Source organism: Streptomyces sp. NPDC093801, assembly GCF_040701585.1.
Lineage (GTDB): Bacteria > Actinomycetota > Actinomycetes > Streptomycetales > Streptomycetaceae > Streptomyces.
Genome location: NZ_JBFBDP010000012.1, coordinates 114251 through 171921, shown reverse-complemented (window position 1 = coordinate 171921; position 57671 = coordinate 114251). Strand labels below are relative to the sequence as shown.

The 57671-nt window shown below is 72.5% G+C and carries 43 protein-coding genes and 1 pseudogene (1 of these 44 cut by a window edge); 21 read left to right on the top strand and 23 right to left on the bottom strand.

Annotation, left to right across the window (positions count from 1 at the left end):
• From AB0469_RS16225 to mce, 6 genes and pseudogenes are all read right to left on the bottom strand, one after another.
• Positions 1-192 carry the start of an ABC transporter permease gene (locus AB0469_RS16225; RefSeq protein ID WP_366452026.1) on the bottom strand. It extends 687 nt beyond the left edge of the window, so 192 of the gene's 879 nt are visible here — the first part of the coding sequence; it begins with the start codon at positions 190-192; its stop codon lies beyond the left edge, outside the window.
• Positions 189-1310: an ABC transporter ATP-binding protein gene (locus AB0469_RS16220; protein WP_366452025.1), complete on the bottom strand. Its 1122-nt coding sequence runs from the start codon at positions 1308-1310 to the stop codon at positions 189-191. The genes AB0469_RS16225 and AB0469_RS16220 overlap by 4 nt, the downstream gene beginning before the upstream one ends.
• A 228-nt stretch (positions 1311-1538) precedes the next feature.
• A pseudogene (locus AB0469_RS16215) lies at positions 1539-1867 on the bottom strand (ABC transporter ATP-binding protein); the annotation flags it as partial.
• A gap of 146 nt (positions 1868-2013) precedes the next feature.
• On the bottom strand, positions 2014-2952 hold the full coding sequence (locus tag AB0469_RS16210; RefSeq protein ID WP_042811317.1) for a cellulose-binding protein: 939 nt from the start codon (positions 2950-2952) through the stop codon (positions 2014-2016).
• Between the two features lie 194 nt (positions 2953-3146).
• Positions 3147-7835 carry a polarized growth protein Scy gene (gene scy / locus AB0469_RS16205; protein WP_366452024.1) on the bottom strand — a complete coding sequence of 1563 codons (4689 nt, stop codon included), beginning with the start codon at positions 7833-7835 and terminating at the stop codon, positions 3147-3149.
• A gap of 180 nt (positions 7836-8015) precedes the next feature.
• Entirely contained in the window at positions 8016-8444 is a 429-nt protein-coding gene (mce, locus tag AB0469_RS16200) for a methylmalonyl-CoA epimerase (protein ID WP_042820734.1), read from the bottom strand.
• A 146-nt stretch (positions 8445-8590) separates the two neighbouring features.
• Here mce and AB0469_RS16195 point away from each other — a divergent pair, with 146 nt between their 5' ends.
• Together AB0469_RS16195 and meaB are read left to right on the top strand one after the other, a co-directional pair.
• Positions 8591-9793 (top strand): acetyl-CoA C-acetyltransferase, encoded by a 1203-nt coding sequence (locus AB0469_RS16195; RefSeq protein WP_042820733.1) that lies wholly within the window; start codon positions 8591-8593, stop codon positions 9791-9793.
• 11 nt (positions 9794-9804) lie between these two features.
• Positions 9805-10767 carry a methylmalonyl Co-A mutase-associated GTPase MeaB gene (meaB, locus tag AB0469_RS16190; protein ID WP_366452023.1) on the top strand — a complete coding sequence of 321 codons (963 nt, stop codon included), beginning with the start codon at positions 9805-9807 and terminating at the stop codon, positions 10765-10767.
• A gap of 91 nt (positions 10768-10858) precedes the next feature.
• Here the strand turns inward: meaB and AB0469_RS16185 are convergent, their stop codons facing one another.
• The 4 genes from AB0469_RS16185 to AB0469_RS16170 all read right to left on the bottom strand — a co-directional run bounded on the left by AB0469_RS16185 (position 10859) and on the right by AB0469_RS16170 (position 13524).
• Complete coding sequence (locus AB0469_RS16185) at positions 10859-11335, bottom strand: MarR family transcriptional regulator (RefSeq protein ID WP_366452100.1); 477 nt, start codon at positions 11333-11335, stop codon at positions 10859-10861.
• Positions 11336-11420: 85 nt separating this feature from the next.
• Positions 11421-12239: an AIM24 family protein gene (locus AB0469_RS16180; protein ID WP_366452022.1), complete on the bottom strand. Its 819-nt coding sequence runs from the start codon at positions 12237-12239 to the stop codon at positions 11421-11423.
• Positions 12236-12886: an AIM24 family protein gene (locus tag AB0469_RS16175; RefSeq protein WP_366452021.1), complete on the bottom strand. Its 651-nt coding sequence runs from the start codon at positions 12884-12886 to the stop codon at positions 12236-12238. The genes AB0469_RS16180 and AB0469_RS16175 overlap by 4 nt, the downstream gene beginning before the upstream one ends.
• The gene (locus AB0469_RS16170; protein WP_366452020.1) at positions 12886-13524 is read right to left on the bottom strand and encodes an AIM24 family protein; all 639 of its coding nucleotides are present in this window, start codon (positions 13522-13524) and stop codon (positions 12886-12888) included. Before AB0469_RS16170 ends, AB0469_RS16175 begins: the two co-directional genes overlap by 1 nt.
• A 159-nt stretch (positions 13525-13683) precedes the next feature.
• Here AB0469_RS16170 and AB0469_RS16165 point away from each other — a divergent pair, with 159 nt between their 5' ends.
• Together AB0469_RS16165 and AB0469_RS16160 are read left to right on the top strand one after the other, a co-directional pair.
• Positions 13684-14028 (top strand): DUF3817 domain-containing protein, encoded by a 345-nt coding sequence (locus AB0469_RS16165; protein WP_042809078.1) that lies wholly within the window; start codon positions 13684-13686, stop codon positions 14026-14028.
• A complete protein-coding gene (locus tag AB0469_RS16160) occupies positions 14025-14321 on the top strand; it encodes an MTH1187 family thiamine-binding protein (RefSeq protein ID WP_366452019.1) in 297 nt (98 codons plus the stop codon). Before AB0469_RS16165 ends, AB0469_RS16160 begins: the two co-directional genes overlap by 4 nt.
• Before the next feature lie 81 nt (positions 14322-14402).
• Here the strand turns inward: AB0469_RS16160 and AB0469_RS16155 are convergent, their stop codons facing one another.
• Positions 14403-15413, bottom strand: coding sequence for a DUF5937 family protein (locus tag AB0469_RS16155; protein ID WP_366452018.1), 1011 nt, complete (start codon positions 15411-15413; stop codon positions 14403-14405).
• Between the two features lie 113 nt (positions 15414-15526).
• On the opposite strand from AB0469_RS16155, the gene AB0469_RS16150 reads away from it, so the two are divergent.
• The 4 genes from AB0469_RS16150 (at position 15527) to AB0469_RS16135 (ending at position 19683) form a co-directional block, all read left to right on the top strand.
• On the top strand, positions 15527-16930 hold the full coding sequence (locus AB0469_RS16150) for an MFS transporter (RefSeq protein ID WP_366452017.1): 1404 nt from the start codon (positions 15527-15529) through the stop codon (positions 16928-16930).
• A 43-nt stretch (positions 16931-16973) separates the two neighbouring features.
• Positions 16974-17483 (top strand): MarR family transcriptional regulator, encoded by a 510-nt coding sequence (locus tag AB0469_RS16145; protein ID WP_366452016.1) that lies wholly within the window; start codon positions 16974-16976, stop codon positions 17481-17483.
• Positions 17484-17533: 50 nt separating this feature from the next.
• Positions 17534-17863 (top strand): DUF3817 domain-containing protein, encoded by a 330-nt coding sequence (locus AB0469_RS16140; RefSeq protein WP_042809084.1) that lies wholly within the window; start codon positions 17534-17536, stop codon positions 17861-17863.
• Between the two features lie 119 nt (positions 17864-17982).
• Positions 17983-19683: a methylmalonyl-CoA mutase family protein gene (locus tag AB0469_RS16135; RefSeq protein WP_366452015.1), complete on the top strand. Its 1701-nt coding sequence runs from the start codon at positions 17983-17985 to the stop codon at positions 19681-19683.
• Positions 19684-19808: 125 nt separating this feature from the next.
• Here the strand turns inward: AB0469_RS16135 and AB0469_RS16130 are convergent, their stop codons facing one another.
• Positions 19809-20441 (bottom strand): TetR/AcrR family transcriptional regulator, encoded by a 633-nt coding sequence (locus AB0469_RS16130; protein ID WP_366452014.1) that lies wholly within the window; start codon positions 20439-20441, stop codon positions 19809-19811.
• Positions 20442-20692: 251 nt separating this feature from the next.
• Between AB0469_RS16130 and AB0469_RS16125 the strand changes: the two genes are divergently transcribed.
• From AB0469_RS16125 to AB0469_RS16110, 4 genes are all read left to right on the top strand, one after another.
• A complete protein-coding gene (locus tag AB0469_RS16125; protein WP_366452013.1) occupies positions 20693-21676 on the top strand; it encodes a tetratricopeptide repeat protein in 984 nt (327 codons plus the stop codon).
• A gap of 600 nt (positions 21677-22276) precedes the next feature.
• Positions 22277-22924: a DUF6230 family protein gene (locus AB0469_RS16120; protein WP_366452011.1), complete on the top strand. Its 648-nt coding sequence runs from the start codon at positions 22277-22279 to the stop codon at positions 22922-22924.
• 114 nt (positions 22925-23038) lie between these two features.
• Positions 23039-23590, top strand: coding sequence for a DUF6114 domain-containing protein (locus AB0469_RS16115; RefSeq protein WP_366452010.1), 552 nt, complete (start codon positions 23039-23041; stop codon positions 23588-23590).
• Positions 23580-24899, top strand: coding sequence for a hypothetical protein (locus AB0469_RS16110; protein WP_366452009.1), 1320 nt, complete (start codon positions 23580-23582; stop codon positions 24897-24899). The genes AB0469_RS16115 and AB0469_RS16110 overlap by 11 nt, the downstream gene beginning before the upstream one ends.
• A gap of 107 nt (positions 24900-25006) precedes the next feature.
• On the opposite strand, the gene pyk is transcribed toward AB0469_RS16110, so the two are convergent.
• From pyk to pta, 3 genes are all read right to left on the bottom strand, one after another.
• Positions 25007-26437, bottom strand: a complete 1431-nt coding sequence (gene pyk, locus AB0469_RS16105) for a pyruvate kinase (protein ID WP_366452008.1) — start codon at positions 26435-26437, stop codon at positions 25007-25009.
• 62 nt (positions 26438-26499) lie between these two features.
• Positions 26500-27714: an acetate kinase gene (locus AB0469_RS16100; protein WP_366452007.1), complete on the bottom strand. Its 1215-nt coding sequence runs from the start codon at positions 27712-27714 to the stop codon at positions 26500-26502.
• 57 nt (positions 27715-27771) lie between these two features.
• On the bottom strand, positions 27772-29862 hold the full coding sequence (gene pta, locus AB0469_RS16095; protein WP_366452006.1) for a phosphate acetyltransferase: 2091 nt from the start codon (positions 29860-29862) through the stop codon (positions 27772-27774).
• Between the two features lie 230 nt (positions 29863-30092).
• On the opposite strand from pta, the gene AB0469_RS16090 reads away from it, so the two are divergent.
• A complete protein-coding gene (locus tag AB0469_RS16090) occupies positions 30093-31118 on the top strand; it encodes an ATP-dependent 6-phosphofructokinase (RefSeq protein ID WP_366452005.1) in 1026 nt (341 codons plus the stop codon).
• Between the two features lie 113 nt (positions 31119-31231).
• Here the strand turns inward: AB0469_RS16090 and AB0469_RS16085 are convergent, their stop codons facing one another.
• The 5 genes from AB0469_RS16085 to AB0469_RS16065 all read right to left on the bottom strand — a co-directional run bounded on the left by AB0469_RS16085 (position 31232) and on the right by AB0469_RS16065 (position 39820).
• Positions 31232-31921, bottom strand: coding sequence for a helix-turn-helix transcriptional regulator (locus tag AB0469_RS16085; RefSeq protein WP_366452004.1), 690 nt, complete (start codon positions 31919-31921; stop codon positions 31232-31234).
• Positions 31922-32206: 285 nt separating this feature from the next.
• Entirely contained in the window at positions 32207-34519 is a 2313-nt protein-coding gene (gene glgB / locus AB0469_RS16080) for a 1,4-alpha-glucan branching enzyme (protein WP_366452003.1), read from the bottom strand.
• Positions 34516-35949, bottom strand: a complete 1434-nt coding sequence (locus AB0469_RS16075; protein ID WP_366452002.1) for a maltokinase — start codon at positions 35947-35949, stop codon at positions 34516-34518. The genes glgB and AB0469_RS16075 overlap by 4 nt, the downstream gene beginning before the upstream one ends.
• A 173-nt stretch (positions 35950-36122) precedes the next feature.
• Positions 36123-37829, bottom strand: a complete 1707-nt coding sequence (treS, locus tag AB0469_RS16070; protein ID WP_366452001.1) for a maltose alpha-D-glucosyltransferase — start codon at positions 37827-37829, stop codon at positions 36123-36125.
• Positions 37826-39820: an alpha-1,4-glucan--maltose-1-phosphate maltosyltransferase gene (locus AB0469_RS16065; RefSeq protein WP_366452000.1), complete on the bottom strand. Its 1995-nt coding sequence runs from the start codon at positions 39818-39820 to the stop codon at positions 37826-37828. The genes treS and AB0469_RS16065 overlap by 4 nt, the downstream gene beginning before the upstream one ends.
• Before the next feature lie 497 nt (positions 39821-40317).
• On the opposite strand from AB0469_RS16065, the gene AB0469_RS16060 reads away from it, so the two are divergent.
• Positions 40318-41172 (top strand): hypothetical protein, encoded by an 855-nt coding sequence (locus tag AB0469_RS16060; RefSeq protein ID WP_366451999.1) that lies wholly within the window; start codon positions 40318-40320, stop codon positions 41170-41172.
• 76 nt (positions 41173-41248) lie between these two features.
• The gene (glgP, locus tag AB0469_RS16055) at positions 41249-43888 is read left to right on the top strand and encodes an alpha-glucan family phosphorylase (protein ID WP_366451998.1); all 2640 of its coding nucleotides are present in this window, start codon (positions 41249-41251) and stop codon (positions 43886-43888) included.
• A gap of 6 nt (positions 43889-43894) precedes the next feature.
• Here glgP and AB0469_RS16050 read toward each other — a convergent pair whose 3' ends face one another.
• Positions 43895-44923, bottom strand: a complete 1029-nt coding sequence (locus AB0469_RS16050) for an Lrp/AsnC family transcriptional regulator (RefSeq protein WP_366451997.1) — start codon at positions 44921-44923, stop codon at positions 43895-43897.
• Between the two features lie 159 nt (positions 44924-45082).
• Here AB0469_RS16050 and AB0469_RS16045 point away from each other — a divergent pair, with 159 nt between their 5' ends.
• The gene (locus tag AB0469_RS16045; protein WP_366451996.1) at positions 45083-46804 is read left to right on the top strand and encodes an MFS transporter; all 1722 of its coding nucleotides are present in this window, start codon (positions 45083-45085) and stop codon (positions 46802-46804) included.
• Positions 46805-46996: 192 nt separating this feature from the next.
• Positions 46997-47500 carry a hypothetical protein gene (locus AB0469_RS16040; protein WP_366451995.1) on the top strand — a complete coding sequence of 168 codons (504 nt, stop codon included), beginning with the start codon at positions 46997-46999 and terminating at the stop codon, positions 47498-47500.
• A gap of 122 nt (positions 47501-47622) precedes the next feature.
• Here the strand turns inward: AB0469_RS16040 and AB0469_RS16035 are convergent, their stop codons facing one another.
• The gene (locus AB0469_RS16035) at positions 47623-49896 is read right to left on the bottom strand and encodes a M4 family metallopeptidase (protein WP_366451994.1); all 2274 of its coding nucleotides are present in this window, start codon (positions 49894-49896) and stop codon (positions 47623-47625) included.
• Positions 49897-50279: 383 nt separating this feature from the next.
• On the opposite strand from AB0469_RS16035, the gene AB0469_RS16030 reads away from it, so the two are divergent.
• A complete protein-coding gene (locus AB0469_RS16030) occupies positions 50280-51767 on the top strand; it encodes a sugar transferase (RefSeq protein WP_366451993.1) in 1488 nt (495 codons plus the stop codon).
• 16 nt (positions 51768-51783) lie between these two features.
• Here AB0469_RS16030 and AB0469_RS16025 read toward each other — a convergent pair whose 3' ends face one another.
• Positions 51784-52728, bottom strand: a complete 945-nt coding sequence (locus tag AB0469_RS16025; protein WP_366451992.1) for a GDP-L-fucose synthase — start codon at positions 52726-52728, stop codon at positions 51784-51786.
• Positions 52729-52862: 134 nt separating this feature from the next.
• Here AB0469_RS16025 and gmd point away from each other — a divergent pair, with 134 nt between their 5' ends.
• The 3 genes from gmd (at position 52863) to AB0469_RS16010 (ending at position 57656) form a co-directional block, all read left to right on the top strand.
• Entirely contained in the window at positions 52863-53876 is a 1014-nt protein-coding gene (gene gmd, locus AB0469_RS16020) for a GDP-mannose 4,6-dehydratase (protein ID WP_366451991.1), read from the top strand.
• A gap of 246 nt (positions 53877-54122) precedes the next feature.
• Positions 54123-56897 carry a LamG-like jellyroll fold domain-containing protein gene (locus tag AB0469_RS16015; protein ID WP_366451990.1) on the top strand — a complete coding sequence of 925 codons (2775 nt, stop codon included), beginning with the start codon at positions 54123-54125 and terminating at the stop codon, positions 56895-56897.
• 75 nt (positions 56898-56972) lie between these two features.
• The gene (locus AB0469_RS16010; RefSeq protein WP_366451989.1) at positions 56973-57656 is read left to right on the top strand and encodes a hypothetical protein; all 684 of its coding nucleotides are present in this window, start codon (positions 56973-56975) and stop codon (positions 57654-57656) included.
• Positions 57657-57671: the final 15 nt, after the last annotated feature.

The following is a 57671-nucleotide window of genomic DNA, read 5'->3' as shown; positions in this document are numbered from 1 at the left end:
CGCCACGAGCGAGCCGAGCGTCCACAGGGTGGAGCGCACGGAGGTCAGCTTGGTCCACTCCGAGGCCAGCGCGTGCCCCAGGTGCGGCCGGGGGGTCGGCAGCGGGGAGCTGTAGGCGCCGGACCCGCTCGGCGCGGACCCGCTCGGCGCGGGCGCGCTCGCCGTCGGCTTCCCGGCGGGGGTGGTGGTCATCGGGGGTCCTCGGGGGTGTGCTGGGGGGAGGGGGCCAGGTCGGCGGCGCTGTCCGGCATCAGGAAGGGCCGCCGCTGCGCTCCCGGGGGCGGGGGAGCGAAGAAGCTCGCCGCGGTCTCGGGTGCGACGGCCGTCTCGTCCTCGTCCTCCCACGCGGGGACGGACAGCGGCTCGGGCTCCCAGAGCTCGGCGCGGGGGTCGTCGGAGGAGGTGTACTCCACGGAGGCCTGGGTCATCCGCATGTAGGCCTCCTCCAGCGAGGCCCGGTGGGGGGACAGCTCCCACAGCCGTACGCCGGCCGCGTGCGCGAGGTCGCCGATCCGCGGGAGCTCCAGCCCCGTGACCCGCAGCGCCCCGTCGGGCTCCTGGAGGACGCGGCCGCCCGCCTTGGCCAGCGCGGTCGCCAGGGTCCCGCGGCCCGCGGTCTCCCCGTCGGCGGCGCGGACCCGCGCGAATCCGGCCGAGTTGTGCGTGATGAAGTCCTGCGTGCTCATGTCGGCCAGCAGCCGTCCCCGGCCGATCACGATCAGGTGGTCGGCGGTCAGGGCCATCTCGCTCATCAGGTGCGAGGAGACGAAGACGGTGCGGCCCTCGGCGGCGAGCTGCCGCATCAGGTTCCGGACCCAGAGGATGCCCTCGGGGTCGAGGCCGTTGACCGGCTCGTCGAAGAGCAGCACCTGCGGGTCGCCGAGGAGGGCGGCCGCGATGCCGAGCCGCTGGCCCATGCCGAGCGAGAAGCCCTTCGTCCGCTGGCGGGCCGCGGCCTGGAGGCCGACCACGCCGAGGACCTCGTCCACCCGCTTCTCGGGGATCCCGGAGAGCTGGGCGATGGCCAGCAGGTGCGTCCGGGCCCGCCGGCCGCCGTGCACGGCTTTGGCGTCGAGCAGGGCGCCGACGTGCCGCTGGGCGTTCGGGAGGTCCCGGAAGGGCAGGCCGTTGATCGTGACGTGACCGGCGGTGGGCCGGTCCAGCCCGAGGATCATGCGCATGGTGGTCGACTTGCCGGACCCGTTGGGCCCGAGGAAGCCGGTCACGTGGCCCGGCTTGACCTGGAAGGACAGTCCGTCGACCGCGGTCTTGCTGCCGAAACGCTTCGTCAGGCCGACTGCCTCGATCATCGTGCTGCCCCTTGTCGGCCGCGGACGGCTCTCGCCCGCCTATGCCCTAAGAGGATATCGAGCCGCGGCCGGTTCCCGCCGGGACCGGATCCCTGAGCTCTCCCTGAGATCCGGCCCGGGGTTTTCCCGTAGTACGCGGGACGTCCGTCCTGAGGCGGACCCGGCCGTCAGGCGTCCCGCTTCCCGGGGGCGGGGCAGTCGCCTCCCAGGGCGGCCAGGACCCACGGGCCGCCGCGGTGCGTGCAGGCGGACGCAACCGCGCGAGTTCTGCCGGATGAAATCCGCCCTCGACAAGTCGGAGGAGCATTCCCTGTCCGAATGGCCGGTAAACGGTCCGCGGCGCGTGTCATTTCACTCAGGGGAAGAGAGGGGATGAAGATCGTCCTTCCCTCCCGCACCAGGCCCTTCATCGGATTGCGGATCCGGTGAATTCCCTCGGGGTTCAGACCATTGACAGGTTGGTCGGACATCAGGATCTCCGGACCGCCCGGCAGGGCGGCGGTGATTCCCAGCCGCTGGCCCATTTCGAGCGAAAATCCTTTCGACTTCCTCCGTGCTGCCGGCGCGCGGCCGTACGGGAACGCGGCAGGGCCGTACGCCACCTCGGAAGGGTGATGTACGGCCCTGGATGCCCGATGTCGACTACCGGGAAGCAGCTCGCGTGCGCACGGGGGTGTATCCGCACGCGGGCGTACGGCAGTTGCTAGCGGCTCTGCTGCGCCGGGACGCCGCGGGTGACCGGCTCGTCGTCGATCGGGGAGCCGGCGGCGGCCACGGCCGCACCGGTCAGCGTCGCCAGCATCTCGCGGACGTTGGTCAGCTGGGCGTTGATGGAGTCGCGGCGGTTGGTCAGCGCCGCCAGCTCGCGCTCGGACTCGCTGCGGATGCGGTCGGCCTTGGCGTTGGCGTCGGCGACGATGTCCTCGGCCTGGCGCTGCGCGGTCTCCACGGTCTGGCGGGCGCGGCGCTCGGCGTCCGTACGCAGCTTCTCGGCCTCCAGGCGGAGCTGTTCGGCACGGTGCTCGATCTCCGCAAGGCGCTTTTCGGCCTTCTGCTGACGGGAGGCGAGGTCGCGCTCGGACTGCTCGCGGCGCTTGGCCAGGTTGGTCTCGAAGTCCGCGGCGGCCTGGGCGGCCTTGGCGCGGGTCTCCTCGAAGAGGGCGTCGGCCTCCTCCCGCTTGGAGGCGGCGTCCTTCTGGGCCTCGGCACGCAGGGTGGCGGCGTCGCCCTTCGCCTTCTCGACGATGCGGACGCCCTCGTCCTCCGCCTTCGACTTCCGGTCCGCGGCGAACGACTCGGCGTCGTTGCGCACCTGCTGCGCGGCGGACTCGGCCAGCTCACGGTGCTGCTCGGCCGCGCGACGGGCCTCCTCGCGCAGGTCCTTCGCCTCCTCCTCGGCCAGCCGCAGGATCTTCTCGACCCGGGCGCCGAGACCGGCGTACGACGGCTCCGCGTCGCTCACCTGGGCCTGGGCGTTCTGCGTTTCGAGGTGCAGCTCCTCGATCCGCTTTTCCAGAGAGTTGATACGTCCTAGGGCGCTGTCGCGGTCGGAGACCAGCTTGGTAATGCGGTCGTCCACCTGACCGCGGTCGTAACCACGCCGCACGAGCTCGAAGCCGAAGGGGGAGGAAGTGTCGCTCATGGGGTTCCTGTCGAATGAGACCGATGAGGTGCTACGTGAGGTGTTGAGGGGAATCCTAGGCGCCCGGACGGCGTGTCATCGAGTCAATCCGCGTTTGCCCTGGACAATGACACCCCTTTTGAGTGGCAAGGCGACGGAATGATTGTCACTCCTTCGACTGAACCTCCCTCGGAAGCACACATCCTGCGTTCCGACTACCCGTCCGATCCCTTGCCACCCGAACGAGTGGACCCCGCCGAAGCGCCGGCCTTCACGCCCCCCGAACCCTGGCCGCCCATGGACGACTTCCCGCCACCCGAAGGCGCCTCGAATGATTCCAACGCCTCAAGAACGTCCTGGACACGGGAGATCTCGGCCTGAATGTCCTCGCGCCTGCGCACCAGGACCTCCAGCTCGCGCCGGCCCTCCTCGACCAGCCGCTCCGCCTCCGCCTGCGCCTCCGCGAGGGCCCGCTCGGCCTGCCGCGACAGCTCCGCCTTCTTCTGCTCGGCCTCCTTGAGCAGCGTCTCGGCCTTGCGCACGGCGGCGATGCGGACCTTGCTCGCCTCGCTGCTCGCGTCCGACAGCAGCTCCTTCGCCTTCGCCTCCGCCTCGGCGCTCTGCTCGGTCGCCGCCCGGACCAGCTTGTCCACGCGCTCGCCGGCCGACTTCATCTGCTCCGCCGATTCCCGGCGGGCACGCTCGTGCAGCTCCTCGACCTCGGACTCGACGCGGGAGCGCAGCTCCTCCGCCCGCTCCCTTATGGCGGCCGCGTCCGTACGCGCCCCGACCAGCAGCTCGTCGGCGTCCGTACGGGCCTTCTCCACCAGGGAGTTGCCCTCGACCGTGGCCTCCGAGCCGATCCGCGCGGCCTCCTTGCGCGCCGCGTCCACCATCGCGTCGGCCTGCTCCTCGGCCGCCGTGGTGGCGGCCAGGGCCTGCCGGCCCGCGTCGGTGGTCAGCTTGTCGGCCTCCGCCACGGCCTCGGTGATGAGCCGGTCGACCTGCTCCGCGGCCTCGCGGCGGCGCTTGTTGGCCTCCTCGCGGGCCTCGTCCAGCGCCCGCTCGGCCTCCTCGCGGGCCTCGGTACGGGTGCGGTCCGCCTCGGTGGCGGCCTCCGCCTTCACCCGCTCCGCCTCGGAACGCGTGCGCGTCGCGTGCTCCTGGGCCGAGGACAGCGTCTCGGCGGCCTCGGCGCGCAGCCGCTCCGCCTCGTCGGCCGCCTCGCCGACCGTGCGCTCGTTGTCCTTGCGGGTCTGCTCGGTGAGCTTCTCCGACTCGGACACCGCTTCGGTGATGAGCCGGTCCGCCTGCTCGGCGGCCTCCGTGCGCAGCCGGTTGCCCTCGGCGCGCGCCTCGTCGAGGGTCTGCTCCGCCTCGCGCTCGGCGCTCGCCAGGGTCTCGTTCGCCGCGGCCGTGACGCGCTCCGCCTCCGCGGTGGCCTCGCCGACGATCCGGCCGCCCTCCGCGCGGGCCTCGTCGAGGGTCTGCTCCGCCTCGGTGGCCAGCCGGTCGGCCTCGGCCGCGGCCTCGCCGACCGTCAGCTCGTTGGCCGCGCGGGTCTCCTCGATGAGGCGGTCGCCCTCGGCGCGGGAGTCCACCAGGATCCTGGCCGAATCCCGCTCCGCCGCGGCCAGCGTCGCCGCGGCCTGCGCCGTCAGCTTCTCCGCCTCGGCGGCGGCCTCGGTGATCAGCCGGTCGGCCTGCTCGGCCGCCTCGCTGCGCAGCCGGTTGCCCTCGGCACGGGCCTCGTCCAGCACGGCCTGGGCCTCGGTGCGGGCGGCCTCCGCCGCCGCCTCGGCCTCCGTCGTGAGGCGCTCGGCCTGCTCGGCGGCCTCGCCGACCGTCAGCTCGTTGGCCGCGCGGGTCTCCTCCGTCAGCCGCTCCGCCTCGGCGGCGGCCTCGGTGATCAGCCGGTCGGCCTGCTCGGCGGCCTCGGTACGCAGCCGGTTGCCCTCGGCGCGGGCCTCGTCCAGGACGGAGGCCGCCTCGGCGCGGGTGGCCTCGGCCGCCTGCTCGGCCTCCGCCGTGAGGCGCTCGGCCTCGGCGGTGGCCTCGGCGACCGTCAGCTCGTTGGCCGCGAGGGTCTCCTCGGTGACCCGCTCCGCCTCCGCCGTCGCCTCGGCCGTGATCCGGGCACCCTCGGCGCGGGAGGCCTCCAGGGACTCCGCCGCCTCGTTCCGGATCCGGTTGGCGTCGTCACGGGCGTCCGCCCGGGTCCGCGCCGCGTCGCGCTCGGACGCCGCCAGGGCGTCGGTCGCCTCGGTCCGCACGCGCTGCGCGTACTCGGCCGTGTCGGCGCGCAGCTGCTCGGCCTCGGCGATGGCGTCGCCGACCGTGCGCTCGGCCAGCGACTTCGCCGCGTCCGTCTCGACCTTGGCCTCGCGGCGCACGCGCGCCGCGTCCTCGGCGGCCCGGTCCCGCTCGGCGTGGGCGTCGGCGCGGACCCGGTCCGCCTCCTCCTCGGCCTCGCCGCGGGTGCGCTCCGCCGCGTGCTCTGCCGCGCTGCGCAGCCCGGCGATCTCCTCCTCGGCCTGCTCGTGCAGCCCGGCGACGGAGTCCCGCACCTGCTGGGCGGTGGCCTCGGCCGCCGCGACCAGCTCCGCCGCGCGGACCTCCGCCTCCTCGGTCAGGCGGGCCGCCTCGGCCTGCGCCTCCTCCGAGCGCTTGCGGGCCTGCGCCAGCAGCTCCTCGCTCTGTTCGCGGGCCTGGGCCCGCTCGTTGCCCGCGTCCGTACGGGCCGCCGACAGGGTCTCCTCGGCCTCGCGGCGGCGCCGGGCGGCCTCCTCCTGGGCGGCGGCCAGCGCCTCGGCGGCCTCCTCGGCGACCCGCTCGGCCGCCGCCTTCGCCTCGGCGCGCAGCCGGTCCGCGGTCTCCTGCGCCTCCGTGCGCACCCGCTCCGACTCGGCCTCCGCCTCGGCGCGCATCCGTACGGAGACCAGCTCGGCCTCCGCCCGGACGCGTCCGGCGTCCTGCGCGGCCTCGGAGCGCAGCTGCTCGGCCTCCGCCTCCGCCTGGCCCTGGAGGGTGCGGATCCGCTCCGCCGACTCGGCGCGCAGCCGGTCGCTCTCCTCGGTGGTCTCCTTGCGGATGTTCTCCGCCGCCAGACGGGACTCGCGCAGGGTCTGCTCGGCCGACGTCAGGCGGGCCTCGGCGTCCGACTGGAGCCGCACCAGCTCCGCGTCGGCCTCCGCCCGCTTGGCCGCCAGCGCCTGCTCGGTCTCCTCGCGCCGCGCCCGGGCCGCCGCGTCCGCCTCGGCGGCGACCGCGCCGGCCGCCTCCTCGGCCTCGGCGCGCAGCCGCTCGGCCTCGGCGCGGGTGCGCTCCAGGGTCTCCTCGGCCTGCCGGCGCAGGGTGGTGGCCCGCTCCACGGCCTCGGCGCGGACCCGCTCGCTCTCGGCGCTCGCGCCGGAGCGCAGCTCGTCGGCGTCCGCCTTGGCCTTGCCCAGGAGTTCCTCGGCGGTCTTGGCCGCCTCCTCGATCTGCTGGACCGCCTCGCGGCGGGCCTCGCCGCGGATCCGCTCGCCCTCGGCGACGGCCTCGGCGCGCAGCTGCTCGGCCTCGCCGCGCAGCCGCCGCGCCTCCTCCTGGAGTTCGACCGTACGGGCCCGGTACTCCTCGGTGTCGTCCTTCGCGGCGCCCTTGAGCTCGGCGGCCGCGTCGGCCGCCTGGGCGCGCAGCCGCTCCGCCTCGGCCTCCGCCTCGCGGCGGATCCGCTCGGCCTCCCCGGAGGCGGCGCGGGTGGTGGCCCGGGCGTCCTCCGAGGCCTTGTTCAGCACGTCCTCGGCGGTCCGGGCCGCCTTCGCCAGCTGCGCCGCCATGTCCTCGGCGGCGGCCGTACGGGCCTGCTCGCCCGCTTCGGTGCGCAGCCGCTCCGCCTCCGCGCGGGCGTCGGCCAGCGCGTGCTCGGCCTCGGCCTTGAGGACCTCGGCCTCCTTGGTGGCCTCGCCGACCAGCCGGGCGACCTGCTCCTTCGCGGTGCGGGTGCGCTGCTCGTTGACGGACTCGGCCGAGGCGAGCTGCCGGGCGGCGCTCTCCTTGGCCTCGGCGAGCAGGGTCTCCGCCTCCGCCCGGGCCGCGCGCAGCGCCCCGTCGGCCTCCTGGACGCGCGCCTCGGCCACCCGGCCGAGGTCCAGGGTCTGCTGCCGGGTCTGCTCGGCCTCGGCGGTGGTGGTGGAGCGCAGCCGCTCGGCGTGCTCGGTGGCCTCCTGGGCCTGCGCGGAGGCGGCGGCCAGCAGCCGCTCGGCCTCCTTGCGGGCGCGCAGCAGCGAGGACTCGGCCTCGGCACGGGCGGCCTCGGCGTCGGCGGCGAGCCGGCGGCGGGCCTCCTCGGCGGTCCGCGCGGCCTCGGCGCGGGCGGCGTTGAGAGCCTGCTCGGCCTCGGCGCGGGACTCCTCCATGAGCCGGCGGGCCTGGGACTCGGTCCGGGCGCGCAGCTGCTCGGCCCAGGCGACGTTCTCGTTGACGTGCGCCTCGACGGTCTGGCGGCGCTCGTTGAGCTCCTGGTCCAGCCGCTGGCGGCGGTTGACGGCCTCGGTGTGCAGCTCGGCCTGGAGGCGCGCCTGGTGCTCGGCGTGCTCCTGGAGGATGCGCTGGGTCTGTGCCCGGGCGTCGCGCAGTTCGCGCTCGGCGTCGGAGCGCATCTGGTCGGCCTGGATCTGGGCGTTGCGCAGCAGCTGCTCCGCCTGGTATCCCATGTCCGCGCCGTCGTAGGCGGGCCGGGACGCGAGGGCGCGCCGCACCTCGTGCAGTTTGGCCCGCAGCACCTCGACCTGGTAGCCCAGGTCCTCGGCGTGCTGGACTGCCTTCCCGCGCTCCTTCCTCAGCCGCTCCATCTCGGCTTCGAGGCGCGTGAGATGGTCGGCTTCAGCCTGATGGCTCTCCTGGCTTTCGTAGCCGAGCACAGCGCGGTCCCGTCCGTCCCCTGGTCGCAAGCTCATCTCAATTGAGCATCGCTCGCCCGCTGAACGACGCCCCCGGGGAAATGGTGTCAGAAACCGGGGCAGGGGTTACAGGTCCCGCCCCGTCTCCGCGCCGAACCCCGGCCGAGCCATGGCCACTCTACCGGCCGGGGAATGGGGGCATCAGTGATCAGGGTTGCTCGTGACGAGTTCGGTGAGGACTCCGTGGCAGTCCTTGGGGTGGAGGAAGGTGATCCGGGAGCCCATCGAGCCGATGCGGGGCTGGTCGTAGAGGACCCGGACGCCCTTGCCGCGGATGGCCTCGGCGTCGCCGTCGACGTCCGCCGTGCCGAAGGCGATGTGGTGCACGCCCTCGCCGTTCTTGGCGAGCCACTTGCCCACCGCGGAGTCCTCGCGGGTGGGCTCCAGGAGCTGGAGGTAGGAGGCGCCGCCGTCGGAGGTCCCGTTGATCTTCAGCATGGCCTCGCGGACGCCCTGCTCCTCGTTGACCTCGGTGTGGAACACCTCGAAGCCGTACGTGGCACGGTAGAACTCGACGGTCTTGTCCAGGTCGAAGCAGGCGATCCCGATGTGGTCGATTCTTGTCAGCATGGGTCCAGTGCACCGCCGAGGAGGGTCGTCACGCAACGTGCCAGCGATCACACCGACTGCCCGGTGACGGCGCGGGTACTGCTCAGTACATTCAGGTAAACCCTCGTTCACTCCTCAGCTTCCCCGCTGAAAGGGGATTCGCCCTCATGTCCGGAACGAACAACACCACCTCCGTGATCGTCGCCGGGGCCCGCACGCCCATGGGGCGGCTGCTCGGCTCCCTGAAGTCCTTCTCGGGCGCCGACCTCGGCGGCTTCGCCATCAAGTCCGCGCTGGAGCGGGCCGGGATCTCCGGCGACCAGGTCCAGTACGTGATCATGGGCCAGGTGCTCCAGGCCGGCGCGGGCCAGATCCCCGCCCGCCAGGCCGCCGTCAAGGCCGGCATCCCCATGAACGTGCCGGCGCTCACGATCAACAAGGTGTGCCTGTCGGGCCTCGACGCCATCGCCCTCGCCGACCAGCTCATCCGCGCGGGCGAGTTCGACGTCGTGGTCGCGGGCGGCCAGGAGTCGATGACCAACGCCCCGCACCTGCTGCCGAAGTCCCGCGAGGGCTACAAGTACGGCGCGATCGAGATGCTGGACGCGATGGCCTACGACGGCCTCACCGACGCCTTCGAGAACATCGCGATGGGCGAGTCCACGGAGAAGCACAACACGCGCCTGGGCATCGAGCGCGCGCCGCAGGACGAGTTCGCCGCCGCCTCGCACCAGCGGGCCGCCGCCGCGCAGAAGAACGGCGTCTTCGAGGCCGAGATCACCCCGGTCGAGATCCCGCAGCGCAAGGGCGACCCGGTGGTCTTCGCCGCCGACGAGGGCATCCGCCCGGAGACCACGGTGGAGTCCCTGGGCAAGCTGCGCCCGGCGTTCGCGAAGGACGGGACCATCACCGCCGGCACCTCCTCGCAGATCTCCGACGGCGCCGCCGCCGTGGTCGTGATGAGCAAGGCCAAGGCCGAGGAGCTGGGCCTGGAGTGGATCGCCGAGATCGGCGCCCACGGCAACGTGGCCGGCCCCGACAACTCCCTCCAGTCGCAGCCCTCGAACGCGATCCTGCACGCCCTGGGGAAGGAGGGCCTGGAGGTCGCCGACCTGGACCTGATCGAGATCAACGAGGCCTTCGCGGCGGTCGCCGTGCAGTCAATGAAGGACCTCGGCGTGACCCCGGAAAAGGTGAACGTCAACGGTGGCGCGATCGCCCTGGGCCACCCGATCGGCATGTCCGGCGCCCGCGTGGTGCTCCACCTGGCGCTGGAGCTCAAGCGGCGCGGCGGCGGGGTCGGCGCGGCCGCGCTGTGCGGCGGCGGCGGCCAGGGCGACGCCCTCGTGATCCGCGTCCCGAAGGCGTAGGTGCTGCGCTGATGGCGACGGTGGACGTCCCCGCGCTGGTGGCGCAGGCCCGCGAGGGCCGGCCGCGGGCCGTGGCCCGGCTGATCTCACTGGTCGAGGGGGCGTCCCCGCACCTGCGCGAGGTCATGGCCGCCCTGGCCCCGCTCACGGGCGGCGCGTACGTGGTCGGCCTGACGGGCTCTCCCGGGGTCGGCAAGTCGACCTCGACCTCGGCCCTGGTCACGGCCTACCGCAAGGCCGGCAAGCGGGTCGGCGTGCTCGCGGTGGACCCGTCCTCGCCCTTCTCGGGCGGGGCCCTGCTCGGCGACCGGGTCCGCATGTCGGACCACGCCTCCGACCCGGGGGTCTACATCCGCTCCATGGCCACCCGCGGGCACCTGGGCGGGCTCGCCTGGGCGGCGCCGCAGGCGATCCGGGTGCTGGACGCGGCCGGCTGCGACGTGATCCTGGTCGAGACGGTCGGCGTCGGGCAGTCGGAGGTGGAGATCGCCTCGCAGGCCGACACCTCGGTGGTGCTGCTCGCGCCCGGGATGGGCGACGGGATCCAGGCCGCGAAGGCCGGGATCCTGGAGATCGGCGACGTGTACGTGGTGAACAAGGCCGACCGGGACGGCGCGGACGCGACCGCCCGGGAGCTGAACCACATGCTGGGCCTGGGCGAGTCCCGGGGCCCGGGCGACTGGCGCCCGCCGATCGTCAAGACGGTCGCGGCCCGGGCCCAGGGCATCGACGAGCTGGTCGAGCAGCTGGAGAAGCACCGGGCGTGGATGGACGAGCGCGGGGTGCTCGCCGAGCGGCGGACCGCGCGGGCCGCGCGCGAGGTGGAGACCATCGCGATCACCGCGCTGCGCGGGCGCCTCGCCGACGTGCACGGCGACGCGCACCTGGGCGGCCTGGCCGCGCGGGTCGCGGCCGGGGAGCTGGACCCGTACGCGGCGGCCGACGCGCTGCTGGAGAGCCTGACCGAGCGCTGAGGCGCCCGGGGACGCCGGAGGGGCGGGGGAAGCACTTCCCCCGCCCCTCCGGCGCGCGTACGGGCCGTCCGGGGGCTCCGGACGGCCGCTGCTAGATCTTTCCGCGGGTGCCGCGCAGGTGCTCCGCGACCGGCGCCAGCGAGCTGCGCAGCGCCTGGAGGGCCTCCGGGGGGAGCAGGTCGATGAAGTGCTCCCGGACGGACGCCACGTGGTGCGGGGCGACCTTGCGCATGGTCTCCATGCCCTCGTCGGTGAGCACGGCGTACAGGCCGCGCCGGTCGGACTCGCAGTTGACCCGGCGCACCAGGCCCGCGGCCTCCATGCGGGTGATCTGGTGGGACAGCCGGCTCTTCGACTGGAGGGTCGCGGTGGCCAGGTCGCTCATGCGCATCCGGTGGCCCTCCGACTCCGAGAGGTTGACCAGGATCTCGTAGTCGTTGTTGGTGAGTCCGAAGGGCTGGAGATCCTTTTCCAGCTGGTGCATCAGCAGTCTGCTGACGTCCAGGTGGGTGCGCCAGGCGCACTGTTCCGCGTCGGTAAGCCAGCGGGTGGCCGTCTCGGTCTCCATCGTCTCCATGAATGAACTCTACCTAAGAAGTTGAATTACGTACAAAAATAGGAAGATCTTCCCGGCCCGTGGGGCGGGAGGCGCCTCACAGGCCGAGTCGCCGCTGCAGGTCGCCCAGCTGCCCCGGCATCCGCGGCACCCCCAGCTGCCCCAGCGGACCCTGGCCGGCCCCCGGAACGCCCTGGGCGTTGCCCGTGGCCGCCCCGGCGCCCACCTCGCCGACCGACTGCTCCGCCATCAGCAGCTCGGTCGACTGGAGCAGCACCGTGCCCGCGCCGACGAACTCGAACTGGTGCTCCTCGCCCGAGGTGCCGCCGATGCCGGTCAGCGCGCGCAGCCCGCCGATCACGCCGGACATGTAGCCGTGGTCGTAGTGGTGGCACGGGGAGGGGCAGTCCGCCCAGCCCACCAGCGCCTGCGGGTCCACCCGCAGCGGCGGCTCCATGAAGACCACCGGTCCGTTGGACGCCGCCACGAACTTCCCGGTTCCGATCAGCGTCAGGAATCCCGGGACGATCGACTGCTTCAGGGCCAGCGTGGGCTGGTAGGCCAGCAGGTTCCCCGACCGGATGGTCAGGTTCCCGTCGTCCAGGTCGTACGAGTTCACGTCGAAGGCCCGGTCGGCCAGGAGCATCTTGCCCTGGCCCTCGGCGACCACCCAGTCGCTCGCGTGCAGCGGCGAGTGGAAGCTGGTGCGCAGCAGCCGGTCGAAGCGGCCGTGGCCGATGCCGTTGAACTCGATGCGCCCGTAGTACGAGATCATCTTGCCCTTCTGCAGGAACCACTGGTTCCCCTTGAGCTCCACGCAGAAGGTGTACGCGTTCACGTTGTCGTCGGAGGGCAGCGTGTACGGGTCGAAGACCGTCGGGCCGCCCGGCCCGCCGGTCACGGGGCCAAAGTTCACAGCTTCTCCTCCGAGGCCTGTACGTAGACCGCGCCCTGGCCGGAGAGCTCCAGCTGGAACGCCTCGCCCGAGCCGCGCCCCACCATGTCCCGCCAGCCGAGCGCGGTGGAGAGCTTGTTCCTGACGTCCCCGTGGTGGGCCACGTACGCCTGCGGGTCGACGTGGACCGGCCGGTTCGGGGTGATGGGGAGCTCGATGACCCCGCCGTGGGCCATCACGGCGACCGCGCCGTGGCCCTTGAGGGTGGTGGTGAACAGGCCCTGGCCCGTCACCTGGCCGCGCACCATGCCCATGACGCCGCCCTGCGAGCCCATGAACATGGTGCCCTGCTGGAGGGTGCCGTCGAAGGCGAGCAGCCGGTCGGCCTCGACGTGGAGGGTGTCGCCCTGGAGGTTGATCACCTGGATGTGGTGGCCGCCGTGGCCGAACATCACCGTGCCGCTGCCCTCGACCTCCATCAGCGGGGTCTGCTCGTTGGCCACCCGGCGGCCGATCATGCTCATGACGCCGCCCTGGCCGCCGGTGATGCTCGGCGTGAAGGAGACGTCGCCGCGGTAGGCGAGCATCGCCCCGCGCTGGCTGTACATCTTCTGCCCGGGGACGACCTGGGCCTCGACCATCTTCGAGTTGATCTCGCGGAACGGCATCAGATGTCGCCCCCGACCGTGTTGCGCTCGCTGGGCTGCACGTACACCAGGCCCTCGCCCTCGAAACGGATCTGGAACGCCTCGCCGGAGCCCTCGCCGATCAGGGTGCGGAAGTTGATCCCCGACTGGAAGGACTGCTGGAGGTTGCCGGTGTGGGCGATGTACGCGCCCGGGTCCACCGAGAGCGGGTACTGGGCGCTGACGCGCAGCACCACCGCCGGGCCGTCGGACATGATCGCCGCCTGGCCGGTGCCCTCCACGGTCGTGGTGAAGAGCCCGTTGCCGGTGCTCGCCCCGCGCAGGCCGGTGAACGTCGTGCCGGTGCGCAGGGAGGCGTCGGTGCACAGCAGGTTGCTGGACTCGACGTACAGCTTCTCGCCGCGCAGGTCGACCAGGTTGATCTCGCTCGCGCGGTCCGCGAAGTAGCAGGTGCCGTGCCCCTGCACCTCCATCACGGTCATCTGCTCGCCGGTCAGCCGGCGCGTCACCATCCCGCGGAGGCCTTCGCCGCCGCCCGTCATCTTCTTGAAGGCCATCTGCCCGTCGTACGCGACCATGGAGCCGTTCTTCGCTTTCACGGCGTCCCCGGTCAGTGCGACGGCCAGCACCTTGCTGCCTTGGAGTCGGAACTGAGCCACGGGGTGACGGTATCGGTACCGGGCGGCACCGAACAGGGCCGGGAAGCCGATATGCGCCACATTCACCGGGGTTGGGGCTTCCGGCCCCCCGCCCGAAGATCCCCGGGGACTGCTGAGACACTGGAACGGCCCCCCGGTCCCCGGCCCCGAAGGTTCCACGTGGACATCAAGACCGCCTCCGCCCTGCACCGGCTGCGCCTCATCTCCGTACCCGAGGCGCTGTCGTTCCCGGCCCTGCTGATCTTCGGCTCCCTGCTGAGCCGGATCTCGGACATCGACTACCTGATGATGCCGCTGGGCATCCTGCACGGGATCCTGTTCGTCATCTACGCGGTCTTCCTGCTGGACGTGTGGAACAAGGCCAAGTGGCCGCTGAAGAAGGCCGCCCTGTTCTTCGTGCTCGCGCTGCTGCCCTTCGGCGGGCTCTACGGCGACCGGCTGCTCAAGCGGGACGAGGCCGACAGCGTCGTCGCCGCCCGTGCGCGCGAGGCGGCCCGGGCGTGATCGTCGCGTTCTCGGTGACCCCGCTGGGGGTGGGCGAGGAGGTCGGCGAGTACGTCGCCGACGCGGTCCGCGTGGTGCGCGAGTCGGGTCTGCCCAACCGCACCGACGCGATGTTCACCACCCTGGAGGGTGAGTGGGACGAGGTGATGGACGTGGTCCGGCGCGCGGTCGCCGCGGTCGAGGAGCGCGCCCCCCGGGTCTCCTTCATCCTCAAGGCCGACATCCGCCCCGGTGTCACCGACGGGATCACCTCGAAGGTCGACACGGTCGAACGCCACCTCGCGCGGGACTGACCCCGCCCGCCGGAGCCCTTCCCGCATGCGCCCCCCGCCCGAGGCGGGGGGCGCATGCGCGACCATGTGGTGTGACGGGGCTCACGGTTGGGCGATCGGGGTCGCGGCGGTGCCCGAGACGAGGGCTATGGCCAGGGGGGTGCGTTCGTAGCGGACCTGGTGGCCGTGGCGGGCGGAGATGAGCAGGCCCGCCTCCTGAAGCACCTTCAGATGCGCCGAGACCGTCGACGGGGCCGTGCCGAGCCGGTGGGCCAGCGCCGTGGTGGAGGCGGGCTCCTCCAGGGCGCACAGCACGTCGGCCCGGCCCCGGCCCAGCAGGCGGGCCAGCGCGGCCGGGGCGTCCTCCCGTACCGGGGTCCACAGGGCGCCGATGCCCCGGGCCGGGTAGACCACCGTCGGCTGCCACGGCGGGTCGAAGCCGCCCGCGATGTGCGGCCAGATGAAGGCGCTCGGCATCAGCAGCAGCCCCTGTCCGCCCAGGACGCGCTCGTGGTGGGCCGGCCGCTCGATGGTCAGGGTGAGGGAGGCGGAGTCCCAGGAGAGGTCCGGGTGCAGCCCGTCGAAGAGCGCCTCCAGGCCTCCGGCGGCGAGCCGGCGCGAGTGGAAGAGGACGTCCGCCTCCAGCAGGGCCCGCAGCCGCGGCCAGTGCGGCTCGACCAGCACGCTCCAGGCCCGCTCCAGCAGATCGGCCAGCTCCTGCACGGACCGTGCGGGATCCGCGACGAGGGACCGGCCCAGCTCGCTGTCGGGCGCGCCCGGAGTGCACGCCAGCGCCTTGAGCATGTCCTCGCGCGCCGCGGCCGGGTCCGCCGCGCGGACCTGCGCCAGCTCCTCCCCGAAGGAGACCGCGGGCCCGCTCGGCGGCGGGCCGACGAAGTCCGCGGTGTGCCCGCGGTGGGGCATCAGCAGCCACAGCGGCCGCAGGTCCAGCCCGGCCGCCGCCGCCCGGATCCCGCGCAGCCAGGGCAGGTGGTAGCCCTGCCGGTCCGGCCGCTTGAGGGTGCGGACCGCCTGCTGGGTCTCCCACAGCGGCGACAGCGCGAACCGGCACCGCAGCAGGTCCTCGTGCCCGAAGCGGTGGAGCAGCCCCATCCCGGCCCGCCTCCCCTCGTGTGCGCGACGGCGCCGACCCGAGGACTCTGCCCCAACATTCGCCCCCGAGCGAATCCCTACCCGGCCGGGGCCGGCCCCGGGAGGCTGCGGCCATGTCCACCGATCACGAAGCCCCCGCCGGGGCCGCACCACGCGCCACCCCGGCCCCGGCTGCCCCGGGCCCGGCCGTCCCGGGCTCGGCTGCCCCGGCGCGCGCGGACCGGGATCCGGCCGTCCTGAAGCCTTCCGTCCCGAAGTCCCACGCCGGCCCCGGCGCGCACGACCCGGCCGACGGCGCAGCGGCCCCCGCCGCCCCCGCGCCGGGCTACGGCGCGGTGTTCCGCGTCCCCGAGTTCCCCGCCGTCTTCGCCGCGCACCTGATGTCCGTCCTGGGCGTCGTCGTCGCCGAGATCTCCCTCACCGTCCTCGTCTACCGCGCCACCGGCTCCCCCCTGATGAGCGCGCTCACCTTCGCCCTCGGCTTCCTGCCCTACGCCTTCGGCGGCACCCTGCTCGCCGGGATCGCCGACCGCTACCCCGCCCGGCGGGTGCTCACCGCCTGCGACCTGCTGTGCGCCGCCTGCGCGGCGGCCATGGTCTGGCCGGGGACGCCGATCGCGGGGATCCTCGTCCTGCGCTGCGCCATGGCCTTCGTCGCCCCCCTCTTCCAGGGTGCGCGCAGCGCCTCCCTCGCCGACATCCTCGGCTCCGGCGGGGCCTTCGTCCTCGGCCGGTCGCTGCTGCGCATGGTCGCGCAGAGCGCCCAGCTCATCGGCTTCGGCCTCGGCGGGCTGCTGCTGACCGTCCTCGCGCCGCGCGGGGCCGTCGCCCTGACCGCCGCCGGGTTCCTGGCCTCCGCCCTGCTGCTGCGCCTGGGCACCCGGGCCCGGCCCGCCCGGGCGGCAGCCGTCCGGCATTCCGCCCTCGGCGGGCTGCGCGCCGTGTTCGGGAACCGCCGGCTGCGCGCCCTGACCCTGCTGTGCTGGGTCCCGTCCGCCTTCACCGTCGTCCCGGAGGCCCTGCTCACCCCCTACGCCGACGGCATCGGCGCCGGGACCGTCACCCTCGGGATCCTGATGTGCGCCCTTCCCGTGGGCACCATCGCGGGTGAACTCTGGGCCGGCTCCGCCCTCACCGAGCCGGCCCGGGCGCGGATCACCGCACCGCTGGCCGCCGTCTGCCTGCTGCCGTTCCTCGTGTACGCGCTGCGCCCCGGCCCGGCCGCCGTCGCGGCGGCGCTGCTCCTCGCCGGGCTGGCGCACGCCCACGCCCTCGGCATCGACCGGATGTACGTGGACACCGTCCCCGACGAGCTGCGCGGCCGGGCGATGACCCTGCTGAGCACCGGGGTGATGACCCTCCAGGGGGTGGGCATGGCGCTGGCCGGGGCCGCCGCCGAGGTCTTCCCGGCGCACGCCGTCGTCGCCGGCTCCGCCCTGCTCGGCACCCTCGTCGTCCTCGCCCTGCTCGCCGAACTGCGCGCCACCGCGCCGGCCGGCGGAGCGGCCGAGGAATGAGACGGGGGGCCGCCGGAAATGACCGCCCGGTAGGGTCTGGTGGATGCCGAAGCCGCTCAGCCTCCCCTTCGACCCCATCGCCCGTGCCGACGAGCTCTGGCGGCAGCGCTGGGGTCCCGTGCCGTCCATGGCCGCGATCACCTCGATCATGCGCGCGCACCAGATCCTGCTCGGCGAGGTCGACGCGGTGGTCAAGCCGTACGGCCTGACCTTCGCCCGTTACGAGGCGCTCGTGCTGCTCACCTTCTCCCAGGCGGGGGAGCTCCCGATGTCGAAGATCGGCGAGCGGCTGATGGTCCACCCCACCTCGGTGACGAACACGGTGGACCGGCTCGTGAAGTCCGGTCTGGTGGCCAAGCGGCCCAACCCGCACGACGGCCGCGGCACGCTCGCGTCCATCACGGAGAAGGGCCGCGAGGTCGTCGAGGCGGCGACGAAGGACCTGATGGCGGTCGAGTTCGGGCTCGGTGCCTACGACGCGGAGGAGTGCGCGGAGATCTTCGCGCTGCTCAGGCCGCTGCGGGTGGCCGCCGCCGACTTCGAGGAGAGCTGAGGGCCGGGGCGCGTCAAGATCGCGCAAATCGGGCGGTTACGCTCGACGGCATGAAACGAAGCGTGCTGACCCGCTACCGCGTCATGGCCTACGTGACCGCGGTCATGCTCCTGATCCTCTGTGCCTGCATGGTGGCGAAGTACGGCTTCGACACCGGCGCCGACCTGACCCTCGCGGTCTCGCAGGTCCACGGCGTGCTCTTCATGATCTACCTGGTCTTCGCCTTCGACCTCGGCTCCAAGGCCAAGTGGCCCTTCGGCAAGCTGCTGTGGGTCCTGGTGTCGGGGACCATCCCGCTGGCCGCCTTCTTCGTCGAGCGCGGCGTCCGCGCCGAGGTCGAGCCGCTGGTCGCGGACGCCCCGGTCACCGTCGGCGCCTGAGTCCGCGTCCGGGCCCGCTCGCGCGGGCCTGTAGGAACGCTCGAAACCACACCCCCGGGGACGACTCCCCGGGGGTTTGCCATCGACATTTACTAGGACGTCCTAGTAAATTCGAAGGCATGGACGCAGACGCCATCGAGGAGGGCCGCCGCCGCTGGCAGGCCCGATATGACAAGGCCCGCAAGCGGGACGCGGATTTCACCACGCTCTCCGGCGATGAGGTCGACCCCGTCTACGGGCCCCGGCCCGGAGACGCGTACGAGGGCTTCGAGCGCATCGGCTGGCCGGGGGAGTACCCCTACACCCGCGGCCTGCACGCCACCGGGTACCGCGGCCGGACCTGGACCATCCGGCAGTTCGCCGGCTTCGGCAACGCCGAGCAGACCAACGAGCGCTACAAGATGATCCTCGCCGCCGGCGGCGGCGGGCTCTCGGTGGCCTTCGACATGCCCACCCTGATGGGGCGCGACTCCGACGACCCGCGCTCGCTCGGCGAGGTCGGGCACTGCGGCGTCGCCATCGACTCCGCCGCCGACATGGAGGTCCTCTTCAAGGACATCCCGCTCGGCGACGTCACCACGTCGATGACGATCTCCGGCCCGGCCGTCCCCGCCTTCTGCATGTACCTCGTCGCCGCCGAGCGCCAGGGCGTCGACCCGGGCGTGCTCAACGGCACCCTCCAGACGGACATCTTCAAGGAGTACATCGCCCAGAAGGAGTGGCTCTTCGAACCCGAGCCCCACCTGCGCCTCATCGGCGACCTGATCGAGTACTGCGCGAACGGCATCCCGGCCTACAAGCCGCTGTCCGTCTCCGGCTACCACATCCGCGAGGCCGGGGCCACGGCCGCGCAGGAGCTCGCGTACACCCTCGCCGACGGCTTCGGGTACGTGGAGCTCGGCCTCTCCCGCGGCCTGGACGTCGACCACTTCGCGCCCGGCCTGTCCTTCTTCTTCGACGCGCACCTCGACTTCTTCGAGGAGATCGCCAAGTTCCGCGCCGCCCGCCGGATCTGGGCCCGCTGGATGAAGGAGGTGTACGGCGCGAAGAACGAGAAGTCGATGTGGCTGCGCTTCCACACGCAGACCGCCGGCGTCTCCCTGACGGCCCAGCAGCCGTACAACAACGTCGTGCGCACCGCCGTCGAAGCCCTCGCGGCCGTCCTCGGCGGCACCAACTCGCTGCACACCAACGCCCTCGACGAGACCCTCGCCCTCCCCAGCGAGCAGGCCGCCGAGATCGCGCTGCGCACCCAGCAGGTGCTGATGGAGGAGACCGGCGTCGCCAACGTCGCCGACCCGCTGGGCGGCTCCTGGTACGTCGAGCAGCTCACCGACCGCATCGAGGCCGACGCCGAGAAGATCTTCGACCAGATCAAGGAGCGCGGCCTGCGCGCCCACCCGGACGGGCAGCACCCGATCGGCCCCATCACGTCGGGCATCCTGCGCGGCATCGAGGACGGCTGGTTCACCGGCGAGATCGCCGAGTCGGCCTTCCAGTACCAGCGCGCGCTGGAGAAGGGCGACAAGCGGGTCGTCGGCGTCAACGTCCACCACGGCTCGGTCACCGGCGACCTGGAGATCCTCCGCGTCAGCCACGAGGTGGAGCGCGAGCAGGTGCGGGTGCTCGCCGCCCGCAAGGAGCGCCGCGACGACGCCAAGGTGACGGCCTCGCTGAAGGCCATGCTGGACGCCGCCCGCGACGGCTCCAACATGATCCCGGCCATGCTGGACGCCGTACGGGCCGAGGCCACGATGGGCGAGATCTGCAACGTCCTGCGCGACGAGTGGGGCACCTACACCGAACCCCCCGGCTTCTAGTCCGCGCACCGCGCCACGGGCCGGCCGAGGAGTTCCCCGCGGGGAACCCCTCGGCCGGCCCCGCGTGTTCGCCCCGCCCGCTCCGGCCCCGCGCGCTGCGCGAGCCGGCTCAGCCGCGAGCCGGCTCAGCCGCGGGCGGCGAGGCCGTGCATCAGCAGCGCGGTGAAGGCCGCCACCCAGCCCTCGTCCACCGGCTCGGAGCTCACCAGCGCGCGGTGCACCACCGTGCCCGCGATCACGTCGAAGATCAGGTCCGTGGTGTGCCCGGCGAGGGACGGGTCCTCCTCGTACGGGAGCTCGCCGCGGGCCTGGGCCCGTTCCCGGCCCAGTACGACGAGACGTTTCTGCCGGTCCACGATCGCCGACCGGATCCGGTCCCGCAGCGCCTCGTCCCGGGTGGACTCGGCGACCACCGCCATCAGGGCCGTCCGGGCCTCCGGGCGCCGCAGCAGCCCCGCGAACTGCAGCACCACGTACTCGATGTCGGCTTCCAGCGACCCCCGGTCGGGCAGTTCGAGCGCGTCGAAGAGCTCCGCGACCGCGTCCACGACCAGCTCGTTCTTCCCCGCCCAGCGCCGGTACAGGGTGGTCTTGGCGACGCCGGCCCGGGCCGAGACGTCCCCCATGGTCAGCTTCGACCACCCCAGCTCCACCAGCGCCTCCCGCGTCGCCGCCAGGATCGCCGCGTCCGCAGCCACGCTGCGGGGGCGGCCGGTGCGGCCGGGCCGGGGGGTCGTACGGGAGCACGGGTTGCGCATGGCCGAGACCATACCCGCCAGTAGCGGAACCGCCGGGGGCCTCGGCGCTGTGGTTCAGATCACGGGGCGCGCGGCGCCCGGGGGAGTTACGCTACGGCTCGTAGCGTAAGAGCGACAACCACGCGAAGAGCTACCGGCGCCAGGTGGGGACCCGGCGCCACAACAGCACACGAACGGTCGGAAACGACGTTTCACACGGGATCTTCCGGGATCCTTTTCGTCGGCGCGCGCACACGGGGGAGGATGTACGCATGCAGCCCAGAAACATGTCCATGAGCGGCGTCGTCGACCTCGCCGCGGTGAAGGCGGCCGGCGAAGCAAAGGCGAAGGCCGAGCAGGCCCGCGCGGAGGCGGCGCGCCAGGGCGGCGCCGGTGCGCCCGGCGGCGCCGTACCGCCGTCCGCGCTCGTCGTCGACGTCGACGAGGCCGGCTTCGAAAGCGACGTCCTCCAGCTCTCCAACGAGGTCCCGGTCGTCCTCGACTTCTGGGCCGAGTGGTGCGAGCCGTGCAAGCAGCTCGGCCCCCTCCTGGAGCGGCTGGCCGTCGAGGCGAACGGCCGCTTCGTCCTGGCGAAGATCGACGTCGACGCCAACCAGATGCTGATGCAGCAGTTCGGCATCCAGGGCATCCCGGCCGTGTTCGCCGTGGTCGCCGGCCAGGTGCTGCCGCTGTTCCAGGGGGTGGCCCCCGAGCAGCAGATCCGCGAGACCCTGGCCCAGCTGGTCCAGGTCGCCGAGGAGCGCTTCGGCATCCTCGGCCTCCAGGTCGACCCCGACGCCACGGGCGCCCCGGCGGCCCCGGCTCCCGTGCCGGCCGGTCCGTACGACGCGCTGCTGGAGGCGGCGGTCGTCGCGCTGGACGCGGGCGACCTGGGCGGCGCCGTGCAGGCGTACAAGAACGTGCTCGCGGACGACCCGGCCAACACCGAGGCCAAGCTGGGCCTGGCCCAGGCCGAGCTGCTCTCCCGGGTGCAGCACATGAACCCGCAGACCGTGCGCACCGCGGCGGCCGAGAACCCGCGCGACCCGGCCGCCCAGATGGCCGCGGCCGATCTGGACCTCGCCGGCGGGCACGTGGCCGACGCCTTCTCCCGCCTGGTGGACACCGTACGGGTGACGGCCGGTGACGAGCGGGATTCCGTACGGGTGCGGCTCCTGGAGCTCTTCGAGGTGATCGGCGCGGACGACCCGCGCGTGACCGCGGCGCGTACGGCGCTGGCGCGGGTGCTCTTCTAGAGCCCGGCCGGGCCCCGGCTGGAGCGGTACGCGGCCGGGTGGCCGGCGATTTGTTGACACGGAGATAAACAGCGGCCGCGCTTTACCAAAACTTGGTAATCGCGGCCGCTGTTACTCGGAGTAAACCGAACCCCGTGAACTGTCCGGTTGGTTCCTTCTTCACCCCTTCTGTCGTGGCCCAGGGTGACACCCTGTGTGGCTGCTGTGCGACGCGGGGAGGCGCTCCGGTTACCCAGCCGTTACCCGCGAGTAACGACCCCCCTTGTGCCCCGGCCTGGAATGGACCACGATCGGCGACGCTCGGTCCTTCCCGTAGAGCCGCTCATCAGGCGGCCGCGGCGGAGGGTCCCCACCGGGTGGGCCGGTGGCACGCACACCGGCCGTGGACAGGGGGGTCTCTGCCACACCGGCAGGGCCTGTCCTCCAGGTTGCGCGAACGCGTGGCCCAGTGGTTGTCGCTCGGGGGTGATCGCCGGTGTATCGGACGCGGCTGCGCCGCGGCTGGGCCGCCTGCGCTCCTTCCCGAGGACGTAGCACTTCTCCCATCCCAGGCCGGGCTCTGTCCGGACCGGAGATGTACGTCCGAGAAGGAGGAACGAAATGAGTTCTCAGGTTCGTGGCGGGACCAGATGGAAGCGCTTCGCGCTCGTCATGGTGCCGTCCATCGCGGCCACGGCCGCGGTCGGTGTGGGTCTGGCGCAGGGTGCCCTCGCGGCCTCGTTCAGCGTTTCCGGCCAGGACTTCAAGGTGTCGGCCGACCAGCTCGTCGGTGACAACCTGATCCAGTACGGCAGCGTTGCCGAGGGTGCGACCCTCGGCAAGAAGGACGAGATCAGCAAGCACCCCGTGACGATCTCCGGCTTCAGCCGCGCCGAGATCACCAACATGTGCCAGTCGCTGGTCACCCCGGTGCCGGGCCTCGGCGCCATCACGCTCCAGCTGCACACCGGCAACAAGGGCAAGCCGGCCGTCGCGGAGAACATCTACCTCGACGTCGCCGAGCTGGACGCGGACGCCAAGTTCGACCAGCTCGACATCGGTGTCGCGGTCGGCGACGGCAGCCACGTCACCAAGCCGGTCCCCGGCACGGTGGCGGACGGCGGCCTGTTCTCGCAGCGCGCCAAGAAGGCCACGCTGACGAACGTGCGCCAGAAGGCCTGGGCGACGACGGCGGGCACCTTCACGCTGCCCGACCTCAAGCTCCGTCTGCTCAGCGGCAACCAGCCGTGCTACCAGGACGAGAAGTAGTCCTCGTCCCGGACGTGTGACTGACCGGACGGGCGGGCGGCGGCAGCCGCCGGCGCCCGTCCGTCCGGGCTCCACAGAGTTCTCCGTACCACCGTTTCCAGGGAGCTGTTGTCCATGAACCCCCAGGCCCCGGTTCACGCCGCAGACGAACACTGGCTCGCCGTCGTGCACCACCGCTTCCGTGCCTGGCGGGGCGAGCGCCCCTTCTGGGCCGGCCTGTTCACGCTCCTCGGCGGGGTCCCGATCGTCTACTTCCCGTTCGCGGACATCCGGCTGGGCAACGTCACCCTCGCGATGGCGACGACGACCGGCTCCGGCTCGCTGATCATCGGCATCCTGCTGATCACGCTGGGCCTGGCGCTCTGGTTCCAGCAGGGCATCCGCGTCTTCGCGGGCGTCGCCGCGATCCTGCTGGCCCTGGTGTCGATCCCGCTGTCCAACCTCGGCGGCTTCTTCATCGGCTTCCTCACCTCCATGGTCGGCGGCTGTCTCGCGCTGGCCTGGGCGCCGGGCGTCCCGGTGGAGGACGGACCCGAGCAGGCCGAGGCGGCCGAGGTGGCGCCCGTGGACCCGTTCCACGGCATCCCGGGCCCCCGCGACACGGAAACGCCGTACGTGACCGAGAAGACTGCCCACGCCGATGGCGGGAGGAACAGTGCGGGGTGACGAGACGCAGCGGGGCGTGGCCCCAGGCGCAGAGTCCCGTGAGAGAAAGGGCCGCCACGCGGCGCCCAGGAAGTCGCTGCTGAACAAGCTCCAGATACCCGTCGGCAAGACGATGGCGCTGGCGGCGATGCCGACGGCCGTGCTCGTCGGGATGGGGATCGCCCCGAAGCTGGCGATGGCCGACGACAAGGAGATCCCCTTCGCCCCTGGCCCGTGCGTGACGCGCTCCGACGAGCCCTCCGCCCCGGCCTCGCCCTCCCCGTCCGGCTCCCCGTCCGCGACCCCCTCGCCGGGTACGTCGCCGGGCGCGAGCCCCTCGCCGGGCGCGAGCCAGGCGCCGAAGCCGGCTGCGAGCCCCGCGGCGACCCCGTCGGCCAAGCAGCCCGAGGCCCCGAAGGAGCGGAAGCAGGAGACCCCGTCGGCCAAGCCGTCCGCGAGCGCCTCCCCGTCCCCCTCGGCAACCAAGACCCCGAACCCGCTCGACCCGCTGGGCGTGGGAGACGCCCTCAAGGGTCTGGTGGACGCCTTCGGCAAGCCCCTCCAGGGCGCGCAGAAGCCGGCCGCCCCCGCGATGCCTGTCCCGGGCACCCCGAAGGCCCCCGCCGCCGATCCGACCGCCGACGCGATCCGCGACGCCGCGAAGAAGGCCGGCGCCACGGTCGAGGAGCTGCCGCAGTCCGTCAAGGACACCGTCAAGACCCCCAAGGACGAGACGGGCACGTCCGCGGCCGGCGCGGACGGGGCCGACGACGAGAAGGCGGACGGCGCCTCGCCCTCGCCCTCGTCCTCGACGACGGCGGACCCGGACGGCAAGCAGCCCTTCCCCTGCCCGACCTTCGACGCGAAGGCCCTGGCCGACGCGAAGCTGGAGCAGGGCATCCCGCTGCTGCCCGACGAGCCCTGGTACCTGGACAGCTCCCTGCTGACCCTCTACGGCCTGGACTACGAGGGCATCGTCGAGGTGAAGACGGCGAGCGGGAAGACCAAGAAGGTCCTGAAGTTCACGGCGGACTCGCTGGACATCAAGGACCTCTACCAGACGGTCGGCAAGAGCGGGAACGTCGCCCACCTGAAGTCGCGCCCGGGCTCCACGTCCAAGATCCGCGACGGCAAGGTCACGATGTACACGGAGAGCCTCAAGGGCAACCTCTTCGGGCTCATCCCGATCGAGTTCACCCCGAACAGCCCGCCGCCCCTGAACGTCCCCTTCGCGTTCTTCACGCACGTCAAGGTCGTCCAGGCCGGCCAGTTCGGCGGCAACCTCACGGTCCCGGGCCTGCACAACTACATCGGCCCACCGGAGGGCTGACGCGCGCGGCGGCCCCGCGGAACGCACCGAGGGCGGCGCCCCGGTCCCCCAAGGGACCGGGGCGCCGCCCTCGGTCTCTGTGCGGCAGAGTCGGACGGCCCGGGGGCTCAGTCGCGGGCGGCTCCGCCCAGGTGGTGGACGCGGACCATGTTGGTCGTGCCCGGGACGCCGGGGGGCGAGCCGGCGGTGATGATCATGGTGTCGCCGGCGTTGAAGCGCTGGAGCTTCAGCACCTCGGCGTCGACCAGCTCGACCATCGCGTCGGTGCTGTCGGCGTGCGGGACGATGGCCGACTCGACGCCCCAGCTCAGGGTGAGCTGGTTGCGGGTGTTCACGTCGGTGGTGAACGCCAGGATCGGCTGCTGGGCGCGGTAGCGCGACAGGCGGCGGGCGGTGTCGCCGGACTGGGTGAAGGCGACCAGGGCCTTGCCGTCGAGGAAGTCCGCGATCTCGCAGGCCGCGCGGGCGACGGAGCCGCCCTGGGTACGCGGCTTCTTGCCCTGGACCAGCGGCTGGAGGCCCTTGGAGAGCAGCTCCTCCTCGGCCGCCGTGACGATCTTCGACATCGTCTTGACGGTCTCGATCGGGTAGGCGCCCACGGAGGACTCGGCGGAGAGCATGACCGCGTCGGCGCCGTCGAGGATGGCGTTGGCGACGTCGGAGGCCTCGGCGCGGGTCGGCCGGGAGTTGGTGATCATCGACTCCATCATCTGGGTGGCGACGATCACCGGCTTGGCGTTGCGGCGGCACATCTCGATGAGCCGCTTCTGGACCATCGGGACCTTCTCGAGCGGGTACTCGACGGCCAGGTCGCCGCGGGCCACCATGACCGCGTCGAAGGCCGCGACCACGGCCTCCATGTTCTCGACGGCCTGCGGCTTCTCCACCTTGGCGATGACGGGGACCCGGCGGCCCTCCTCGTCCATGACGCGGTGGACGTCCTTGACGTCGTTGGCGTCGCGGACGAAGGACAGCGCGACCATGTCGCAGCCCATGCGGAGCGCGAAGCGCAGGTCGTCGACGTCCTTCTCCGACAGGGCGGGGACGTTCACGGCGGCACCCGGCAGGTTGATGCCCTTGTGGTCCGAGATCACACCGCCCTCGATGACGATGGTCCGCACCCGCGGGCCGTCGACCTCGGTCACCCGCAGCTCGACGTTGCCGTCGTTGATCAGGATCTGGTCACCCTTGGCGACGTCGCCCGGGAGGCCCTTGTAGGTGGTGCCGCAGATGGACTTGTCGCCCGGGACGTCCTCGGTGGTGATGGTGAACTCGTCACCGCGCACCAGCTCGACGGGGCCCTCGGCGAAGGTCTCCAGACGGATCTTCGGACCCTGGAGGTCGGCGAGGACGCCGACCGCGCGCCCGGTCTCCTCGCAAGCCCTCCGGACGCGGTCGTACCGCTCCTGGTGTTCTGCCTGGGAACCGTGGCTGAAGTTGAATCGGGCCACGTTCATACCTGCCTCGATGAGTGCTTTCAGCTGCTCAAGCGAGTCGACGGCGGGGCCCAGCGTGCAGACGATTTTGGAACGGCGCATGAAGCGGATCCTATCCGTTTGTTTCGTAGCGGAATATTCCGTCTGGTGGAAAGTCCAAGTGACTACTGGGTAACCAGCGCGTACGCCTGGGTGGCGATCTCCAGCTCCTCATCGGTCGGCACCACGGCCACCGCCACCCGGGCGTGGTCCGGCGAGATCAGCCGGGGCTCCGGGGACCGTGCCGCGTTGGCCTCCGGGTCCAGCGCGAGCCCCAGCACCTCCAGGCCGGAAACCGCCGCCTCCCGGACCACCGGGGCGTTCTCGCCGACGCCCGCCGTGAACACCACCGCGTCCACCCGGCCCAGTACCGCCGTGTAGGCGCCGATGTACTTCTTCAGCCGGTGGACGTACGCCGCGAGCGCCAGGCGCGCCGCCTCGTCTCCCTCGCCCGCCCGCCGGGTCACCTCGCGCATGTCGTTGTCGCCGCACAGACCCAGCAGACCGCTCTTCTTGTTGAGCAGCGAGTCGATCTCGTCGACCGACAGCCCGCCCACCCGGGCCAGGTGGAAGATCACGGCCGGGTCCAGGTCTCCCGACCGCGTCCCCATGACCAGCCCCTCCAGCGGGGTCAGGCCCATCGAGGTCTCCACGCACACCCCGCCGCGCACGGCCGAGGCGGAGGCGCCGTTGCCCAGGTGCAGCACGATCACGTTCACGTCCTCCACCGCCCGGCCCAGCAGCGCGGCCGTCGCCCGCGAGACGTAGGCGTGGGAGGTGCCGTGGAAGCCGTACCGCCGGATGGAGTACTTCTCGGCGGTCGACGCGTCGATCGCGTAGCGGGCCACGTGCTCCGGCATCGTCGCGTGGAAGGCCGTGTCGAAGACGGCCACCTGCGGGAGGTCCGCGCGCAGCTCGCGCGCCACCTCGATGCCGGTCACGTTCGCCGGGTTGTGCAGCGGGGCCAGCGGGATCAGGCTGCGGATCTCCGCCAGCACCTCGTCGTCGATCACCGTCGGGGCGGTGAACCGGGTCCCGCCGTGCACCACCCGGTGGCCCACGGCGGCCAGTTCGGGGGAGTCCAGGCCCAGGCCGTCGGCGGCCAGCTCCTCGGCGACCGCCCGCAGGGCCTCCCCGTGGTCCGCGATCGCACCCGCACGCTCACGACGACCGGCTCCGGCCCCGGGTCCGGCGAGCGGCTCGTGCACCAGGCGGGAGCCCTCCTCCCCGATCCGCTCCACCAGGCCGACGGCCAGGCGGGAGGAGTCCGCCATGTCGAGGAGCTGGTACTTGACCGACGAGGAGCCGGAGTTGAGGACGAGTACGCGCGTTGCGGTCACGGTGCGGGTCTTTCCTTCGGAACGGGCGGGAGGCGGGGGAGGGGTGCGGGGAGAGGGTCAGGCGGTGGGGGCCGGCGCGTCCTGGGTCTGGGCCTGGATCGCGGTGATGGCCACCGTGGTGACGATGTCCTGGACCAGCGCCCCGCGCGAGAGGTCGTTGACGGGCTTGCGCAGGCCCTGGAGCACCGGGCCGACCGCGACGGCGCCCGCCGAACGCTGCACGGCCTTGTACGTGTTGTTGCCCGTGTTCAGGTCCGGGAAGATCAGCACGCTCGCCCGCCCGGCCACCTCGGAGCCCGGCAGCTTGGTCGCCGCCACCGACGGCTCCACGGCCGCGTCGTACTGGATCGGGCCCTCGACGAGCAGGTCCGGCCGGCGCTCGCGGACGATCTCGGTGGCCTTGCGGACCTTGTCCACGTCCGCGCCGGAGCCCGAGGTGCCGGTGGAGTACGAGAGCATCGCGATCCGCGGCTCGACGCCGAAGGCCGCGGCGGTGGCGGCCGACTGGACGGCGATGTCGGCGAGCTGTTCGGCGTTCGGGTCCGGGTTGACCGCGCAGTCGCCGTACACGAGGACCTGGTCGGCCAGGCACATGAAGAAGACGGAGGAGACGATCGAGGCCTCCGGCTTGGTCTTGATGATCTCGAAGGCGGGGCGGATGGTCGCGGCGGTGGAGTGCACGGATCCGGAGACCATGCCGTCGGCCAGGCCCTCCTGGACCATCAGCGTGCCGAAGTAGTTGGCGTCGGTGACCACGTCGTGGGCCAGCTCGACGGTCATGCCCTTGTGGGCGCGGGCCCGGGCGTAGTACTCGGCGAACCGTTCCCGCATCGGGGAGGCGGCCGGGTCGATGACCTGGGCGCCCGAGATGTCGACGCCCAGGTCGGCGGCCTTCTTCAGGACGGCCTGCTCGTCGCCCAGCAGGGTCAGGTCGCAGACACCCCGGCGGAGCACCACGTCGGCCGCCCGCAGCACCCGCTCCTCGGTGCCCTCGGGCAGGACCACGCGCCGCCGCTGGGAGCGGGCCCGCTCCAGCAGTTCGTGCTCGAACATCATCGGGGTGACGCGCTCCGAGCGGGCCACCGACAGCAGCCCGCGCAGCTCGGCGGTGTCCACGTGCCGCTCGAAGAGGCCGAGCGCGGTCTCCAGCTTGCGCGGGGTCGCGGAGTTCAAACGGCTCTGCAGGGAGAAGAGTTCGGTGGCCGTCGGGAAGCTGTTCCCGGCCACCGAGACCACGGGGGTGCCGGGCGCCAGCTTCGAGGCGAGGGCCAGGACGTCCTGGCCCGGGCGCTCGCCCAGGGTCAGCAGCACGCCCGCGATCGGCGGGGTGCCGGAGGCGTGCGCGGCGAGGGCCCCGACGACGAGGTCGGCGCGGTCCCCGGGGGTCACCACCAGGCAGCCGGGGGTCAGGGCGTTCAGGAAGTTGGGCAGCATCGCGCCGCCGAAGACGAAGTCCACGGCGTCGCGCGCCAGCCCGGCGTCGTCGCCGAGCAGCACCTCGCCGCCGAGCGCCCGGGTGATCTGGGCGACGGTCGGGGCGGACAGGGACTTGTCCTCCGGCAGGACGTAGCAGGGCACGGGCAGGCGGGCGGCCAGCCGCTCCGCTATGGACTCCCGGTCCGCGGGGGAGACCCGGTTGACCACCATCGCCACGACGTGGCAGCCCAGGCTCTCGTAGGCCCGGTGGGCGTTGCGGGCCTCGGCGCGCACGGCGTCGGCCGGGTGCCGGGTGCCGCCGACGACGGGCACCACGACCGCGCCGAGCTCGTTGGCGAGGCGGGCGTTCAGGGCCAGCTCGTCGGGCAGGTTGGTGTCGGCGTAGTCGGTGCCGAGGACCAGCATGACCTCGTAGTCGCGGGCCACCCGGTGGTAGCGGTCCACGAGCCGGGAGACCAGCTCGTCCGTGCCCTTCTCGGCCAGGACCGCGGAGGCCTCCCCGTATTCCATCCCGTACGCGTCCGAGGCGTCCTGGTCGAGCCGGTAGCGGGCCTTCAGCAGGTCGAAGAGGCGGTCCGGCGCATCGTGCAGCAGCGGACGGTAGACGCCGACCCGGCCGGTCCGGCGGGTCAGCAGCTCCATGATCCCCAGTTCGACGACCTGGCGGCCGTCCCCCCGCTCGATCCCGGTCACGTACACGCTGCGCGTCACGCGTGGCCTCCGTCCATGCTGGTGGATATCTGTTTGGTGTGGCTCGACCTCTTGACAATACCCCGCTCAGTGGATAAAGCGCCCGATGGAAGAAAGGCCCGGAGGGCAGGGGCGAAAGGCCTGGTGGGCGGAGTAGCGCGGAGCGCGGCCCGCCCTGCCGTCATGGAACAATCGGACACGTGGGATCAATACGCCCATCAGGTACGACCAGGAGCAGGAGACACAGGACGATGCGTATCGGAGTTCTCACCGCAGGCGGCGACTGTCCCGGCCTGAACGCCGTCATCCGGTCGGTCGTACACCGCGCGCTGGTCGGCCACGGCGACGAGGTCATCGGGTTCGAGGACGGCTTCAAGGGCCTCCTCGACGGCCACTACCGACCCCTGGACATCAATGCCGTCAGCGGCATCCTGGCCCGCGGCGGCACCATCCTCGGCTCGGCGCGCATGGAGCGCGCCCGGCTGCACGAGGCCGCCGAGAACGCGCACGAGCTGGCCCGGCGCTACGAGCTCGACGCCCTGATCCCGATCGGCGGCGAGGGCACCCTGACGGCCTCGCGGATGCTCTCGGACGCGGGGATGCCGGTCGTCGGCGTCCCGAAGACCATCGACAACGACATCTCCGCCACCGACCGCACCTTCGGCTTCGACACCGCCGTCACCGTCGCCACCGAGGCCATCGACCGCCTCAAGACCACCGCCGAGTCGCACCAGCGCGTGATGGTCGTCGAGGTCATGGGCCGCCACGCCGGCTGGATCGCCCTGGAGTCCGGCATGGCCGGCGGCGCCCACGGCATCTGCCTGCCGGAGCGGCCCTTCGAGGTGGACGCGCTGGTCAAGATGGTGGAGGAACGGTTCTCCCGGGGCAAGAAGTTCGCCGTCGTCTGCGTCGCCGAAGGCGCGCACCCGGCCGAGGGCTCCATGCCGTACGAAAAGGGCGCGATCGACGCCTACGGCCACGAGCGCTTCGCCGGCATCGGCAACCGCCTGGCCGTCGAGCTGGAACACCGCCTCGGCAAGGAGGCCCGCCCGGTCATCCTCGGCCACGTCCAGCGCGGCGGCGTCCCCACCGCCTACGACCGCGTGCTGGCGACCCGCTTCGGCTGGCACGCCGTGGAGGCCGTGCACCGCGGGGACTTCGGCAACATGACCGCCCTGCGCGGCACCGACGTGGTCATGGCCCCGCTGGCCGAGGCCGTCACCGAGCTGAAGACCGTCCCCGACGACCGCATGTACGAGGCCGAGTCCGTCTTCTGAGCGGCCCGTTCGGCCCGTCCCGCCGGGACCCGGGCCCCCGCTCGCGCGCCGAACGGCCCCGGACGCCCTCCCGCGAGGAGGACGTCCGGGGCCGCCGCGGCCGGTGCGCCCGGTCACGCACCGCCGGCCAGCGACCAGAACCGCTCCGAGATCGCCTCCAGGTACTCCCGGCCGGCGTCGCCGGTCCAGGTCGAGCTCTCGCCGCCGCCCCAGCTGACCGTGGCCACCATCCGCTGCTGGTACTCGTTGTAGAGCAGCTCCAGGACCCGCTCCAGATGCGCCTTGGGCACCGGCAGCAGCTTGGCCAGCGGCTTCACGTACGCCTGCCAGCGGGTGGTCGCCGCGCTGCGCAGCAGCCCCTCGAGCTCCTCCTGCTTGCCGGTCACCGCCACGAACTGGGCGAGGGTCAGCTTGAGCGCCGAGGCGAGGGCGGCGGACTGGCGCTCGTTGCCCTTCCAGCGCCCGCTGTCCTCCATCTTGAGGTACGCGCCCGGCTCCAGCCCGACCCGGCGGGCCAGGTCCTCGGGGTCCATGCCCCGGGCCAGCCGGTGTTCCCGCAGGGTGACGGGCTCGGCGAGCAGCTCCCCGGGGGAGCACCAGAGCACGCCGGCGAGGGCGGTCAGCTCGGCGGAGCTGGGCGACTGCTCGCCCTGCTCCCAGGCCATCACGGTCTCGGGCGCGACGAGCAGGCCGTACTGCGCCCGCAGGCCGTAGGCGACGTGACCGGGCGCCATGCCCAGGGCCGCGCGCAGGCGACGCGCGGCGGGGGCATTGAAAGGTGGGCTGGAGTGCACAGGGCACACCGTAGGAGTGGCCGAGCCGCTGCGACTACAGACCAATCAAACAAGCCAATAACTCGTAGGAAAGTCCTATGCAGTTCATGACTTTATGCGGTTTTCCCGGCGACTGTCCGGTAATCGGATGGACGGAAGATCCATTCACAGCGTACGGATCAGGCCACTCCATTTCAGGCACCTCCGGGGGCCCGCCGCGTGATCCCCACCACACACCGTGAACCGCACCCCTATGCCTTACGTGATCCATAACGGGGGCCCTCGCATACGGGGGTGGCGAGGGCCCCCGCGTACTCAGGGCCTGAACCAGACCGTCGCCATCGGCGGGAGCGTCAGCCGCAGGCTCTTCGCGCGGCCCTGGGCCGGCACCGGCTCGGGGCGCAGCGGACGGCCGTGGTGGACCCCGCTCCCTCCGTACACCTCCAGGTCCGTGTTGAGGACCTCCCGCCACGCCGGCACCTCGTCCGGCACCCCGATCCGGTACCCGTGCCGGACCACCGGGGAGAAGTTCGACACGCACAGCAGCTGCGAGCCGTCGTGTCCGTACCGCAGGAACGCGAACACGTTGTCGTCGGAGGCGTCCGCCTCCACCCAGGCGAAGCCCTCCGGCACCGAGTCCCGCTCCCACAGCGCCGGCGCCGCCGTGTACGCCCGGTTCAGGTCGCGCACCAGCTCCCGCACCCCCCGGTGGTCCCCGGCCGCCGGGTAGGAGGAGTCCAGCACCCACCAGTCCGGCCCGTAGGTCTCCGACCACTCCGAACCCTGTGCGAACTCCTGCCCCATGAAGAGCAGCTGCTTGCCGGGATGGGCCCACATGAACCCCAGGTACGCCCGGTGCGTCGCCCGCTGCTGCCACCAGTCGCCCGGCATCTTCGACACCAGCGAGCGCTTGCCGTGCACCACCTCGTCGTGCGAGATCGGCAGCACGTAGTTCTCGCTGAACGCGTACACCATCCCGAAGGTCATGTCGTGGTGGTGGTACTTGCGGTGCACGGGCTCCTTCGACACGTACCGCAGCGTGTCGTGCATCCAGCCCATGTTCCACTTCAGCCCGAAGCCCAGCCCGCCCGAGTCCGTCGGCCGCGTCACCCCGTCCCAGGCCGTGGACTCCTCCGCGATCGTCACCACTCCCGGACAGCGCCGGTACACCGTCGCGTTCATCTCCTGGAGCAGCGCCACCGCGTCCAGGTCCTCCCGGCCGCCGTGCTCGTTCGGCGACCAGTCGCCCTCGCCGCGCGAGTAGTCCAGGTACAGCATCGAGGCCACCGCGTCCACGCGCAGCCCGTCCACGTGGAACTCCTGGCACCAGTACACGGCGTTGGCCACCAGGAAGTTGCGGACCTCCTTGCGACCGTAGTCGAACTCCAGCGTCCCCCAGTCCGGGTGCGCGGCCCGCCGCGGGTCCTGGTGCTCGTACAGCGGCCGCCCGTCGAACTCGGCCAGCGCCCACGCGTCCCGCGGGAAGTGCGCCGGCACCCAGTCGACGATCACCCCGATCCCCGCCCGGTGCAGCGAGTCCACCAGGAAGCGGAAGTCGTCCGGGGTGCCCAGCCGCGAGGTCGGCGCGTAGAAGCCGGTCACCTGGTAGCCCCACGAGCCGCCGAAGGGGTGCTCGGCGACCGGCATGAACTCCACGTGCGTGAAGCCCAGCTCCTTGACGTACGAGGGCAGCTGCTCGGCCAGGCTGCGGTAGCTCAGCCCCGGCCGCCAGGACGCCAGGTGCAGCTCGTACACCGACATCGGCGACTGGTGCGCCGGGCGCAGCCCCCGCGCGGCCATCCACCGCGCGTCCCCCCACTCGTAGCGGGAGGCGGTGACCACCGAGGCGTTCGCCGGCGGGACCTCCGCGTACCGGGCCATCGGGTCGGCCCGCAGGGTGTGCTCCCCGTCCGGACGGGTGACGTCGTACTTGTACAGGGCCCCCTCGCCCACCCCCGGCAGGAACAGCTCCCACACCCCGGTCGAGCCCAGCGAGCGCATCGGGTACGCCACCGGGTCCCAGCAGGAGAAGTCCCCGGTGACCCGCACCCCCTGGGCGTTCGGCGCCCACACCGTGAACCGGGTGCCGGCCACCCCCTGGTGCTCCATGACCTCCGAGCCGAGGGCCGTCCACAGCTCCTCGTGCCGGCCCTCGCCGATCAGGTGCAGGTCCAGCTCGCCGAGGGTGGGCAGGAACCGGTACGGGTCGTGGACCTCGATCTCGTCGCTGTCGTAGGTCACCAGCAGCCGGTAGTTCGGGACCCCGGTCAGCGGCAGCAGCCCGGAGAACAGCCCGTCCCCCTCGTCGAAGAGCTCGGCCCGCAGCCCCTTCGCCACGATCGTGACGGCCTTCGCGTAGGGGCGCAGCACCCGGAAGGCCACCCCGCCCCGCTGGGCGCGGGCGCCGAGCAGTGCGTGCGGGTCGTGGTGGCGGCCCTCCAGCAGCCGGGCCCGTTCCCCCGCGTCCAGCGCGGCGGCCGGCCGGACCCCGTGGGGCGGCGCGGCGCGACGGGCCCGCGACCCCCTCGGTACGGGCGGCCGGGCCGCCGTCTTCGGCGCGGGCGTCGGGGCCGCGTCGGGGGCGGCTTCCTCTCGGACGGTCGGTGACGGCTGTCGTGCGGCGCTCACGCGAGCGGCCTCCTCGGGGGCTTCGGGTGGGGGGTGGAGCCGGGTACGGGCGGGGGCATGCGGTGGGCCGGGCGCTCGGGCGCCGACAGCCGGCGGATCGCCGCCATCGGGACGTGCAGCCAGTCGGGGCGGTGCCGGAACTCGTAGCGGGCCTCGTACACCGCCTTGTCGGTCTCGTACGCGCGCAGCAGGACCGGGTCCTCGCGCGGGTCGCGGCCGGTGGTGCGGGCGTAGCCCTCGCAGAACGCGGCCCGGCAGGCGTCCGCCCAGGCGGGGGCGAAGGGCCGGTGGGAGCGGGCGGCGTAGTCGAAGGAGCGCAGTATCCCGGCGACGTCGCGGACGGCCGGTTCGGGGCGGCGGCGGTCGGCCAGGGGGCGGGCGGGCTCGCCCTCGAAGTCGATCAGCGCCCAGCTGCCGTCGGCCGTGCGCAGGGTCTGGCCCAGGTGCAGGTCCCCGTGGATGCGCTGGGCGGGCACCCCGGCACCCCGGGAGGCGGCCAGGGCGTCGAAGGCTCCGCGCAGCCCGGCCTCGTAGGGCCGCAGCGCGGGCACCTCGCGGGCGGTGGCGGCCAGCCGCGCGGTCATCCCGGCGGCGAGCCGGGCGGTCTGCTCGGGGCCCAGGGCCAGGGTGGGCAGGGCGTCGGCCAGGGCGCTGTGCACCTCGGCGGTGGCCCGGCCCAGGGCGTGCGCCTCGGCGGTGAAGTCGGCGCCGGCGCCGAGCCGGCGCAGGGCCAGCTGCCAGCCGTCGTCGGAGCCGCGCAGGTAGGGCTGGAGCACGCCGAGGGTCAACGGTTCTCCGCCGCCCGGCGCGGCCTCGTACCAGGCGACCGGCGCGGGCACGCGGGCGCAGCCGGCGGCGGCCAGGGCTCTGGGCAGCTCCAGGTCCGGGTTGATCCCGGGGCCGACCCGGCGGAAGACCTTGAGGATGTACGCGTCCCCGTAGATCAGCGAGGAGTTGGTCTGCTCCCCGGACAGCGGCCGGGGGGTGAGACCGGCGTCGATCGGGGCGTCCGGGTCCCGGTCGAAGCGCAGCGGCCCCAGGGTGCCGGGGGAGCGCAGCCGCTCCAGCAGCATGGCGGCGAGCCTCGGGTCGCCCAGGGCCTCGTACACCGCCCTGCCCGCGTACGGGCCGGACCGGGGGTGGCCGATCAGGGCGGGGGCGAGGGCGGGCGGCAGCGGGGACGGCCTGATGCCCAGGAGCAGTTGGTAGCAGTCCCCGTCCACGTCGAGCAGCAGGTGCAGCAGTCCGGGGACGGAGCCCGGCGGCAGCAGTTCGGCCGCCGAGACGGCCCTGAGCCGGCCGATCCCGCGTCCCTTGCCCGCGAACCAGCGCTGCGCGGGCAGCCATTCCCTCAGCATCGGTTCGAGCGGGCCGATCCCGGCGGCCCGGTCGGCCGCCAGCCGGCTCCGGGCGGATGCAGCCTCCGACATGGCGTCGCGTCCTTTCCCCGGGCCGTCACAGAATGCGCAGAGTGTCCCGGATGTGCGGCAGTTGCTTCTCCGGTAAGTGCGAGTGTCGGGTCAGGATGCTCCGTACAGGGGCGGGCGTTGACCCGTTGGAGTGCCCGCCCCGTTCCGGTGGCGCGCAGGTTCGCGCGACTGGCCTACAGACCGGGCTGTTCCCGGCGCAGGCGGAACCAGTAGAAGCCGTGGCCCGCCAGCGTCAGCAGGTACGGCCATTCACCGATCGGCGGGAAGCGCACGTCGCCCGTGAGCTCCACCGGGACCCGCCCGTTGAACGACCGCAGGTCCAGCTCGGTGGGCTGTGCGAAGCGGGAGAAGTTGTGCACGCACAGCACCAGGTCGTCCCCGAACTCGCGCAGGAACGCGAGGACGGCCGGGTTGGACGAGGGGAGTTCGGTGTACGAGCCGAGGCCGAAGGCCGGGTTCGCCTTGCGGACCTCGATCAGCCTGCGGGTCCAGTGCAGCAGCGAGGAGGGCGAGGACATCGCGGCCTCGACGTTGGTGACGCGGTACCCGTAGACCGGATCCATGATGACCGGCAGGTTCAGCCTTCCCGGATCGCAGGAGGAGAAACCGGCGTTGCGGTCGGGGGTCCACTGCATGGGCGTGCGGACCCCGTCGCGGTCGCCGAGCCAGATGTTGTCGCCCATGCCGATCTCGTCGCCGTAGTACAGGACGGGCGAGCCGGGCAGGGACAGGAGCAGGGCGGTGAACAGCTCCATCTGGTTGCGGTCGTTGTCCAGGAGCGGGGCCAGCCGGCGCCGGATGCCGATGTTGGCCCGCATCCGCGGGTCCTTGGCGTACTCGGCGTACATGTAGTCGCGCTCTTCGTCGGTGACCATTTCGAGGGTCAGCTCGTCGTGGTTGCGCAGGAAGATGCCCCACTGGCAGCGGTCCGGGATCGCCGGGGTCTTGGCCAGGATCTCGGAGACGGGGTAGCGCGACTCGCGGCGCACGGCCATGAAGATGCGGGGCATGACCGGGAAGTGGAAGGCCATGTGGCACTCGTCCCCGCCGGTCGCGTAGTCCCCGAAGTAGTCCACGACGTCCTCGGGCCACTGGTTGGCCTCGGCGAGCAGGACGGTGTCCGGGTAGTGCGCGTCGATCTCCGCTCTGACCCGCTTGAGGAGCGCGTGGGTGCGGGGCAGGTTCTCGCAGTTGGTGCCCTCCTCGGCGTACAGGTAGGGCACGGCGTCCAGGCGGAAGCCGTCGATGCCGAGGTCCAGCCAGAACCGCAGGGCGGAGATGATCTCCTCCTGCACGGCCGGGTTCTCGAAGTTGAGGTCCGGCTGGTGCGAGAAGAAGCGGTGCCAGTAGTACTGCTTGCGGACCGGGTCGTAGGTCCAGTTCGAGGTCTCGGTGTCGACGAAGATGATGCGGGCGTCCTGGTACTGCTTGTCGTTGTCGGCCCACATGTAGTAGTCCCCGTAGGGCCCGTCCGGGTCCTTGCGGGACTGCTGGAACCACTCGTGCTGGTCGCTGGTGTGGTTCATGACGAAGTCGATGATCACCCGCATGCCGCGGCCGTGCGCGGCGTCCACGAACTCCACGAAGTCGGCGAGGTCCCCGAACTCGGGGAGCACCGAGGTGTAGTCGGAGACGTCGTAGCCCCCGTCGCGCAGCGGCGAGGCGAAGAACGGCGGCAGCCAGAGGCAGTCGATCCCCAGCCACTGGAGGTAGTCCAGCTTCTGGGTGAGCCCCTTGAGGTCCCCGACGCCGTCGCCGTTGCTGTCGTGGAAGGAGCGGACGAGGACCTCGTAGAAGACGGCCCGCTTGAACCAGTCGGGGTCGCGGTCCTTGGCGGGGGTGTCCTCGAAGGTGTCGTGGACGGGATCGTTGATCATCATGTGGTGGGTGACCCTCCGGTGGGCGGGGACGGTCGCAGGGCGGCCAGGACGTGCGCGGGCGTACGGCCCGGTTCCAGGCGCACGTAGTTCGCCCTGCCCCAGTGATAGGTCTCGCCGGTGAGCTCGTCGCGCACCGCGAGGGACCCGTGCCAGTCGAGGCCGAGTACCGGCATGTCCAACGAGACCGTCGCCTCCTGGGTGTGGTGCGGATCGAGGTTGACGACCACCAGTACGGAATTGCCCTCCGCGTGTTTCGAATAGGCGATCACCTGTTCGTTGTCGGTCGAATGGAAGTGGATGTCCCTCAGCTGCTGGAGGGCGGGGTTGCGCCGGCGCATCCGGTTCAGGGTGGTGATCAGCGGGGCGATGGAGCGGCCCTCGCGGTCGGCCGCCGCCCAGTCGCGGGGGCGCAGTTCGTACTTCTCGGAGTTCAGGTACTCCTCGCTGCCCTCGCGGACCGGCTCGTTCTCGCAGAGCTCGTATCCGGCGTAGACGCCCCAGGTCGGGGAGAGGGTGGCGGCGAGGACCGCCCGGACCTCGAAGGCGGGGCGGCCGCCCTTCTGGAGGTACGCGTGGAGGATGTCCGGCGTGTTGACGAAGAAGTTCGGCCGCATCACGGAGGCCGAGCGGGTGCCGGAGAGCTCGGTCAGGTACTCGGTCAGCTCGGCCTTGGTGTTGCGCCAGGTGAAGTACGTGTACGACTGCTGGAAGCCGATCGAGGCCAGGGCGCGCATCATGGCCGGCCGGGTGAAGGCCTCCGCCAGGAAGATCACGTCCGGGTCGGTCTTGTTGATGTCCGCGATCACCTTCTGCCAGAAGACGACCGGCTTGGTGTGCGGATTGTCGACGCGGAAGATCCGGACCCCGTGGTCCATCCAGTGGCGCAGGATCCGGCAGGTCTCCTCGATGATCCCGGCCATGTCCGTGTCGAAGTGGATCGGGTAGATGTCCTGGTACTTCTTCGGCGGGTTCTCGGCGTAGGCGATCGTCCCGTCGGCGCGGTGGCGGAACCACTCCGGGTGCTTCTCCACCCAGGGGTGGTCCGGGGAGCACTGGAGGGCGAAGTCGAGGGCGATCTCCATCCGGAGCTCGCGGGCCCGTGCGACGAAGGCGTCGAAGTCCTCCAGCGTCCCCAGATCGGGGTGGACGGCGTCGTGCCCGCCCTCCGGGGAGCCGATGGCCCACGGCACGCCCGGATCCCAACTTCCCGCCGATAGGGTGTTGTTGGGACCCTTGCGGAAGGTCGACCCGATCGGGTGGACCGGCGGCAGGTACACCACGTCGAAGCCCATCGCGGCAATGGCCGGGAGCCGTTCGGCGGCGGTCCGGAACGTGCCGCTCACGGGGGTCGAGCCGGGCTCGACCACGGCGCCCTCGGAGCGGGGGAACATCTCGTACCAGGAACCGAAGAGGGCCCTCCGGCGCTCGACGAGCAGGGGCAGCGCCTTCGCGGAGGTCACGAGCTCCCGGTACGGGCGCCGGGCCAGCGCCGCGTCGACGGCCGGGGCGAGCGCGGCCGCGTGGCGCACCTCCACGGGCCGGTCCTCGTCGCGCATCACGTCCGCGGCGGCCAGCACGGCCTCGCGCCCGTCGCGCTTGGGGACCTTGGCGGCGGCCCGCTCGTAGAGCTCGGCGCCTTCGAGGAGCGTCAGGTCCGTGTCGAGACCGGCCGGGATCTTGACCGCGGCGTGGGCCCGCCAGGTCGCGACCGGATCGCTCCACGCCTCGACGGTGTACGTCCACCTCCCCTCGGTCTCGGCGGAGACGCGGGCCCCCCACCGGTCGGTACCGGGGGCCAGCTCGCGCATCGGGACGGGCGGGCGCAGCCGCCCGCTGGGATCGCGCAGGACCACATGGGCGGAAACGGCGTCGTGCCCCTCGCGGAAGACGGTGGCGGAAATCTCGAAGACCTCGTCCACCACCGCTTTGGCGGGTCTGGCACCGCAGTCGACGGCGGGGCGGACGTCCAGCACGGGAATGCGACCGATCATGATGGGATCACCTGAAGGCAGTTCGCAGGGCTCGGTGACGGGCCAGCCGGAATCACGGCTGGTAGTGCACGCTCTGTTCGCTCTGTTTCTAGCCGCTCGGAAGACGGCTGGGCTGCGGGCATGGCCGCTCCTGTCCGCGTTCACTCGGGTGGCGGGAGAAGGTCGGGGGAGGGTGCGCCGTGCGTGTACCGCGTGTACCCGCTGAGCCCTTCCCAATCCCACAGCGCCCAATCCGTGCTGTCGGTTAACTACTCGTACGTAGGGAGCGCCCGATTCCCCAAGCCCCTGGTCGACATCGGCCGAGGCTCCGTCAAGTCGGCGGGGACCAGGTGAGGTCCGGCGTGACACCCCCGCACCCCGTGCCCCACCGGCCCCCCGCGCCCCGCGAGGGCACCGGGACGCGGGCCCGGGCCCGATCGCCCGCACCGGAGGCTGACGGTGTTTCAGCACTTCGGAAGGGGTCACCCGGGGGCGTGATCCGCGCGAGAATGCGCGGCATGGGTCTGACCGAGCAGCTCGTGCATCCCGACCCCCGGCAGCGGGAAGGGGCCGCGCGGTGGGTGAGCGGGGCGGTGTGGGGTCCCGGGGCGGAGGCGGAACTGGCCGGAGTGCTCGTCGAGGCCGCCTGCGTGGAGGAGGACCCCGCCGCGCTGGAGGCGCAGGTCGGCGCGCTCGTCGCCGTCGAGGCGGGGATCAGCGACCTCGGGCTCCAGCGGCTCGGACTGCTCTGGCCCGCGCCGCCCGCCCTGGAACGCCTCCTCGCGCGGGCCGGCCGGCTCCAGGTCTCCGCCCCCGTCACCCCCGGCGGGGCCGCCACCCTCGCCGTGGTCCGCTGCCTGCGCGGGGCGCCCCGCACCGGGTCGCGGCTGCGCACCACCGACGGGGCGTGGGTGGTGCTGGAGCGGATCGAGCTCTACGGGCGGGCCGTCGACCGGCTGGACGCCGGCAGCACCGCCCGGGTCCTGCTCTCCGGGACCGGGGCGCGCGGGCTGCAGGAGTGGGACCGCCTCGACGTCGACCCCCGCGCGCGGGAGTGCGTCCAGGGGCTCCTCTCGCCCGACCCCCGGGTGCGCCGCCTGGCCGCCGCCGAGGCCTGCGACTGGCCCGACTCCTGGGACGACGACGCCGGGCGCCGGCTCTGCGCCGCCCTGGCCCGGGCCGCCGCGGCCGAAACCGACCCGGAGGCCCTGGAGGGCGAGTTGCACGCCGTGCTCCGGCTGGCCGTCTTCGTCTCGTTCCCGGTCCTCGCCCTGCTGCGCGGCCTCGAACGCGCGGCCCTGCCGCCCTCGCTGCGCCCGTATCTGGACGACCTGTTGGACGAACGGCCGCCCGGGGACCGCATCCGGCAGTAGCCTTCCGGGGGCGTTGCGCGCCTGCACAGCGTGGTGCGGCCGCTCCGATCCGTCATCCCCTGCGAAGGTGGAACACGTGAAGGCTATCCGTCGATTCACCGTGCGCCCCGTCCTCCCCGAGCCGCTCATGCCACTCGCCGAACTCGCGCGCAACCTGCGCTGGTCGTGGCATACGGAAACCCGCGAACTCTTCCAATCCGTCGACCCCGAGGGCTGGCAGGCCGCCGGCGGCGACCCCGTCCGGCTGCTCGGCTCCGTCTCCGCCACCCGGCTCGCCGAACTCGCGGCCGACCGGCGCTTCCTGCGCCGGCTCGCCGTCGCTGTGGCCGACCTCGACGACTACGTCCACGGCGGGAGGTGGTACCAGACCCACGAGAACAGTGGCGGGCTGCCCGCCGCCATCGCCTACTTCTCCCCCGAATTCGGCATCACCGCCGCCCTCCCCCAGTACTCCGGCGGGCTCGGGATCCTCGCCGGCGACCACCTCAAGGCCGCCAGCGACCTCGGCGTCCCCATCGTCGGCGTCGGCCTGCTGTACCGGCACGGCTACTTCCGCCAGTCGCTCTCCCGCGACGGCTGGCAGCAGGAGCACTACCCGGTCCTCGACCCCCAGGAACTGCCCCTCGCCCTGCTCCGCCAGGAGGACGGCACCCCCGCCCGCGTGACCCTCACCCTCCCCGGCGGACGGTCGTTGCACGCGCACATCTGGCAGGCCCGCGTCGGCCGCGTCCCGCTGCTCCTGCTCGACTCCGACGTCGAGGACAACGACGCCGGCGCCCGCGAGGTGACCGACCGGCTCTACGGCGGCGGCAGCGACCACCGCCTCCTCCAGGAGATGCTGCTCGGCATCGGCGGCGTCCGGGCCGTCCGCACCTACTGCCGCATCACCGGCCACCCCGAACCCGAGGTCTTCCACACCAACGAGGGACACGCCGGGTTCCTCGGCCTCGAACGCATGAGGGAACTGGAAGGGGAGCGGGGCCTGGGCTTCGACGCCGCCCTCGAAGCGGTCCGCGCCGGAACCGTCTTCACCACCCACACCCCCGTCCCCGCCGGCATCGACCGCTTCGAGCGCTCCCTCGTCGCCCGGCACTTCGGCGAGGGCGGCGAGCTGGCCGGCGTGCCCGTCGACCGGATCCTGGAACTCGGAGCCGAGTCCTACCCCGGCGGCGACCCCGGGGTGTTCAACATGGCCGTCATGGGCCTGCGACTCGCCCAGCGCGCCAACGGGGTCTCCACCCTCCACGGCGCGGTCAGCCGCGGCATGTTCGCCGGGCTCTGGCCGGGCTTCGACCCGGCCGACGTACCCATCACCTCCGTGACCAACGGGGTGCACGCCCCGACCTGGGTCGCCCCCGAGGTCATGCGGCTCGGCGCCCGCCAGATCGGCGCCGGGCGCACCGAGGACGCCCTCGCGGTCGGCGGCTCCACCCGCTGGGACGCCGTCGCGCAGATCGCCGACCAGGACGTGTGGGACGTACGGCGCTCCCTGCGCGAGCAGCTGGTCCAGGAGGTGCGCGACCGGCTGCGCGCCTCCTGGAAGCAGCGCGGGGCCGCCGACGCCGAGCTCGGCTGGGTGGACAGCGTCCTCGACCCGGACGTGCTGACCATCGGCTTCGCCCGGCGGGTCCCCTCGTACAAGCGGCTCACGCTGATGCTGCGCGACCCCGAGCGGCTGCGCGCCCTGCTGCTGGACCCGGACCGCCCGGTGCAGATCGTCGTCGCGGGCAAGGCGCACCCGGCGGACGACGGCGGCAAGCGGCTCGTCCAGGAGCTGGTGCGCTTCTCCGACGACCCGCGCGTGCGGCACCGGATCGTCTTCCTGCCGGACTACGGCATGGGCATGGCGCAGAAGCTCTACCCGGGCTGCGACGTCTGGCTCAACAACCCCCTGCGGCCGCTGGAGGCCTGTGGGACCAGCGGCATGAAGGCCGCGCTCAACGGCTGCCTCAACCTGTCGGTGCTGGACGGCTGGTGGGACGAGTGGTTCGAGCCCGACTTCGGCTGGGCCATCCCCACCGCCGACGGGCTCGGCACGGACGAGGAGCGGCGCGACGACCTGGAGGCGGCCGCCCTCTACGAGCTGATCGAGAACCGGGTCGCGCCCCGCTTCTACGACCGGGCCGGCCGCACCGGGCTGCCCGACCGCTGGATCGAGATGGTCCGGCGCACCCTGGTGTCCCTGGGCCCGAAGGTGCTCGCAGGGCGGATGGTACGGGAGTACGTGGAGCGGCTCTACGCCCCGGCGGCGCTCGCGCACCGCGCCCTCACCGCCGACGCGGCGCGGGACCTGGCCTGGTGGAAGGGCCGGGTGCGGGCGGCCTGGCCGCGGGTGGCCGTCGAGCACGTGGAGGCCGTCGCCGCCACGCCGGTGGGAGGCACCGCCGAGCTGGGGGCCACCCTCACGCTGCGGGTGCGGGTGGCGCTCGACGCGCTCGCGCCGGACGACGTGGAGGTGCAGGCGGTCGCGGGCCGGGTCGACTCCGAGGACGTGATCAAGGACGGGCGGGCCTTCCCGCTCAAGCCCGCCGCCGGTCCCGACCTGGAGGGGCGCTGGGTCTACGAGGGCCCCCTCGCCCTCGACCGGACCGGCCCCTTCGGCTACACGGTACGGGTCCTGCCCACGCACCCGATGCTGGCCACCCCGGCCGAACTGGGCCTGGTCGCGGGCCCGGTGGACGCCGACACGGCGACCGGCGGCGTCCTGCTGCGCTGACCCGGGTCAGGGGGCGGGCGGCGGGTCGACCAGCCGCCCGTCCTCGACCAGCATCCCGGCCCGCTTGAGGGTCCGCAGGTTCGGGATGACCTCCACCTGCCCTATGCCGGGCACCGCGCCGATCCGCTCGGTGAGGTACGTGTACAGCGCGTCGGTGTCCCGGCACACCACCACGGCCAGCAGGTTCGCCGCCCCGGTGATGGCCGCCGCGAACGGCACCTCCGGATGGCTCCCCAGCGCGGCCCCCACCTCCGCCAGCCGGGCGGGCGGCACGGTCAGCAGCAGGGAGGCGTCCGCCTCGTAGCCGAGGTGCTCCGGGATGACCTCCACGTCGAAGTAGACCGCCCCGCACTCCCGCAGCCGCTCCAGCCGGCGCCGGGCCGTGGACTCCGACAGGCCCGAGGCCCGCGCCAGCTCCGGGTAGCCGGCGCGGCCGTCCTGACGCAGGACCGCCAGCAGCGCCAGCTCGGCCCCGTCGAGGGTGTAGCGCGCCTCCTCGTACTCCGGCGCGGGCGGCGGCGGGCGCAGGGCCTCGACCTGGTCCGGGCGCAGCCCCTTCAGCGCCGCCCAGACCCCGGGGCCGCCGATGTACTTGCGCAGGACCGTGTGGGCGCTGATGGCGGTCACCCGGCGGGTGCGCGGCAGCTTCTCCAGCAGCAGGGCGTCCCGGTCCTCGCGGGTCCGGGCCCGGGTCATGCAGTGGATCTCCGTACCGCCCGAGTTCAGGGTCACCCAGGCGATGTCGGGCCGGCGGGCCAGCGCCTCGGCCACCGCGACCGCCGCGTCCGGGGCGCACTGGACGCGCACCCAGGACTCGAACAGCCCGACCCGGCCGCCGACGGGCAGGCCGACGACCCGGAGCAGGCCGTTCCCGCGCAGCCGGTGGTAGCGGCGCACCACCGTCTGGTCGGAGACCTCCAGTACCTCGGCCAGCCGGCTGAAGGGGGCCCGGCCGTCGATGGACAGCGCCTGGGCGAGGGCCTGGTCGAAGGCGTCCAGCTCGGTGGGCCGCTCCCCGCGGTTCGTGAGGTGCATGGTTTCCATCATTCCAGGTGCGTCAACGACCGGAATCCTGCGGAACCGGTCTTCCGGGTGGGTGATTCGGGTCTCCGCTGCCACGGTGGGGCGACCGCAGAGAAGACCCAACGCCGGGCACCGACGACCCCGGCTCGGAAGAACCAGAGGAGAATCCCCATGCGCAAATGGCTGCCCCTGACGGCGGTGTGCATCGGGGCGTTCATGCTCCTGGTCGACGTCACGATCGTGACCGTCGCCCTCCCGGACATGGCCGCCGACATGCACACCGGTTTCTCGGGGCTCCAGTGGGTGATGGACATCTACGCCCTCGCCCTCGCTGCCCTGCTGCTCGGCTCCGGATCGCTCGCCGACCGGATCGGCCGCCGCCGGGTCTACCTCGGCGGGCTCGTGGTCTTCGCCGCCGCCTCCCTGGTCTGCGGCCTGGCCGACGGACCGGGTGCGCTGATCGCCTTCCGCGCCGTCCAGGGCATAGGCGGCGCGGCGATGGCCGCCACCTCCATGGCCCTGCTCAGCGCCTCCTACCAGGGCCGCGACCGCGGCGTGGCCTTCGGCGTGTGGGGCGCGGTCAACGGCGCCGCCGCGGCGGCCGGGCCGATCGTCGGCGGGCTGCTCACCGAGCACTTCGGCTGGCGCTGGATCTTCTTCATCAACCTGCCCCTGTGCGCCCTGGCCGTGTTCGTGACCCTCAGGGCGGTGACGGAGTCCCGCGACCCGCGGGCGCAGGGGCTCGACCTCCCGGGCATGGCCACCTTCACCGTGGGGGCCGGGGCCCTGACCTACGCGCTGATCCGGTCCGGCGAGGACGGCTGGGGCTCGCCCGCGACCCTCGGGCTGTTCGCCCTGGCGGCCGTCGCCTTCGCCGGCTTCGTCCTCGTCGAGCTGCGCGGCTCCCGCCCGATGCTGGACCTCTCGCTCTTCCGCAGCCCGGCCTTCGTGGCCGTGATGACCGCCGGACTGCTGACCTCGGGGGCGGCGTTCTCGTACCTGATGTACGTCTCCCTGTGGCTGCAATCCGCCGAGGGCATGACCCCGGTGGGAGCCGGTCTGGCGCTGGTGCCGATGAGCCTGGCGGCCTTCGTCGTCGCGGCGGCGGCCGGGCGGCTGCTGCACGGGGTCTCCGCGCGGCTGACCATCGGCGGCGGGCTGCTGCTGATCGGCGGGGGAGCGCTGCTGCAGGCCTGGATGCTCGACGCCGGCGACAGCTGGCCCGCGCTGGTGCCGGGGCTGGCGCTGACCGGGGTCGGGGTGGGCGTGTCGATGCCGGCGCTGGCCGCCGCCGCCATGGGGGCGGTGCCCCCGGCGCGGGCGGGCATGGCCGGCGGGGTGCTGAACACCTCGCGGCAGCTGGGCACGGCCCTGGGCATCGCGGTGCTGGGCGCCGTGTTCCAGGCCGGGCTGGCGGACGGGCTCGACGGGCGGCCCGCCGGCACCGCCGACGCCCTGGCCGCCGGCGGGGCCGGCCGGCTGCTGGAGGCCGTGCCCGGGGCCCGGGCCTGGGTGGACGCGGCCTTCGCGAGCGGGCTGCGGGAGACCTTCGCGGTCTCGGGCGCGCTGGGCCTGGCGGGCGGCCTGACGGTCCTCCTCCTGATGCCCCGCCCGGCGGCCCCGGCCGCCGTCCAGGTTCCGGCCCAGGCCCAGGCCCCGGCCCAGGCCTCGGCTCAGGCCCCGGCCCCGGCCCCGGCCTCGGCCCCGGCCCCGGCCTCGGCCCCGGCCCCGGCCTCGGCTCAGGCCCAGGCCCCGGCCTCGGCTCAGGCCCAGGCCCAGGCCCAGGCCCAGGCCCAGGCCCAGGCCCAGGCCCCGGCTCAGGCCCCGGCCCAGGTTCCGGCCCCGGCCCCGGCCCCGGTCGTCGAGCCGACCCGTCCGGGCCGGCCGGCGTAGGGCCTGCCGCTGCGCGGGTCCGGGCGGCGCCCGGGGAACGGGCGAAGGGCGGGGAGGGGACCCGGCCCGGCGCAGCGGCGGGCGGCGGGGCAGGAGGGTGAACCTTCGAACGGATGGCGTATGGCACCGGGCCCGCCGCCCCGCCGGTGCCTAGGCTGCCTCGCGGACGCCCCCGCGAGAAACGGACCCCCCATGCGCCTCCGCTCCACAGCCACAGTCGCCACCGCCCTCCTCGCCGCCGCGCTGGTCCTCCCCACCTCCGGCCAGGCCCTGGCCCACGACCACGACCACGGCACCCTCGGCGAGATCCACTACCGCTTCACGGACGACGACGGCGACGTCCGCCACGGCACGATCGAGCCGGCCGACAACGACACCTGCTACCGCCTGACGGGCACCAGCCGCAACCGGGCGGCCTTCGCGGTGCAGAACGACACGGACTCGCTGGCCCTCGTCTTCCGCGACAACAGCTGCGGCGGCGAGGCCCAGGAGGTGCTGCGGCCGGGCGAGCGCGCGCACGACCTGAACGCCCGCTCCGTCTTCCTCAAGCCGACCGACGACCACCACCACGGCCGCCACGACCGCGACGACGACTGGGGCGACGAGGACCGCGCCCGCCCCCGCCAGCAGCGCGGCAAGGACCGCGTCGTGTTCGACCGGGCCTTCATCGACGCGGCCCGCCGCTCACTCGGCTGATCCACCGCCCGCGGCCCCGCGCCGCAGGGGCACACGGGACAGGGCCGCCCGGGGAGGATTCCTCCCCGGGCGGCCCCGTGGTTTCAGCGGTTCAGCCGTGGTTCACTGCCTGGCCCGAGGGGTCAGAAGGTGAGCTTCCAGCTGTCGATCTTGCCGGTGTCGAAGCTGGCGTTGTCGTTCACGCGCAGCTTCCAGACGCCCTGGGCGACCTCGGAGGAGGCGTCCACCGTGTAGCTCTTGATGATGTTGTCGGCGCTGCCACCGGCACGGTTGTGCAGGTTGTAGACGGTGCCGTCGGGGGCCACCAGGTCGACCTTCAGGTCACCGATGTAGGTGTGGAGGATGTTGACGTCCACCTTGAGGGTGCTCGGGGCGTTGCCCGTGCGGGTGACCGTGATCGGGGACTCGACCGTGGCGTTGTCGTTGATCGCGTAGTCGGTCGTGTTCTCGAACACGTTCTGCTGCGAGGTCCCGACGGTCCAGGTGAAGGACGCGGTGCCCGTCTTGCTCGCCGAGTCGGTGACGGTGACGGTCACGTTGGACGTGCCCGTGGTGGTCGCCGTACCGGAGATCAGACCGGTCGAGGAGTTGATCGACAGGCCGGCCGGCAGGCCGGTCGCCGCGTAGGTCAGGGCGCCCGGGTTGGTGCTGGTCGCCTGGACCTGGAGGCTCACCGCGGTGTTGACCTGGGTGGTCTGGTTCTGGATCGCGGTGACGGTGACCCCGTCGTTGATGCGCGGGCCGACGTTGATGGCGGCCCAGGCGTTGGCCACGTTGTTGTACGTGGCGGAGCCCTGGCCGTACAGGTCGGCCGCGGCCTTCAGGGTCTGGACGCGGGCGTCGGCGTAGTTGGTGGTCGACTTGAAGTAGCCCACCGTCAGCGCGCGGAACCAGATCTTCGCGGCGGCGTCACGGCCGATCGCGGTGACCGGGAGGCCGTCGGAGGTCGGCGAGTTGTAGCTCACGCCGTTGATGACCTTGGCGCCGGAGCCCTCGGAGGCCAGGTAGAACCAGTGGTTGGCCGGACCCGAGGAGTAGTGGACGTCGATCGAGCTGATGCCCGAGTACCACGCGTCCTTCGACGCGCCGTCCTTGCTCGGCTTGTCCATGTAGCGCAGCGGGCTGCCGTCGCCGTTGATGTCGATCTTCTCGCCGACGAGGTAGTCGCCCACGTCGGTCGGGTTGTTGGCCCAGAACTCGACGGCCGCCGCCATGATGTCGGAGGTGGCCTCGTTCAGACCGCCGGACTCACCGCTGTAGGTCATGTTGCCGGTGACCGAGGTCAGGCCGTGCGTCATCTCGTGGGCGGCCACGTCGATGGAGGTGAGGGGCTTGTTGTTGCCCTCGCCGTCGCCGTAGGTCATGCAGAAGCAGGAGTCGTCCCAGAAGGCGTTGACGTACGCGTTGCCGTAGTGGACCCGGCTGTAGGGGGCCACGCCGTCGTTGCGCAGGCCGTTGCGGCCGTGGACGTTCTTGTAGTAGTCCCACGTCAGCTGGGCGCCGTAGGCGGCGTCCGCGCCGGCCGTCTCCTTGTTGGAGGGCAGGCCGTTGCCCCAGACGTCGGTGGTCTTGCTGAAGAGCGTGCCGGTGCCCGACGAACCGCCGTTCAGGTTGTAGGTCTTGTGGCCGCCGCGCCCGGCGTCCGTCAGCGTGTAGTTGCTGCCGGACTGGGTGGTGCCGAGGGTGACCTGGCCGCTGTACTGCGTGTTGCCGGTGCCGGTCTCGACGGCCTGCCACTGGGTGATCTTCGCGCCGGTCTTGGCGTCGGTGATCACGTGCAGCCGGCTCGGGGTGCCGTCGTCCTGGAGGCCGCCGACCACCGTCTCGAAGGCGAGGACCGGGACGCCGGAGCCGGCCCAGATCACCTTGCGGGCGCCCTTGTCGGCCTTGGACTGCTTGGAGCCGGCCGAGTTGGCGGCGGAGACCGCCTGGCCCTCCGCGGCGGTGGTGCTGACCGTGGCGTTGGTGTCCGCGACCTTGATCTCGTGCTGGGTCGCCTTGGTCACGCTCTTGGTGACGCCGCCCTTGGCGTGGACGGTCAGGTCGCCGCCGAGCACGGGCAGGCCGTCGTAGGTCCGCTCGTAGGTGGTGTGCGTGGTGCCGTCGGCGTCCTTGGACACGTCACGGACGATCAGCTTCTCGCCGCTGCCGAGGCCGAGCGCCTTGGCGGCCTGCGCGGTGGTCGAGTTGGCCTCGCTGATGAGCGTCGCACGCTCCGAAGCGCTGAGTACGAGGTTGGCCGCGCCCGGGTTGGGCTGGGCGGCCGTGCGGGCCTGCGACGCGGTGGCGTCGGCGGCGGCGGTGGCGGTACCGGCCTGCATACCTACGGCGACCAGGGCAGCCGCAGCTACGAGTGCGCCGGCCGCGGTGGCACGCCGCTGGGGGGTGGGACTCAACGCAGACTCCTTCTGCAAGGGGGGGGTTCCGGATGGCTGGGTGGGCCTCCGGGCAGATCAGGGCTGTGCGATGAACGGATCAGAGAGTGCCACCTGGAGTGTCCGATGTCAGGGCCACATCAAAAGGTTGGCTGGAAACGGTTCGTTGTCCGAAGAGACGTATCCGGTATCCGGACCATTCACCTTTGTGTGCAAGGGGGGTCCGCGTGTGGTGGAACGGTTGGTACCGGTTGCTAACCCTTGGGTAACAAGAGGCGTCGTTCACCCGAACGGCATTTACCGTACGGGTGTTTGTCGTACTGTTTCCCGGTGCGACAGATGTTCGTTGCCCGGGGAAGCAGCGGACAAGCGCCACCGACATAGACCACGTGCCAGGGGGGCCCATGAGGCATGTCCATTTTCCTGCGCAAAGAGTGGCCGCGGCGGCCGGGGATGCGGACGGGCCCCTGGACGCCCCAGCGCGGCGCATCGGTGACAAGGCCCGCTGGTACCTGCCCGCCGCCGTGGCCGCCGACTTCGCCGGCGCCGCCGTTCCCGTCGGCCTGGTCTTCGACGCGGCGCAGCAGGCCAGGCCGGTGTACTGCGCCCTGGGCGCGGCCCTCGCGTGGACGGGCGTGCAGGCGCTGCGCCGACGTTACGCCACCCGCGCGCTCGGAGAATCCCGCGGTGTGCTGCCGATGGTGCACGACTGGCTGATTCTGATCGGCGTCCTGGCCGTCGCCCGGGTGGTCACCGGGGAGAGCACCCCGCGGCTGGCCGCCCTCGGGGCGCTGCTGCCGGCGCTGCTCGTCACCGTCGCCTGCCGGAAACTGATCTACCGTCACCTGTTCGCGGCCCGGCGCGCGGCCCAGGCCGTCAGCCGGGTGCTCGTGGCCGGGGAGCCGGCCGCCGCCGATCACGTCATCGCGCACCTCGCGGCGCGCACCGACCACCCGTACGTGGTCGTCGGCGTGCTCCCGGTCGGCGAGGGCTCCCTGGAGGGCGGGGTGCCCGTCGCGGGCCGGCTCGGCGCGCGGATGCCCGAGGTCCTGGCCGAGGACTCGGCCGCCGTGCTCGGGGCCGTCCGCAGCCACCACGCCGACCTGGTGCTGGTGGTGCCCGGGGCGCGGATCGCGGGGGAGCGGCTGCGCCGGGTGGCGTGGGCGCTGCACGACGAGGGGCTGGAGATGGCGGTCTTCCCCGGCCTGGTGGAGGTCTCCGTCAAGAGGCTGGAGACCCTGTCCGCCGGCGGGCTCGCCGTGCTGCGGGTCGCCCCGCCCGTGCGGCGGGGGGCGCAGGCCCTGCTCAAGTCGGTGCTCGACCGGGTCGCGGCCGCGGCCGGACTGCTCCTGCTGTCACCGCTGTTCCTCGGGATCGTGCTGGCCATCCGCCTCGGCTCGCGCGGCCCCGCCTTCTACAGCCAGCGCCGGATCGGGCGCGACGGGGTCCCGTTCGTCATGTGGAAGTTCCGCACGATGGTGGTGGACGCCGACCGCCTCAAGGCCGAGCTGTCGGGGTCCAACGAGAACGACGGGCTGATGTTCAAGATGCGCAGGGACCCCCGGGTGACCCGGGTGGGCAGGCTGCTGCGCCGCACCTCGCTGGACGAACTCCCCCAGCTGTTCAACGTCCTGACGGGCAGCATGTCCCTGGTCGGCCCGCGCCCTCCGCTGCCGGAGGAGGTGGCGGAGTACGGCGAGGTCGAGCTGCGCCGGCTCACGGTACGGCCCGGGATGACGGGGCTGTGGCAGATCAGCGGACGCTCCGACCTCTCCTGGGACGAAACGATTCAGCTTGATCTCCAGTACGTGGACAACTGGTCCTTCACCAGCGATGTCGACGTCATGGGCCGTACCCTCCGGGCCGTCGTCGACGGCCGCGGAGCGTACTGAGGGGCCCGGGTTGAGATCAGTCCTGCTCCAGCCACCACCGGTAGGTGGAGGCGATGCCGTCGCGCAGCCCGATGCCGGGCTTCCAGCCCAGCGCGGTCAGGCGGGAGACGTCCAGCAGCTTGCGCGGGGTCCCGTCCGGCTTGGACGTGTCCCAGGCGAGCCGCCCCTCGAAGCCGGTCACCTCGGCGACCGTCTCCGCCAGCTCCCGGATGGTCAGGTCCTCGCCGCAGCCGATGTTGACGGGCTCGTCCCCGTCGTAGCGCTCCAGCAGCACCGCGCAGGCGGCCGCCAGGTCGTCGACGTGGAGGAACTCCCGGCGCGGGGTGCCGCTGCCCCACAGCGTGACCTCCTCGCGGCCCTCGGCGGCGGCCTCGTGGAAGCGCCGGATGAGCGCGGGCAGCACGTGCGAGGACTCCAGGTCGAAGTTGTCCCCGGGGCCGTAGAGGTTGGTGGGCATGGCGGAGACGTACGAGGCGCCGTACTGCTTGCGGTACGACTGGACCTGCACGATGCCCGCGATCTTGGCCAGCGCGTAGGCCTCGTTGGTGGGCTCCAGCGGCCCGGTCAGGAGGGCGTCCTCCGTGATCGGCTGCGGGGCGAGCTTGGGGTAGATGCAGGAGGAGCCCAGGAACAGCAGGCGCCCCACACCGGCGGCGTGCGACCCGCCGATCACGCTGAGCTGGATCCGGAGGTTGTCCTCCAGGAACTGCACCGGGTAGGTGCTGTTGGCCATGATCCCGCCGACCTTGGCGGCGGCCAGCACCACGGCGTCCGGGCGGACGTCCCTCAGGTACGCCTCCGTCGCGGCGGCGTCGCGCAGGTCGAGGTCGGCGCGGCCGCGGGTGAGCACCTCGTGGCCGTCGGCGGTGAGGCGGCGGACGACCGCGGAGCCCACCAGGCCGCGGTGTCCGGCGACGAAGACACGGGCGTGCGGGGGCAGGAGCGGCTGCGGATTAGTCATACCGCCGATGATGCCAGTCCGCCGACGCGCGCCGACCCGGACTTACGGCGTCCCGCCCGCCGCACCGACCACACAGACCGCACACCGAGGCGCAGCCTCACACGCAACAGCAACAACGGACCCCAGGGGGACCCATGGGCAAGACCGCACTGATCACCGGCGTCACCGGACAGGACGGCTCGTACCTCGCCGAGCTCCTGCTCTCGAAGGGCTACACGGTGCACGGACTCGTGCGGCGGTCCTCCAGCTTCAACACGGAGCGGATCGACCACGTCTACCAGGACCCGCAGACGGCGAACCGTTCCTTCGTCCTGCACCACGCCGACCTCTCCGACGGCGTGGCGCTGGTGAACCTGCTGCGCGACATACGCCCCGACGAGGTCTACAACCTCGGCGCCCAGTCCCATGTCCGGGTCTCCTTCGACGCGCCCCTCTACACCGGCGACGTCACCGGACTCGGCGCGCTGCGGCTGCTGGAGGCCATCCGGGCCAGCGGCGTGGACACCCGCATCTACCAGGCCTCGTCCTCGGAGATGTACGGCTCCACCCCGCCCCCGCAGAACGAGGACACCCCGTTCCACCCGCGCAGCCCGTACGGCGCCGCGAAGGTCTTCGCGTACTGGACGACGGTCAACTACCGCGAGGCGTACGACATGTTCGCCGTCAACGGGATCCTCTTCAACCACGAGTCCCCGCGCCGCGGCGAGACCTTCGTGACCCGCAAGATCACCCGCGCGGTGGCCCGGATCAAGGCCGGCCTCCAGGACCACCTCTACCTCGGCAACCTCGACGCCGTCCGCGACTGGGGCTACGCGCCCGAGTACGTCGATGCGATGTGGCGGATGCTCCAGCAGGACGAGCCGACCGACTACGTGGTCGCCACCGGAGTCGCCGCCACCGTGCGGGAGTTCGTCGAGTCCTCCTTCGCCCACGCCGGCCTGGACTGGAACGAGCACGTCCGCTACGACCCCAAGTACGAGCGCCCCAGCGAGGTCGACGCCCTCATCGGCGACGCCTCCAAGGCGCGGGAGATCCTCGGCTGGAAGCCGACGGTCCTCGTGCCCGAACTGGCCCGCATCATGGTCGACGCGGACATCCGACAGGTCGAGGACCAACTGGCGGGCGCGACCGTCCGTATCGACCGCTGAGGCCGTATATTTCGCCTACGATTTGCCGTGTCTCGGTCATGTCCGCGATGCTCCGCGGTCCTGACCGGGGCAAACCTGCCGTATGTCCTCGTGCGCCCTCTGTTCTGAACCCTGTTGATCCCAAGTTGGTATGCAGTGGGTCAAGTGAGGTGACCGGGCCTTCGCCTGCGTCCTAGTCTGCGCCGGGTACACATGGCTGTTCGTACAGTTCCAGCCATCAGACCGGGCGATTGCCCTGGGGGGTTCATGCGTAGATCCAGAGGGCTGACTGCTGCCCTCGTCCTGTCCCTGGCCGGTGCCGGCACCGGCCTGGGCGTCGTGCTGATGCCCGCGGCGTCGGCCCTCACGCCGCCGGTGGCGTTCACCGCCGACGAGCTGCCCACCTGGCAGCCGAACGGCGTCGTCTTCGCCATGGCCGAGGCGAACGGCACCGTCTTCGCCGGCGGCACCTTCTCGGCCGTCACCCCGCCCGACGCCGTCGGCGGCACGGAGCAGGAAGCCGTGAACTTCGTGGCGCTCGACGCCGCCACGGGCAACCCCACCTCCTGCAAGCTGGCGTTCACCGTCGGCGACGGCACCGCGACCGTCCGCGCGCTGGCCGTCTCCAAGGACGGCAAGACCCTCTACGCGGGCGGCTACTTCGGCGCCGTCAACGGCACCCCGGTCTCCAGCCTCGCGGCCGTCGACATCGAGACCTGCACCCCCAAGGCCTCCTTCCACCCCGGCGTGCCCGCCACCGTGCGCGCCCTGGAGGTCACCGACGACACCCTCTACGTCGGCGGCGACTTCGGCACGGTCGAGGGCCAGACCCGCGAGCGGTTCGCCGCGGTGGACGCCTCCTCCGGCGCCCTCAAGCCCTTCACCGCCAACGCCGACGAGCCCGGCCGCGCCATCAAGGTCAGCAACGACGGCAAGAAGGTCCTGCTCGGCGGCGACTTCTTCACGGTCAACGGCTCCAACTCGCACGCCCTGGCCGTCGTCGACGCCACCACCGGAGCGGTCGCCAAGACCTACTCCACCATCCCGTCGAACTCGGTCGTCAAGGACATCGCCGCCGACGCCACGGGCTACTACACCGCCAACGAGGGCTCCGGCGGCGGCGTCTTCGACGGACGCATCGGCCTGAACACCGACTTCAACGAGAAGTGGCGCGACCGCTGCCTCGGCGCGACCCAGTTCGTGCTCCCGTACGACGGCGTCCTCTACAGCGCCTCGCACGGCCACGACTGCTCCACCGAGCTGGAGTTCCCCGACGGCAAGCGCAACTTCCTGATGGCCCAGCCGACCGACCACACCGGCGCCGCGCCCGCCCCCGTGGACGGCTTCGTGCGCGGCCCGCGCAAGCTCGGCTGGCACCCGACCGCCAACGACGGCATCGGCGAGGGCATCGGCCCGCGCGTCATGGCCGTGGCCGAGAAGTCCAGTGTCAAGTACCTCTGGGTGGGCGGCGAGTTCACCCAGATCAACGGCAAGCCGCAGGCGGGCCTGACCCGCTTCGCCAACACCGGTGACGTCGGCGCGCCCACCACCCCGGTCGCCAGCGCCGCCGGCACCAAGCCCGGCGAGGTCCAGGTCCGCTGGCGCACCAGCTACGACCAGGACGACAGCAAGCTGACGTACCGGATCTACCGCAACGGCTCGGCCACCCCGATCCAGACCATGACCGCCGACTCCCTGGAGTTCGAGCGGCCGCAGGCCTCCTGGACCGACACCACGGTCAAGGCCGGCCAGTCCTACACCTACCGGGTCACCGCGACCGACGGCGCCGGCAACACCAGCGCCCTGTCGGCGACCGCCTCCGTGACCGTCCCGACCTCCGTCCAGGCCTACCCGGACAAGGTCCGCGCCGACGGCGCCAACCTCTACTGGCGCTACGACGACACCGTCAGCCCGTACGTGGCCGACTCCTCCGACGGCGGCAACACCAGCGGCATCCAGGTCAACGCCCCGGCGCTGAACCAGAGCCCCGGCGCCGTCAGCGGCACCAGCACGGCCATGGGCTTCAACGGCACCAGCCAGCAGGTGTACAGCGACCACCGCCAGTTCGTGGGCAGCAGCTTCACCGTCGAGACCTGGTTCAAGACCAACACCACGCGCGGCGGCAAGCTGATCGGCTTCGGCAACAACACGGTCAACAACAGCGGCTCCTACGACAAGCAGCTGTACATGACCAACACCGGCCGCCTCGTCTTCGGCGTCTACAACGGCTCGACCCGGACCATCTCCACCGGGCTGTTCGAGACGTACAACGACAACAAGTGGCACCACGTGGTCGGCACCCAGGGCCCCGGCGGCATGACGCTCTACGTCGACGGCCAGAACAAGGGCACCAACAGCGCGACCAACTCCACCCCCTACGCCGGCTACTGGCACGTGGGCGGGGACAACCTCAGCAGCTGGCCGACCCGTCCGACCAGCAACTTCTTCGCCGGCCAGATCGACGAGACGGCCGTCTACCCGACGGCGCTCACCCAGGCCCAGGTCAAGTCCCACTACGACCTGGCCAAGGCACCCACCGACACGGTCTCCAAGGTCCCCGCGGCCGAGGACACCTACATCAACCAGGGCGCCCCGACGACGGCCTACGGCACCTCCACGCAGCTCGCGGTCCGCGGCACCTCCGCGTACGAGTCGTACCTGCGCTTCACCCTCCCGGCCGCCCCGGCCGGGCAGGTCCTGAAGGCCGCCTCGCTCCAGTTCAAGACCTCCACGCAGACCGGTGCGGGCACCACCGACACCGTCTCCGTGGTCCCGGTCACCGGCACCTGGAGCGGCGCGGGCACGACGTTCACCACCAAGCCCACCCTCGGCACCACCCCGCTCGGCAGCATCGCGGGCGTGCCGGACGGCTCGGCCCTCCAGAGCGTCGAGCTGGACACCACCGCGCTCTCCGCGGTGCTGGGCAGCAGCTACAGCCTCGGCCTGACCAGCACGGGCACCGACGCGCTGTGGCTCTGGTCCTCGGAGTCGACCGCCGCGGACGCCGCTCCGCAGCTGATCCTCACCTTCGGCCAGAAGTAACCACCTGAGGACGTACGGGGCCCGGCGCTCACACCGCCGGGCCCCGTACGCCTTCTCGTCCCTCGGGAGCCCCTGATGCACGTTCGCTCCGCGGCGACCGCCGCCCTCCTCCTGGTCTCCGCCCTGGCCCTGACCGGATGCAGCTCCTCCGGCGACACCAAGGCCGACGCGGGCCCGGCCAAGCCGAAGCCCCCGGCCGCGTCACCGGCCCCCGACCCGGCGGACGCGGGCCCGTCGGCCGCCCCCGACCCGAACGCCAAGCCGGCGGGCCCGGTCCTCCCGGACGCGAAGCTCACCCCGAAGACGGGCAGCTTCAAGGAGAACGAGAAGAAGTACCTGAGCGGCCGCGTCCCGGAGAAGACGGACCCGGCCGCCGTCCTCCAGACAGGCCAGGAGACCTGCCAGCGGGTGGAGCGCACCGCGAAGCGCGACAAGGACGCGGCGGCCGCGTCGATCGCCTCGGGCGAGGTGACGGGCGCCAGGGACGCGATCACCTTCCTCTGCCCCGACCAGAAGCCGGTCCTGGACGCGGCCCAGAAGGGCTTCGGCGACGGCTCCCGCGCCAACCCGGCCGCGGGCACCTACCGCGCCCTCACCCAGACCGCCACCTGCACCTGGGAGGCCAAGTCCAAGGACGGCGCTGTCCTCGCCTCGGGCCCGGAAGCCCCGCCCAAGCCCGGCGACCGCATCACGGCGACGATCCCCGCGGGCGCGGCGGAGTTCACCTCGACGAACTGCTACGCCTGGCTCCCCGCCTGAACCGCCCCACCCCCA

Bases quoted from the DNA above. Each gene is read 5' to 3' on its own strand.
- gmd (WP_366451991.1), top strand. From the start codon at position 52,863: ATGGGCAAGACCGCACTGATCACCGGCGTCACCGGACAGGACGGCTCG.
- treS (WP_366452001.1), bottom strand. From the start codon at position 37,829: ATGATGATCAACGATCCCGTCCACGACACCTTCGAGGACACCCCCGCC.
- AB0469_RS16050 (WP_366451997.1), bottom strand. From the start codon at position 44,923: ATGCACCTCACGAACCGCGGGGAGCGGCCCACCGAGCTGGACGCCTTC.
- mce (WP_042820734.1), bottom strand. From the start codon at position 8,444: ATGCTGACAAGAATCGACCACATCGGGATCGCCTGCTTCGACCTGGAC.
- AB0469_RS16195 (WP_042820733.1), top strand. From the start codon at position 8,591: ATGTCCGGAACGAACAACACCACCTCCGTGATCGTCGCCGGGGCCCGC.
- AB0469_RS16140 (WP_042809084.1), top strand. From the start codon at position 17,534: ATGAAACGAAGCGTGCTGACCCGCTACCGCGTCATGGCCTACGTGACC.
- AB0469_RS16130 (WP_366452014.1), bottom strand. From the start codon at position 20,441: ATGCGCAACCCGTGCTCCCGTACGACCCCCCGGCCCGGCCGCACCGGC.
- AB0469_RS16185 (WP_366452100.1), bottom strand. From the start codon at position 11,335: ATGGAGACCGAGACGGCCACCCGCTGGCTTACCGACGCGGAACAGTGC.
- AB0469_RS16025 (WP_366451992.1), bottom strand. From the start codon at position 52,728: ATGACTAATCCGCAGCCGCTCCTGCCCCCGCACGCCCGTGTCTTCGTC.
- AB0469_RS16090 (WP_366452005.1), top strand. From the start codon at position 30,093: ATGCGTATCGGAGTTCTCACCGCAGGCGGCGACTGTCCCGGCCTGAAC.
- AB0469_RS16115 (WP_366452010.1), top strand. From the start codon at position 23,039: ATGAACCCCCAGGCCCCGGTTCACGCCGCAGACGAACACTGGCTCGCC.
- AB0469_RS16010 (WP_366451989.1), top strand. From the start codon at position 56,973: ATGCACGTTCGCTCCGCGGCGACCGCCGCCCTCCTCCTGGTCTCCGCC.
- AB0469_RS16040 (WP_366451995.1), top strand. From the start codon at position 46,997: ATGCGCCTCCGCTCCACAGCCACAGTCGCCACCGCCCTCCTCGCCGCC.
- AB0469_RS16150 (WP_366452017.1), top strand. From the start codon at position 15,527: ATGTCCACCGATCACGAAGCCCCCGCCGGGGCCGCACCACGCGCCACC.
- AB0469_RS16075 (WP_366452002.1), bottom strand. From the start codon at position 35,949: ATGTCGGAGGCTGCATCCGCCCGGAGCCGGCTGGCGGCCGACCGGGCC.
- AB0469_RS16210 (WP_042811317.1), bottom strand. From the start codon at position 2,952: ATGAGCGACACTTCCTCCCCCTTCGGCTTCGAGCTCGTGCGGCGTGGT.
- pyk (WP_366452008.1), bottom strand. From the start codon at position 26,437: ATGCGCCGTTCCAAAATCGTCTGCACGCTGGGCCCCGCCGTCGACTCG.
- AB0469_RS16015 (WP_366451990.1), top strand. From the start codon at position 54,123: ATGCGTAGATCCAGAGGGCTGACTGCTGCCCTCGTCCTGTCCCTGGCC.
- AB0469_RS16045 (WP_366451996.1), top strand. From the start codon at position 45,083: ATGCGCAAATGGCTGCCCCTGACGGCGGTGTGCATCGGGGCGTTCATG.
- AB0469_RS16135 (WP_366452015.1), top strand. From the start codon at position 17,983: ATGGACGCAGACGCCATCGAGGAGGGCCGCCGCCGCTGGCAGGCCCGA.
- AB0469_RS16125 (WP_366452013.1), top strand. From the start codon at position 20,693: ATGCAGCCCAGAAACATGTCCATGAGCGGCGTCGTCGACCTCGCCGCG.
- AB0469_RS16220 (WP_366452025.1), bottom strand. From the start codon at position 1,310: ATGATCGAGGCAGTCGGCCTGACGAAGCGTTTCGGCAGCAAGACCGCG.
- AB0469_RS16155 (WP_366452018.1), bottom strand. From the start codon at position 15,413: ATGGGGCTGCTCCACCGCTTCGGGCACGAGGACCTGCTGCGGTGCCGG.
- AB0469_RS16065 (WP_366452000.1), bottom strand. From the start codon at position 39,820: ATGATCGGTCGCATTCCCGTGCTGGACGTCCGCCCCGCCGTCGACTGC.
- AB0469_RS16060 (WP_366451999.1), top strand. From the start codon at position 40,318: ATGGGTCTGACCGAGCAGCTCGTGCATCCCGACCCCCGGCAGCGGGAA.
- AB0469_RS16145 (WP_366452016.1), top strand. From the start codon at position 16,974: ATGCCGAAGCCGCTCAGCCTCCCCTTCGACCCCATCGCCCGTGCCGAC.
- meaB (WP_366452023.1), top strand. From the start codon at position 9,805: ATGGCGACGGTGGACGTCCCCGCGCTGGTGGCGCAGGCCCGCGAGGGC.
- AB0469_RS16120 (WP_366452011.1), top strand. From the start codon at position 22,277: ATGAGTTCTCAGGTTCGTGGCGGGACCAGATGGAAGCGCTTCGCGCTC.
- AB0469_RS16175 (WP_366452021.1), bottom strand. From the start codon at position 12,886: ATGCCGTTCCGCGAGATCAACTCGAAGATGGTCGAGGCCCAGGTCGTC.
- AB0469_RS16030 (WP_366451993.1), top strand. From the start codon at position 50,280: ATGAGGCATGTCCATTTTCCTGCGCAAAGAGTGGCCGCGGCGGCCGGG.